This is a genomic window from Mesorhizobium sp. M0276, assembly GCF_040321755.1.
GTDB lineage: Bacteria > Pseudomonadota > Alphaproteobacteria > Rhizobiales > Rhizobiaceae > Mesorhizobium.
In genome coordinates, this window is sequence record NZ_JAMYSC010000012.1 from 57672 (window position 1) to 113982 (window position 56311).

The 56311-nt window shown below is 62.5% G+C and carries 53 protein-coding genes and 2 pseudogenes (2 of these 55 only partly in view); 31 read left to right on the top strand and 24 right to left on the bottom strand.

The window, feature by feature from the left end:
• The 4 genes and pseudogenes from NKJ01_RS11780 to NKJ01_RS11795 form a co-directional block, all read left to right on the top strand.
• A pseudogene (locus tag NKJ01_RS11780) lies at window positions 1-106 on the top strand (branched-chain amino acid aminotransferase); it begins 768 nt to the left of the window's first position.
• A gap of 107 nt (window positions 107-213) precedes the next feature.
• The gene (locus NKJ01_RS11785) at window positions 214-816 is read left to right on the top strand and encodes a superoxide dismutase (RefSeq protein WP_352728085.1); all 603 of its coding nucleotides are present in this window, start codon (window positions 214-216) and stop codon (window positions 814-816) included.
• A gap of 309 nt (window positions 817-1125) precedes the next feature.
• On the top strand, window positions 1126-1563 hold the full coding sequence (locus tag NKJ01_RS11790) for a c-type cytochrome (protein WP_023760494.1): 438 nt from the start codon (window positions 1126-1128) through the stop codon (window positions 1561-1563).
• Window positions 1564-1572: 9 nt separating this feature from the next.
• Entirely contained in the window at window positions 1573-2523 is a 951-nt protein-coding gene (locus tag NKJ01_RS11795) for a cytochrome c (RefSeq protein ID WP_352728087.1), read from the top strand.
• Between the two features lie 98 nt (window positions 2524-2621).
• Here NKJ01_RS11795 and NKJ01_RS11800 read toward each other — a convergent pair whose 3' ends face one another.
• From NKJ01_RS11800 to NKJ01_RS11810, 3 genes are all read right to left on the bottom strand, one after another.
• Window positions 2622-3023, bottom strand: coding sequence for an SET domain-containing protein (locus NKJ01_RS11800; protein WP_352728089.1), 402 nt, complete (start codon window positions 3021-3023; stop codon window positions 2622-2624).
• Window positions 3024-3163: 140 nt separating this feature from the next.
• Window positions 3164-3790, bottom strand: coding sequence for a LysE family translocator (locus tag NKJ01_RS11805; RefSeq protein WP_352728091.1), 627 nt, complete (start codon window positions 3788-3790; stop codon window positions 3164-3166).
• Window positions 3787-5910 (bottom strand): S9 family peptidase, encoded by a 2124-nt coding sequence (locus NKJ01_RS11810; protein WP_352728093.1) that lies wholly within the window; start codon window positions 5908-5910, stop codon window positions 3787-3789. The genes NKJ01_RS11805 and NKJ01_RS11810 overlap by 4 nt, the downstream gene beginning before the upstream one ends.
• A gap of 621 nt (window positions 5911-6531) precedes the next feature.
• On the opposite strand from NKJ01_RS11810, the gene NKJ01_RS11815 reads away from it, so the two are divergent.
• The gene (locus NKJ01_RS11815; protein WP_023760489.1) at window positions 6532-6957 is read left to right on the top strand and encodes a Ros/MucR family transcriptional regulator; all 426 of its coding nucleotides are present in this window, start codon (window positions 6532-6534) and stop codon (window positions 6955-6957) included.
• A 110-nt stretch (window positions 6958-7067) separates the two neighbouring features.
• Here the strand turns inward: NKJ01_RS11815 and NKJ01_RS11820 are convergent, their stop codons facing one another.
• Together NKJ01_RS11820 and NKJ01_RS11825 are read right to left on the bottom strand one after the other, a co-directional pair.
• Window positions 7068-7496 (bottom strand): SufE family protein, encoded by a 429-nt coding sequence (locus tag NKJ01_RS11820; protein ID WP_352606713.1) that lies wholly within the window; start codon window positions 7494-7496, stop codon window positions 7068-7070.
• 101 nt (window positions 7497-7597) lie between these two features.
• The gene (locus tag NKJ01_RS11825) at window positions 7598-7951 is read right to left on the bottom strand and encodes a DUF5330 domain-containing protein (RefSeq protein WP_352606715.1); all 354 of its coding nucleotides are present in this window, start codon (window positions 7949-7951) and stop codon (window positions 7598-7600) included.
• A 536-nt stretch (window positions 7952-8487) separates the two neighbouring features.
• On the opposite strand from NKJ01_RS11825, the gene NKJ01_RS11830 reads away from it, so the two are divergent.
• The 3 genes from NKJ01_RS11830 (at window position 8488) to NKJ01_RS11840 (ending at window position 11489) form a co-directional block, all read left to right on the top strand.
• Complete coding sequence (locus NKJ01_RS11830; protein ID WP_352728220.1) at window positions 8488-10236, top strand: ATP-binding protein; 1749 nt, start codon at window positions 8488-8490, stop codon at window positions 10234-10236.
• A complete protein-coding gene (locus NKJ01_RS11835; protein WP_023760485.1) occupies window positions 10211-11023 on the top strand; it encodes a peptidoglycan-binding domain-containing protein in 813 nt (270 codons plus the stop codon). Before NKJ01_RS11830 ends, NKJ01_RS11835 begins: the two co-directional genes overlap by 26 nt.
• A 118-nt stretch (window positions 11024-11141) precedes the next feature.
• Window positions 11142-11489: a DUF1491 family protein gene (locus tag NKJ01_RS11840; protein ID WP_023760484.1), complete on the top strand. Its 348-nt coding sequence runs from the start codon at window positions 11142-11144 to the stop codon at window positions 11487-11489.
• Here NKJ01_RS11840 and NKJ01_RS11845 read toward each other — a convergent pair.
• Window positions 11467-12504, bottom strand: coding sequence for a hypothetical protein (locus NKJ01_RS11845; protein ID WP_352728096.1), 1038 nt, complete (start codon window positions 12502-12504; stop codon window positions 11467-11469). The two genes, NKJ01_RS11840 and NKJ01_RS11845, sit on opposite strands and share 23 nt — an antisense overlap.
• A gap of 210 nt (window positions 12505-12714) precedes the next feature.
• Here NKJ01_RS11845 and NKJ01_RS11850 point away from each other — a divergent pair, with 210 nt between their 5' ends.
• The gene (locus tag NKJ01_RS11850) at window positions 12715-12903 is read left to right on the top strand and encodes a hypothetical protein (RefSeq protein WP_352728098.1); all 189 of its coding nucleotides are present in this window, start codon (window positions 12715-12717) and stop codon (window positions 12901-12903) included.
• Window positions 12904-12921: 18 nt separating this feature from the next.
• Here NKJ01_RS11850 and NKJ01_RS11855 read toward each other — a convergent pair whose 3' ends face one another.
• On the bottom strand, window positions 12922-13581 hold the full coding sequence (locus NKJ01_RS11855) for a TetR/AcrR family transcriptional regulator (RefSeq protein WP_352728100.1): 660 nt from the start codon (window positions 13579-13581) through the stop codon (window positions 12922-12924).
• Between the two features lie 81 nt (window positions 13582-13662).
• Here NKJ01_RS11855 and NKJ01_RS11860 point away from each other — a divergent pair, with 81 nt between their 5' ends.
• Window positions 13663-14403 carry an SDR family NAD(P)-dependent oxidoreductase gene (locus NKJ01_RS11860; RefSeq protein ID WP_352728102.1) on the top strand — a complete coding sequence of 247 codons (741 nt, stop codon included), beginning with the start codon at window positions 13663-13665 and terminating at the stop codon, window positions 14401-14403.
• Between the two features lie 59 nt (window positions 14404-14462).
• Here NKJ01_RS11860 and NKJ01_RS11865 read toward each other — a convergent pair whose 3' ends face one another.
• The 14 genes from NKJ01_RS11865 to NKJ01_RS11930 form a co-directional block, all read right to left on the bottom strand.
• Complete coding sequence (locus NKJ01_RS11865; RefSeq protein ID WP_352728104.1) at window positions 14463-15032, bottom strand: DUF1254 domain-containing protein; 570 nt, start codon at window positions 15030-15032, stop codon at window positions 14463-14465.
• Entirely contained in the window at window positions 15025-15609 is a 585-nt protein-coding gene (locus tag NKJ01_RS11870; protein ID WP_352728106.1) for a DUF1214 domain-containing protein, read from the bottom strand. Before NKJ01_RS11870 ends, NKJ01_RS11865 begins: the two co-directional genes overlap by 8 nt.
• 410 nt (window positions 15610-16019) lie before the next feature.
• Window positions 16020-18173, bottom strand: coding sequence for a transglycosylase domain-containing protein (locus tag NKJ01_RS11875; protein ID WP_352728108.1), 2154 nt, complete (start codon window positions 18171-18173; stop codon window positions 16020-16022).
• A 249-nt stretch (window positions 18174-18422) separates the two neighbouring features.
• Window positions 18423-19667, bottom strand: a complete 1245-nt coding sequence (locus tag NKJ01_RS11880; RefSeq protein WP_352728110.1) for a Zn-dependent hydrolase — start codon at window positions 19665-19667, stop codon at window positions 18423-18425.
• Entirely contained in the window at window positions 19664-20506 is an 843-nt protein-coding gene (locus NKJ01_RS11885; RefSeq protein ID WP_352728112.1) for a BtpA/SgcQ family protein, read from the bottom strand. Before NKJ01_RS11885 ends, NKJ01_RS11880 begins: the two co-directional genes overlap by 4 nt.
• Window positions 20503-21414, bottom strand: a complete 912-nt coding sequence (locus NKJ01_RS11890; protein ID WP_352728114.1) for a ribokinase — start codon at window positions 21412-21414, stop codon at window positions 20503-20505. The genes NKJ01_RS11885 and NKJ01_RS11890 overlap by 4 nt, the downstream gene beginning before the upstream one ends.
• Before the next feature lie 2 nt (window positions 21415-21416).
• Window positions 21417-22187 carry a glutamine amidotransferase gene (locus NKJ01_RS11895; protein WP_352728116.1) on the bottom strand — a complete coding sequence of 257 codons (771 nt, stop codon included), beginning with the start codon at window positions 22185-22187 and terminating at the stop codon, window positions 21417-21419.
• A 30-nt stretch (window positions 22188-22217) separates the two neighbouring features.
• Window positions 22218-23306: a phosphotriesterase family protein gene (locus tag NKJ01_RS11900; RefSeq protein WP_352728118.1), complete on the bottom strand. Its 1089-nt coding sequence runs from the start codon at window positions 23304-23306 to the stop codon at window positions 22218-22220.
• Window position 23307: 1 nt separating this feature from the next.
• Window positions 23308-24327, bottom strand: a complete 1020-nt coding sequence (locus NKJ01_RS11905; protein WP_352728120.1) for an ABC transporter permease — start codon at window positions 24325-24327, stop codon at window positions 23308-23310.
• Window positions 24324-25121, bottom strand: coding sequence for an ATP-binding cassette domain-containing protein (locus tag NKJ01_RS11910; RefSeq protein WP_352728122.1), 798 nt, complete (start codon window positions 25119-25121; stop codon window positions 24324-24326). The genes NKJ01_RS11905 and NKJ01_RS11910 overlap by 4 nt, the downstream gene beginning before the upstream one ends.
• Window positions 25122-25217: 96 nt before the next feature.
• A complete protein-coding gene (locus NKJ01_RS11915; RefSeq protein WP_352728124.1) occupies window positions 25218-26159 on the bottom strand; it encodes an ABC transporter substrate-binding protein in 942 nt (313 codons plus the stop codon).
• 141 nt (window positions 26160-26300) lie between these two features.
• Window positions 26301-26915 (bottom strand): cupin domain-containing protein, encoded by a 615-nt coding sequence (locus NKJ01_RS11920; protein ID WP_352599318.1) that lies wholly within the window; start codon window positions 26913-26915, stop codon window positions 26301-26303.
• Window positions 26916-27077: 162 nt separating this feature from the next.
• Window positions 27078-28010 carry a dimethylarginine dimethylaminohydrolase family protein gene (locus tag NKJ01_RS11925; protein WP_352728126.1) on the bottom strand — a complete coding sequence of 311 codons (933 nt, stop codon included), beginning with the start codon at window positions 28008-28010 and terminating at the stop codon, window positions 27078-27080.
• On the bottom strand, window positions 27997-29628 hold the full coding sequence (locus NKJ01_RS11930) for a zinc-binding metallopeptidase family protein (RefSeq protein WP_352728128.1): 1632 nt from the start codon (window positions 29626-29628) through the stop codon (window positions 27997-27999). The genes NKJ01_RS11925 and NKJ01_RS11930 overlap by 14 nt, the downstream gene beginning before the upstream one ends.
• A gap of 84 nt (window positions 29629-29712) precedes the next feature.
• Between NKJ01_RS11930 and NKJ01_RS11935 the strand changes: the two genes are divergently transcribed.
• The 5 genes from NKJ01_RS11935 to NKJ01_RS11955 all read left to right on the top strand — a co-directional run bounded on the left by NKJ01_RS11935 (window position 29713) and on the right by NKJ01_RS11955 (window position 34734).
• Window positions 29713-30696 (top strand): LysR substrate-binding domain-containing protein, encoded by a 984-nt coding sequence (locus NKJ01_RS11935; RefSeq protein WP_352728130.1) that lies wholly within the window; start codon window positions 29713-29715, stop codon window positions 30694-30696.
• 94 nt (window positions 30697-30790) lie between these two features.
• Complete coding sequence (locus tag NKJ01_RS11940; RefSeq protein ID WP_023760466.1) at window positions 30791-31885, top strand: ABC transporter ATP-binding protein; 1095 nt, start codon at window positions 30791-30793, stop codon at window positions 31883-31885.
• Between the two features lie 68 nt (window positions 31886-31953).
• Entirely contained in the window at window positions 31954-33069 is a 1116-nt protein-coding gene (locus NKJ01_RS11945) for an ABC transporter substrate-binding protein (protein WP_352599312.1), read from the top strand.
• Window positions 33070-33094: 25 nt separating this feature from the next.
• Window positions 33095-33928, top strand: coding sequence for an ABC transporter permease (locus NKJ01_RS11950; protein WP_352728133.1), 834 nt, complete (start codon window positions 33095-33097; stop codon window positions 33926-33928).
• Complete coding sequence (locus NKJ01_RS11955) at window positions 33928-34734, top strand: ABC transporter permease (RefSeq protein WP_023760463.1); 807 nt, start codon at window positions 33928-33930, stop codon at window positions 34732-34734. Before NKJ01_RS11950 ends, NKJ01_RS11955 begins: the two co-directional genes overlap by 1 nt.
• A gap of 72 nt (window positions 34735-34806) precedes the next feature.
• Here NKJ01_RS11955 and NKJ01_RS11960 read toward each other — a convergent pair whose 3' ends face one another.
• Complete coding sequence (locus NKJ01_RS11960; RefSeq protein ID WP_352728135.1) at window positions 34807-35874, bottom strand: glycosyltransferase family 2 protein; 1068 nt, start codon at window positions 35872-35874, stop codon at window positions 34807-34809.
• A 609-nt stretch (window positions 35875-36483) separates the two neighbouring features.
• Here NKJ01_RS11960 and NKJ01_RS11965 point away from each other — a divergent pair.
• The 14 genes from NKJ01_RS11965 (at window position 36484) to NKJ01_RS12030 (ending at window position 52094) form a co-directional block, all read left to right on the top strand.
• Complete coding sequence (locus tag NKJ01_RS11965; RefSeq protein WP_352728137.1) at window positions 36484-36891, top strand: DUF3168 domain-containing protein; 408 nt, start codon at window positions 36484-36486, stop codon at window positions 36889-36891.
• Between the two features lie 174 nt (window positions 36892-37065).
• Window positions 37066-37365 carry a hypothetical protein gene (locus NKJ01_RS11970; RefSeq protein WP_023760460.1) on the top strand — a complete coding sequence of 100 codons (300 nt, stop codon included), beginning with the start codon at window positions 37066-37068 and terminating at the stop codon, window positions 37363-37365.
• 72 nt (window positions 37366-37437) lie between these two features.
• Window positions 37438-38103: a response regulator transcription factor gene (locus NKJ01_RS11975; protein ID WP_352728139.1), complete on the top strand. Its 666-nt coding sequence runs from the start codon at window positions 37438-37440 to the stop codon at window positions 38101-38103.
• Window positions 38087-39520 carry an ATP-binding protein gene (locus NKJ01_RS11980; RefSeq protein WP_352728141.1) on the top strand — a complete coding sequence of 478 codons (1434 nt, stop codon included), beginning with the start codon at window positions 38087-38089 and terminating at the stop codon, window positions 39518-39520. Before NKJ01_RS11975 ends, NKJ01_RS11980 begins: the two co-directional genes overlap by 17 nt.
• Before the next feature lie 188 nt (window positions 39521-39708).
• Window positions 39709-40146 (top strand): RT0821/Lpp0805 family surface protein, encoded by a 438-nt coding sequence (locus NKJ01_RS11985; RefSeq protein ID WP_352728143.1) that lies wholly within the window; start codon window positions 39709-39711, stop codon window positions 40144-40146.
• Between the two features lie 180 nt (window positions 40147-40326).
• The gene (gene ccmI / locus NKJ01_RS11990) at window positions 40327-41466 is read left to right on the top strand and encodes a c-type cytochrome biogenesis protein CcmI (RefSeq protein WP_352728144.1); all 1140 of its coding nucleotides are present in this window, start codon (window positions 40327-40329) and stop codon (window positions 41464-41466) included.
• Between the two features lie 8 nt (window positions 41467-41474).
• On the top strand, window positions 41475-41918 hold the full coding sequence (ccmE, locus tag NKJ01_RS11995) for a cytochrome c maturation protein CcmE (RefSeq protein ID WP_352728146.1): 444 nt from the start codon (window positions 41475-41477) through the stop codon (window positions 41916-41918).
• Window positions 41919-41950: 32 nt separating this feature from the next.
• Window positions 41951-43942, top strand: coding sequence for a heme lyase CcmF/NrfE family subunit (locus NKJ01_RS12000; protein ID WP_352728148.1), 1992 nt, complete (start codon window positions 41951-41953; stop codon window positions 43940-43942).
• A complete protein-coding gene (locus NKJ01_RS12005) occupies window positions 43939-44406 on the top strand; it encodes a cytochrome c-type biogenesis protein (protein ID WP_352728150.1) in 468 nt (155 codons plus the stop codon). The genes NKJ01_RS12000 and NKJ01_RS12005 overlap by 4 nt, the downstream gene beginning before the upstream one ends.
• A gap of 131 nt (window positions 44407-44537) precedes the next feature.
• A complete protein-coding gene (locus NKJ01_RS12010) occupies window positions 44538-46088 on the top strand; it encodes a Do family serine endopeptidase (protein ID WP_023760452.1) in 1551 nt (516 codons plus the stop codon).
• Window positions 46089-46402: 314 nt separating this feature from the next.
• On the top strand, window positions 46403-47077 hold the full coding sequence (locus tag NKJ01_RS12015; protein ID WP_352626833.1) for a response regulator transcription factor: 675 nt from the start codon (window positions 46403-46405) through the stop codon (window positions 47075-47077).
• 7 nt (window positions 47078-47084) lie between these two features.
• Complete coding sequence (locus NKJ01_RS12020) at window positions 47085-48560, top strand: sensor histidine kinase (RefSeq protein ID WP_352599285.1); 1476 nt, start codon at window positions 47085-47087, stop codon at window positions 48558-48560.
• Window positions 48560-51556 carry a bifunctional [glutamine synthetase] adenylyltransferase/[glutamine synthetase]-adenylyl-L-tyrosine phosphorylase gene (locus tag NKJ01_RS12025; RefSeq protein WP_352728153.1) on the top strand — a complete coding sequence of 999 codons (2997 nt, stop codon included), beginning with the start codon at window positions 48560-48562 and terminating at the stop codon, window positions 51554-51556. Before NKJ01_RS12020 ends, NKJ01_RS12025 begins: the two co-directional genes overlap by 1 nt.
• Before the next feature lie 58 nt (window positions 51557-51614).
• Complete coding sequence (locus tag NKJ01_RS12030; RefSeq protein ID WP_023760449.1) at window positions 51615-52094, top strand: EF-hand domain-containing protein; 480 nt, start codon at window positions 51615-51617, stop codon at window positions 52092-52094.
• A 45-nt stretch (window positions 52095-52139) separates the two neighbouring features.
• On the opposite strand, the gene NKJ01_RS12035 is transcribed toward NKJ01_RS12030, so the two are convergent.
• Window positions 52140-54461 (bottom strand): PAS domain-containing sensor histidine kinase, encoded by a 2322-nt coding sequence (locus tag NKJ01_RS12035; protein ID WP_352728155.1) that lies wholly within the window; start codon window positions 54459-54461, stop codon window positions 52140-52142.
• 219 nt (window positions 54462-54680) lie between these two features.
• Here NKJ01_RS12035 and NKJ01_RS12040 point away from each other — a divergent pair.
• Both NKJ01_RS12040 and NKJ01_RS12045 read left to right on the top strand, forming a co-directional pair.
• Window positions 54681-54976 (top strand): annotated as a pseudogene (locus tag NKJ01_RS12040) (type II toxin-antitoxin system RelE/ParE family toxin).
• Window position 54977: 1 nt separating this feature from the next.
• Window positions 54978-55283: an addiction module antidote protein gene (locus NKJ01_RS12045; RefSeq protein WP_352728157.1), complete on the top strand. Its 306-nt coding sequence runs from the start codon at window positions 54978-54980 to the stop codon at window positions 55281-55283.
• 23 nt (window positions 55284-55306) lie between these two features.
• On the opposite strand, the gene pepN is transcribed toward NKJ01_RS12045, so the two are convergent.
• On the bottom strand, window positions 55307-56311 hold the final stretch of the coding sequence (pepN, locus tag NKJ01_RS12050; protein ID WP_352728159.1) for an aminopeptidase N. 1641 nt of this gene lie beyond the right edge of the window; 1005 of the gene's 2646 nt are visible here — the last part of the coding sequence; its start codon lies off the right edge, out of view; it ends in the stop codon at window positions 55307-55309.

Consider the following 56311-nt stretch of genomic DNA (forward strand, 5'->3'; position numbering starts at 1 on the left):
GGTGCCGATCACGCGTATCGAGGACCGCAATCTGCAGCCGGGGCCGGTGGCCAAGAAGGCGCGCGAACTCTATTGGGAATGGGCGCATTCGACTTCCGCCGGCTGAGCGGATAAAAAGGCGATCGGCGCTCCATTCCGGAGTTGCCCCAACCCATTCCAGACCTATCTTAGTCCGGTATCGACACCGGATTTTTCCACGAGGGAGTACTGTCCATGGCTTTTGAATTGCCCGCTCTGCCCTACGACTACGAGGCCTTGCAGCCTTACATGTCGAAAGAGACGCTGGAATATCACCACGATAAGCACCACAAGGCGTATGTCGACAACGGCAACAAACTCGCTGTCGAGGCCGGCCTGGGCGATCTGTCGGTCGAAGAGGTGGTCAAGCAGTCGTTCGGCAAGAATGCCGGTCTCTTCAACAATGCCGCTCAGCACTACAACCACATCCATTTCTGGAAGTGGATGAAGAAGGGCGGCGGCGGCAACAAGCTGCCGGGCGCCCTGCAGAACGCGTTCGATAGCGACCTCGGTGGCTACGACAAGTTCAAGGCCGACTTCATTGCCGCCGGCACGACGCAATTCGGCTCCGGCTGGGCCTGGGTTTCAGTCAAGGACGGCAAGCTGGCGATCTCAAAGACGCCGAATGGCGAGAACCCGCTCGTCCATGGCGCGTCTCCGATCCTCGGCGTCGATGTCTGGGAGCACTCCTATTACATCGATTATCGCAACGCCCGGCCGAAATATCTCGAGGCGTTCGTCGACAGCCTGATCAACTGGGATCACGTGCTGGAATTGTACGAAAAAGCTCGCGCATAACCCCGAAAATCGGATTCGATTTTCAAAAAAGGATCATGCGCAAAATCAAAGTGTTGCAGCGTCCTTTGCACGCCTGAGAAGGCGCGCGGATGGCCTGATCGATCTCCAGAAAGACCCGGCAATCTGAACTGACCCCCGAAAGTTGGAGATCAACCTTCGGGGGTTTTCACATCCCGAGGGCCCTTCTTTTGCGGGGTCGCGGCCCCTGGCGATCAGGTTCGGCAAAAACGTCCGCGACGAGGGGAATATTCCACCCGCCGCATCCGTTAACGTCCTGTCCTGAAATGCCTTCATCACGGAGCCAAATGAATGAGAAAGCTTGTTATCGCCATCTCTATGCTTGCACTCGCGGCATCGGCGGCGTTTGCCGACCCGATACTTGATCGCCAGGGTTTGATGAAGGAGCGTGGAAAGATCGCCGGCGGCCTCGCGAAAGTGGTCAAGGGCGAGGAGCCGTTTGATGCGGCGGCCGTGCTGACACAACTTCAGGCGCTGCAGGCGAATGCCGAGAAATTCGATGCCGATGTGCTGTTCCCGGCAGGCAGCGATACTGGCGACACGACAGCGGCGCCGAAGATCTGGGAAGACATGGCCGGTTTCAAGTCGACCGAGGACAAATATCTCGCCGACATCAAGGCAGCGACCGCCACCGCTCCCGCCGACATCGATACGCTGAAGACGCAGTTTGACGCGATCACTTCCAATTGCGGCACCTGCCACAAGACCTATCGGGTGAAAAAGAGCTGATAGCGGGCGATGCCCTGGCTGAGAAAACTCGTCGGCGCCCTGGTCATTCTGGGAGCAGTCGGCGCGGTCGCCGGGTGGCTGCTGTCGGCGCCGGTGAGGCTCGACGGTGAGACGCTGGCCAAGCTGGGGCCCGGCGACGCGGTCAAGGGCAAGCGCATCTTTTATGCCGGCGGTTGTACTTCCTGCCACGCAAAACCGGGCTCGCAAGGGGATGCCCGGCTTCAACTCGTGGGTGGTCTCGCACTCAAGACGCCGTTCGGAACCTTCGTACCGCCCAACATTTCGCAAGATCCCAAGGACGGCATCGGCGCCTGGTCGGTCGAGGACCTCGCCAACGCCATGCTGAAGGGCGTTTCGCCCTCGGGCGAGCATTTCTATCCGGCATTTCCCTATGCATCCTACGCGCGCATGAACCCGGCTGACATTGCCGACCTCTACGCCTTCCTGAAGACGTTGCCTGCCGTCGCCGGCAAGGCGCCCGCGAATTCGCTCGGTTTCCCTTTCAACATTCGTCGCGGTATCGGCCTGTGGAAACTGCTCTACCTCCGTGACCAGCCTGTCGTTGCATTTCCCGACGGTACGGCTGGCCCGGTGATGGCCGGCCGCTACTTGGTCGAGGGGCCAGGCCACTGCGGCGAATGTCACACGCCGCGCGACTTTGCCGGCGGCACGAAAAAGAGCGAGTGGCTGGCCGGCGCCGTGGCTGCCGAAGGCAAGGGCGTCGTGCCCAACATCACATCGGGGGAGGGCGGCATTGGCGATTGGTCGGGAGCCGACATCGCCAACTATCTCGAAACCGGCTTCACGCCTGACTTCGATTCCGTTGGCGGCGCCATGGTCGACGTGCAGCGCAACATTGCCCAACTAACGGCGGAGGACCGTGCGGCGATCGCCGCCTATCTCAAGGCAATCCCGCCGCATCCAAATGGCTATCCGGCGCGCAAGAAGACGGCGAACTGAACTGATGCATGTCGCTCAACGTGCACAGCGGTCTTGACCGACATGCACAAAAACCAAGAACCAATGCGCGTCGTTTGACTCCGTACAAACGATACGCGTCAGTCTTCGTATGTCGGGTGACGGTCGCCCAGAAAATCAAATCCCGTCTCGAAGAAATGATTGTAGTTGCAGGTCAGTTCCTCGCCCGGCGCGATGTCGCGAAGCGCAAAGCTTTCCTCGGGCGAGGAGACGTCGCAATTCGGCTCGTCGGCGTGGTTCATATAGCGCGCGTCGTCGGCTTCGAAGACGATATAGTTCGGGTCACGCCGGTCGGGATAGGAATAGCGGTCGAGATAACTCTTCACCGGTCCGTCCTCGCGCTCATAAGTCTCGACCTCGATGATCCGGTCGAATCTTGGGTCGAGCCTCCAGATCAGCGTGCCGCGGGGAATGTAATTCTTGGCAAAAACGCCGATGCCCTGGATGGGCGATTTGTCGAGATAGACGTTGACGAGCAGCATGGTGGACCTTTGCGCGATTGGGGGCTGTCGGGCTTGGAAAAAGCCGCGCACTGGGTAGCGCGTGGTCATCGCAATTGCGAGTGAAATGAGCAAGGCGGAACTCAAAAAGTCATGATCGCTAGGGTGCTCGGCGCTCGCCGTCAGCGCTGCTGCAGCGCGAGCCGAACACTCAGAGCGCAGTAGATGCCGCCAACAACCTTGCCTTGCCACCTCAGCACCGTCGGATTCCGGCGCAGGAAGGTGCCGAGCCGGCCGGCGCTTACCGCAAAGACAACCGTGCTGAAAAGGCCAAGCACGACGAAGACGGTTCCCAATGTCGTCAACTGAAGCATCACAGATCCGTTTTCAGGCCGCACGAACTGAGGCAGGAAAGCGAGGAAGAAAAGTGCGGTCTTGGGGTTGAGCACTTCGGTCAGGACAGCCTGTCGAAACGCCTTGCCGGCCGAAATCGCGAGCGCACCGGCAGCCGGGTTACTCGGCGCTTTCTCGATGATCGCGCGAATGCCGAGATAAACCAGGTAGGCCGCGCCAATGTATTTTATGAGGCTGAACAGCGTCGCCGACGTGGCGATAATCGCCGAAATGCCGACCATTGCCATGACGGTGTGAAACACATCGCCGGCCGCGATCCCGGCGCCGGTCGCGATGCCGACCTTGGTTCCCGAACTCGTTGCCCGAGCGATCGTCAGCAGCGTGGCGGGGCCCGGAATGAAGACAAAGCCGAGTACGACCGCGATGTAAGCGATCAAGGTGGTGAGATCGATCATTTGTGGGTTTCTCCTGCAATATGCGCCTTGCCCATCACCTTCAGTGCAAAGGAATAGGTATAGGCGATCTCCTCCAGCCGCGAAAACCGGCCGGAAGCACCGGCATGTCCGGAATCCATGTTGATCTTGAACAGCACCGGATTGCCGCCGCTCTTGCGGTCGCGCAGTCGCGCCACCCATTTTGCCGGCTCCCAATAGGTGACGCGCGGATCGGTGAGACCGGCCAGCGCCAGAATCGGCGGATAGTCGAGCGCGGCGACATTGTCATAGGGCGAGTAGGCGGCGATGGTCCGATAATCGTCGGCGGATGCAATCGGATTGCCCCATTCCGGCCATTCCGGCGGCGTCAGCGGCAGGCTGGCGTCGAGCATTGTGGTCAGCACGTCGACGAACGGAACCTCGGCGACGATGCCGCCGAAACAGTCCGGCGCCATGTTGGCGACGGCGCCCACCAGCATGCCGCCGGCCGAACCGCCTTGAGCGACGATCCGCTCATGCGCCGTGTAGCGCTCGGCAACAAGGTGGCGCGCACAGGCTATAAAGTCCGTGAATGTATTCATCTTGTGCGCCCGCTTGCCGTCGTCGTACCAGCCATAGCCCTTGTCCTTGCCGCCACGGACGTGGGCGATGGCGAAGACGAAGCCGCGGTCGACCAGCGAGAACCAGTTGGTGTTGAAGGCGGCCGGCACGGTGATGCCATAGGAACCGTAGCCGTAAAGCAGGCACGGTGCGGATCCATCCAGCGGCGTGTCGCGATGATGCAAAAGCGAGATCGGCACCAGTTCGCCATCGCTGGCCGGCGCCATCAGCCGCCGCGTCACATAATGGTCCGCGTCATGGCCGGACGGTACTTCCTGGGTCTTCAGCAGGACCCGCTCGCGGGTGCGCATATTGTAATCGAACACCTGGGCCGGGGTCGTCATCGACGAGTACGAAAAGCGCATGATCTCGGTGTCGTACTCATAGGAACCCGACAGGCCGAGCGAGAAAGCCTCCTCGTCGAGGGATAGAAGATGCTCCTCGCCGCTGGTGCGGTCGCGCACGATGATGCGCGGCAGACCTTCCTTGCGTTCAAGCCGGACCATGTGGTCCTTGAAGCCGATCACCGACAGGATCAGCCGGCCGGGCTCGTGCGGCACCAGTTCCTGCCAGTTGGCGCGGACCGGATCGCTCGCCGGCGCCGTCATGATCTTGAAATCCTTGGCGCCGTCGGCATTGGTCAGGATGAAGAAGATGTCGCCGCCTTCTTCCAGATCGTACTGAAGGCCGATCTCGCGCGCCGAGACCAGTTTTGGTTCGGCAAACGGATCGCTGGCGCTTAAGAGGCGGTACTCCGACGTCTCGTGATCGTTGATGCCGATCATGATCCATTCGTTGTTGCGGGTGCCGTCGACATCCATGAAGAAGCCGGGGTCGGTTTCCTCATAGATCAGCCGGTCGCTCTGTGGGCTGTCGCCCAGCGCATGGAACAGCACCTTGGACGGACGGTGATTGGGATCGAGACGAGTGTAGAAGAAGCCGTCATTGCCGGCGCTCCAGACGCCAGAACCACCGGTGTCGGGGATCTGGTCAGCCAGCTCCTTGCCATTGGCAAGGTTGCGCACGCGAAGCGTGTAGAATTCGGAGCCCTTGTCGTCGAATGCCCATAAGAGCTTGGCGTGGTCGGCCGAGTGATCGACGCCCCCAAGACGGAAATAGGCCTTGCCCGCGGCCTCCGCGTCGCCGTCGAGCAGGATATGCTCGGCGCCCCCGTCACGCGCCATGCGGAAATAGCGCGGCTGTTCGCCACCAAGCTTGAAGGACGAACCATAGGCATAGGGTCCGTCCTTCATCGGCACAGAAGAATCGTCTTCCTTGATGCGGCCCTTCATCTCCTTGAAAAGCTTCTTTTGCAGTTCGACCGTGTCGGCCATCAGGCTTGAACTGTAGGCGTTTTCTGCCTCGAGTTCGGCGCGGATCTCCGCATCGAGCAATGACGGATCCCGAAACATCTCCTGCCAATTGTCGGCCCGCAGCCAGGCATAGTCGTCGGTTCGCGTGATGCCGTGATGCGTTTCGATAACCGGCCGCTTCTCGGGCGTTGGCGGGCTGACGTTCGGAAATGCGGATGTCTTGGTCATTGCGTCTCGCTTTGGAAGTATCTTGATAGGGAAGTACCCTGACTCGACATCGTCAACCAGCCGGCGTGGAGACAGGAACAGAAAGTTTGCTATCGCTGGCGCGAGGTCTGGCATGACCCTATACACAACGGCAAGTTCGTCACCGGGTGGGTCTATGGCAAATACATCACCCCGCATTGACGCGGCAGCGGTTAGCTGATCCGGCCGGACTACAGGCGCGTGTCGCCTGATTTCTCGCGCGACGGCGGCAACCTCTGGTTTTGTGATCAAATCTGAACAACCAAGCTTGCGCCTGCAATTAGCCAAGAAAAATCAAGCATTGAAACCTGCCTCGTGAGTTTCCGGGAATGTAACGGAAGGCTGACGTAGCGTCAGGCGTTGCTGGTTGGCGCGAGAAATATCGACAAATTACACGATACACGAAAGATTGAAGCTGATCGGGGGACAATTGATCAACATCGTTCAATATAGCGGGAAGGGCGAATTGACTTACTTGGTTCGCAGGCCCATTGATGTGCCCGCGACACGAATCGCAGAAGCTCTGTCTGCGTCAAATTCGTGCGATGCCCTGGCTGTTAAAAGGGCGCGGATCGAAGTAACTCTTGTTGGGGCCTGAAGACCATGGATATTGTCGAAACACCTTCCAGAAACAGCGATGCGCTGATCGAGTTGACCGCCGATGTGGTGGCCGCCTATGTCAGCAACAATCCGGTGCCGGTCGGCGAATTGCCGAACCTGATATCCGATGTCCATACCGCCCTCGGGCGTGTGGGCGGAACCGGCGAACAGCCGCCTGCCGACAAGCAAAAGCCGGCGGTCAACCCGAAGCGCTCGGTTCACGACGACTACATCGTCTGCCTTGAAGACGGCAAGAAGTTCAAGTCGCTGAAGCGCCATCTGATGACCCACTATGACCTGACGCCAGATCAGTATCGCGAAAAGTGGAATCTCGATCCGACCTATCCGATGGTTGCACCCAACTATGCCGCTGCCCGGTCGCAGCTCGCCAAGAAAATGGGTCTCGGCCGCAAGCGCAAGGCGCGGTAATCGCTGCCAGCAGATGTATCGACCCAAACGGCGCCTTCGGGCGCCGTTTGATTTTGCCAGGCGGTAGCCCTGATCGAGTAGAGCGATTCCAGGGAGAGTGTGAAACGCGTTCAGGCAGTCTGCTTGAGCGCCGCCTCGGCGTCGCGCTTGATGCGCTTGACCATCGAACGAAGGCCATTGGCGCGCTGCGGCGACAGATGCTCGTCGAGGCCGAGTTCTTTCAATGTCGCTTCCGCATCGGTCTTCTGGATCTCGCTGGCGGTCCTGCCGGAAAACAGCGCCAGCATGATAGCGACCAGGCCACGCACGATATGAGCGTCCGAATCGCCGGTGAAGGTGACGACCGGATCGGCTCCAGGCCCCTGTTCGGTGGTCAGCCAGACCTGGCTGACGCAGCCCGGCACCTTGTTGGCGGGGTTGCGCTGCTCGTTCGGAAACGGCGGTAGGGCCTCGCCAAGTTCGATGACGTAGCGATAGCGGTCTTCCCATTCCTCAAGGAAGGAAAAATCGTCACGGATAGTCTGGATCGTGGTGGTCATAATGCCGGATATAGTTACGCGGCAGCGCCGCGTCACGGAAAAAACAAGGACACCGCGGGCGTCGAGAGGTCAGACGGCCCACGGTGCGCCGTCGAAACGGCTTAATTCTGTGCCGGTAGGTTGACTGTCTCGGGCAAGACGACGTCCTCCCGCACGCTGCCGGTCATCGTCGATGTGTCAGGGCCGGAGGCGGACTTGTCGTCCAGCATCGATGCCGCGATCTTGGCGGTCTCCTTGGCGCGGGCGGTAATGGTGTGCATCGCCGATTTGCCGGTCTCGCAGACATCGGGCTTGCGTTCGCAAATGCCGGCGATGTCGCCAACAGCTTCGCGTGCGGCAAACAGTGCCTGGATCGGCCCGACGCTTTCACGGCCCGATTCATCGGGTCCAACAGTCAGCGGCAGCGCCAGCAGCACCAGCGAAAACCAGAAAGCCATTCTTATCAGGAAGACCATGCCCTTGCCCTCTCGTCGTGACCGGATCATGCATCCATATGGCATGACCTCTTTTGTGGGCAGGATGTTGGCACACAGGCGCAAAGGACGGCTTGCAGGCAAAGTGAGAATTTTCCTCAAATTTTAGGCAAATTCGAAACGCGCCATTGTGAAATCGATTTGTCTCAAATCCGAATGATTTTTCTTAACGCGGGATAACCATCTATCCGTCTGCTTTTCTTGCTTTTTTGCCAAAGAGCGGGAGTCCGGGCGCGGCGTGCAGCCATCCGACGGGGACCGTCGCCGAATAACCCTCCGTTTACTATGGCTGCATTTGCCCGGGCTTTCGGCTGTCGGCATCCCGATATTTGCCGCAGGCCGGGGCCCTGGTCGGCCCTGCCTTATCCATTCCTTAAACGCTGGATGCGAGTTTCAGAGCCAACCAGAACGATCTGCAAAGCAGAGTTGTCCACGACGATTACGGGTGCGTTGAGTTGAGTTCAATCAAGGCCAGATACGTCGAATTGCCTGGCGCGATTGCCGCCGGTTGCGAACGTATGGTCCATCCGTCCATTCTTGGGCAGAGCGACCGCGAGCGCCAGCGCCGCTTCATCGGCGTCATGCTCGCCGCTCCTTTCTTTGCTGCTGGCGCCGCGGTCACACTGGTTACTTCAGGCATGGGCGCCGCCGTCACCATGGCGGCCATCTTCGCGGCCTTTGGCCTGTGCTGGTTCGTCGCCTTGCTGGTGGCGGCAACCGGCAAGATGGCGATAGCAAGTCAGGTCGCCCTGGCAGCGGCGGGCGTTTCTCTCGGCAGTCTGATTGCCGCCGCGGGCGGGCTGAGTTCGCCTGTCGCCATGCTTGTCGTGGCGCTGCCATTCGAAGCCTGGTGGATCGGCGCCTCGCGGCGTGCGGCACTTTGGGGAGCCGTGTCGACCGCTGCCGCCATCCTGGTTCAGCCTCTGGCTGCAACCGTGTTACCGTTCGCGGGAGCGCAGATTGCTGCATGGCACTGGCTGGTGCCATTGGCCTGGGCGCTCACGCTGATCCCGCGTGCGTCGGTGCTTCGCGACACGACCGATGCATCCGATCTCGTGAAGACTGCCGATAGGCTAGAAGACATTATCGATGCGGTAGTCTTGCGGGTCGCCCGTCATGGCGAGGTTATCGAGGCTTCGCCAAAGGCGCGCACGCTTTTGAAACTGCCGGCCGAACTGCTGTCGGGACACGGCTTCTTCGATCGCATTCACCTGTCGGATCGCGTCTCCTATCTCAGCGCCCTGGCCGACATGCGCGATGGCGCGCTGTCGCGCCGGCTCGAATTGCGCATCAGACTGCCTCAAAACGGCAACGGCCAAAATGACAACCGCTTGGCGGCCGACAATTACCGGCCGTTTTCGCTCGATCTGGTGCGGGGTGAGGAACAGGGCGACGTCTTCACGCTTGTCCTGCGCGAGAATGACGAGATAGCCCGGCTGCGCGAGGAACTCGCGGCGGCCAATGAGGCGGCCGCGTCCGCCGAGGTGGCGAAGGGGCGCTTCCTGGCGGTGGTGAGCCATGAATTGCGCACGCCCTTGAATGCCATCATCGGCTTCTCGGACATGCTGTTGCATGAGATGTTCGGCGCATTCAAGGATCCGCGGCAGAAGGAATATGTCGGTTTGGTGAGGGATTCGGGCCAGCATCTGCTTGCCGTCGTGACCTCGATACTCGACGTGTCCAGGATAGAATCGGGCGTCTATGCGACCGAACCGGAGCCGTTCCGGTTCGCGGAAGCGGTCGACATGTGCCAGTCCATGATGCAGGTGCAGGCGCGGGCCAAGAACATCGATCTGCAGGCGCAGATCGCGCCGGACGCTGGCGACATCAATGCCGATCGGCGTGCCGTGCAGCAGATGCTCATCAACCTGGTCTCCAATGCGATCAAGTTCACCCCCGATGGTGGCGATGTCGTCGTCGGCGCCAAGCGGATCGGTTCGCGTCTGCATTTCTGGGTCAGGGACACCGGCATCGGTATCGCCGAGGAGGATTTTGCCAATCTCGGCAAGCCCTTCATGCAGATCCAGAACGACTATACCCGCCGTTTCGAAGGGACAGGTCTTGGCCTTTCGCTGGTCAAGGGCCTTGTGGCCTTGCACGATGGCACGATGTCCATCGAAAGCATGCCGGGCGAGGGCACCACGGTGACCATCAGCCTGCCGGTGAACGGACCGAACAGACGTCAGGCGGAGAAGGCCGGCGTGCTGACCATGCCTGTGGCTATGGCGAAAGGGGACAGAAATGGCTCGCTCCGCAAGACAGCCTAAGAAGGCGGTCAAGCGCCGCAGCAATGCCTTTCAGGATGGCGCCGTCGCCGTCGGCGGCATGATTTCGCGCAATCCCGTCCTGGTGGGTGGCTCGACGGCATTCCTGGTGACGCTGTTCTACGTTTCCGCGAATGCCTTGTGGTATCAGCCTTTCCCGCATGCCGGCGCGTTCTTCGCGACCCGCAGCATCGCGGGCTTTCCGCGCGCAACATCGGACGAACCGGAGACGACATTCAACATCGTGCGGCCATCCGGCGCGCCGGCACCGATCAAGGGCGATCCGGTGGTCGAGCAGGTGCAAGGCATTCTCAAGGATCTCGATTTCTATTCTGGAACGGTCGACGGCATTTCCGGGCCCAACACGCGTAAGGCCATCCAGGCTTATCAGCAGAAGGTCGGGCTCAACACGTCCGGCGAGATCGACGCACTGCTGCTGGATCAATTGGGCGCGACGCCGAAAACCGCCTCTGTCGTACCCAGACCGCAGCCGCGCCCGGATACGCCGGTCGCCGTTCCGGTGTCTTTACAGACGAATTCCGGGCAGACGAATGCCGAGCAGACGAATGCCGGCCAAACGAATGCCGCGCAGGCGCCCGATGCCCGCATCGTCAAGATCCAGGCCGGGCTCAAGGCGTTCGGCAATGACGATATGCAGTTGGACGGCGTCGTCGGCGCGCGCACCAAATCTGCGATCAAGGAATTCCAGTCGTTGTTCGGGCTGCCGCAGACAGGCGAGCCCGATGAGATCGTCTACGTCAAGATGCGCGAGATCGGCCTCACCAACTGACGGCTGAAACGACGGCTCGCCGAGCGGCTGAAATATCGATAGAGCCCCTTGTTACCATGCATGTCGTTGTCCCAAAACCGCGGCACATTTAGGCGACATGCATTAGCGGAGTTCTCTCATGCGCGTCACATCGGATCTATGGGTCTCGGCCCTGTTGCGCCGGGTTTTCAGTGCTGGCGGATTTGCAGCCGTGGTCAAGCGCGGTGCGACCGAGGCCGGCGCTGTGTTCGTCGTGACGCGGGGCAGGCTGGGCGAGGTTGCCCTGTTCGGCCCGGCGCCGCAGACGAGCTACGATTCGGCCAAGCCCGACGAGCGGTTTTTCACTCTGCTCGGGGCCGGCGACGATGCCGCCTTGCTCGATGCCAGGCTGGAAAGGGAGAAAAAATTCGATCCCGACATCTGGGTGGTCGAGATCGAGGCCGGCACAGTGCCGGTCGAGGAGCTCATTTCCGTGAAGACGCCCTGAAGCCGGAGGAAGCCGCCGCATCCTCAGTGTTCGATGCCGTGTGGGTGTCGCTGTTTGCGGGTGCTGCGCCGCGACCCACCTTTGAAAGAGTTTCCGATTTCCAGAGCCGCACCTTGTCGGCGGCCGCCTCGCGGTGCAGGAGCCGGTAGCGGTCGAGAAAGGTGCGGATAGCCTGCGGGTGCGGGAACTGGCTGGGATAGACCGCGACCGTGATCAGGAATGCCCTATCCTCGCTGAGGTCGAGCGAGCGCAGTGCGGCAAGCAGCGACGCGTAATTCTGGCTGGCGGTGAGCGCGCGCGCGATCGAGAAATCGGTGTCGAGCGCATCGGCGAGTGCGGTCTGGAAGAACGCGGCGTTTCCCGTCAGCGCCGTCTCGCGCAATTTCACATAGGTATCGGCGCCTGTGAGAGAATCGGCGCTCATTGCCGTCGCCTCGTCGCCGGTGCGCATCATGGAACGCAGCCTGCGCCGCGCGCTTTCGGAGGCAATGCCGGCCACCTGTCCTCTTCCGGGCTGTTCGGCGGCAGGTTCGGTGCTGGCAGGCGCGATCTTGTCTGCCATGATGGCGTCCGCTTCCGGCTCCCGCCTTCGCACCAGAGTTGGCCTCTCGAGCGCCCGGATCAGATCGGCAATGGTCGGGTTCAGGTCCTTGCGGCGCGCGATGGCACGTGCATGCGGCAGTCCGTGCCGCCCGATCAGCGCGATGAGGTCGATGTTGCTGACGGCGCGTGAGCGGATGAGCAAGGGAGCGGCAATGTCGACCGGCTCCTCGCAGAGGCGGCGCACCAAAGCGGGCGGGGCATATTCGCATTCGGAAAGGGCAGCTGCCACGTAACGGCGAGATTCGACGGATACATCGTTGAACAGCGGCAGCGTCAGGTCTTCGAGCTGGCCGATCTCACGGCGTGAAGGGCGGGTCAGCGAGCAGAATGCCGACACCGCGGCGCGGAACAGCCTTTCGGCCTTTCCCGAATCTTTTCGTACCGCGATTTGCCTGAAGTCCGAAGATGACACGAAGGATACGCCCGACAACACACACAAGCTCGGCCACGCTCGACCGGGACGGTGCCGGTTTCGCGAGTGCCCCGGCCAGGACGTCCTGACCTCTAGACAAAGATCAAGTTAGCGACGATCCGTTAGCGCTCCGTTAACCCTCTGCCGGCCTTAATGATATTTGGAGGCGTTGCGTTGTGCTCCGGGGAAACCGAGAGGAATGCGCGAACCATGGGCATGGTACTGTCTTTCGTGCCGCGTACGGCACCAAACAATCGAGCGAAGCAAGCCGCCGAAATGCCGGCGGCGGTGATCATCTTTCCCGGCATCCGCTACGAGCGGTCTCATGCCGGCGAGGTGCGGCCGGTCGACCCCGACAAACCGGGATCGCCAAGGAGCAAGCCGGTTCCGCACCACTAGTCTGGTCGCAACGGATGTTCATCCAGCCCTGGAGATGATGCCGTCCCACCCGGCCATCGCGATCTCAGCTACGGCTTGGAGCTCCGCCCGATCGGCGCCGTCACGGGCCCGGATCGCCATCCCGCTCTGAACGGTTTGCAGAAATCGCGCGAGCTCGATGACATCGACAGACCTTGGCAGCTCTCCTTCTGAAACGGCCTCTTGCAAACGAGCTCTGAGCAGATCAAATGCGTTGCCGCGTGCCGCACGCATCAGATTGGCGAGTTCGGCGTGGCCGTCGCTGCCAACGGTTCCAAGCGTAACCATACATCCATGAGGCAGATCGCAATCCGATCCCGTCATGGCGGCCGCGGAGTCTCGCAGGTAAGCCAACGCCGCGTCGCGCGCCGTGGCCGCCTTGCGAAACCGCCCCAAAACAAGGTCTTCATAGGTCGCGGAGTAGAACCTGAGCGCTTCGCCATACAGCTCGTCCTTCGAACCGAAGGCGGCATAGAGACTCGTTGGACCGACGCCCATCACGTCCGTTAAATCCGCAATCGACGTCGCCTCGTACCCCTTGACCCAGAACACCCTCATTGCCTGCGCCAACGCGGCTTCTCGGTCGAACGCGCGCGGCCGCCCCCGTCCACGGGGTGCCGGGCCAACGCGTTCCGATGAGCTTTGATCCTTTTTTTGCATCGATCACTACATAAACCTATTGACACATCTTCGCAACGGATAGCAAATATGTATCGATCACTGCATAAATAAGGATGAATCATGCTCAACCTGACTGGCAAACGCGCCCTTGTAACCGGGGGCTCTCGGGGAATCGGTGCGGCCATCGCACTCGCACTGGCTGAGAATGGTGCGGACGTCGCTCTGACCTACCAACGTTCGAACGAGCGCGCCAACGCGGTGGTGACGTCAATCGAGCAGCTTGGCCGCCGCGCCGCGGCCATCCAGGCCGACAGCGCCGATCCGACCGCCATCAGACGGTCCGTCGATGAGGCCGTCAGAGCGTTGGGAGGGCTGGACATTCTCGTCAACAACGCCGCTATCGCGCTCTACGACGCGATTGCTGACTTCAAGGTGCAAGACATTGACGCGCTCCTCGCTGTGAACGTTCGCGGCCCTGTGCTGGCCACGCAGGCCGCTCTCCCGCACCTTGGCGCGGGTAGCCGTGTGATCACGATCGGTTCCGCCGGTGCGGATCGCATTGTCGGATCGACCGGCACGGTCTATTACATGACCAAGGCCGCGCTGCAGTCCTTCACCCGTGGTCTGGCGCACGAGCTTGGGCCACGCGACATCACGGCCAATCTCGTCCAGCCGGGCTCAACCGACACCGACATGAACCCCGCCGACGGTGAATTCTCGAACTTCCAGCGCGGTCTCATCCCCTTGGGTCGCTTTGGCGCGCCGGCGGACGTCGCCGCCACCGTTGCCTTCCTGGCAAGTCCCGCCGCCCGCCAAATCACTGGGACTATCGTCAACGTGGACGGTGGGCTGTTGGCCTGAAGGCGCGCAGGCAGGCGGAAGCCGGACGAGCAACCGTTTCACACTTTCCTGGAATTGCTCTAGAAGTCCTGCAGCTCGCAGGAACTCTGCGCGAAGAAGCGTGACACGCTCGGCTTCCAGCTGTCATCGGGCACGAAGGCACGGATGACGAAGATGCCTTCCTCGATCGGCGCTTCGACAAAGATCGCTCCCTGAAGCTCCTCGGGAAGCTCCTTGCGCACGTCGATCATCTGCGCCGGCGTCAGCACGACGGCATCCAGCACGCCACCGGTCGCGGTGTGGTCGTTGAAGGAATAGATGTTATGGCCGCTGCGGTCATAGACCGACACCGACCAGAACGGAACATGTCCAGGTGCCTTGATCCGGACCATGCCCTCGCCCAGGTCGAACCGACACGCCGTTGCGTAAAACAGCGGATCGACGGATTTCACCACGGGCGCGCCACCAGCTTCGGCATCGAGCCGCGTCATCTTGTAGAGATCCGACGCCATGGACAGACGCGACCAGGCATCGCGTTCAGAAAATTCAGGCACCAGAAACAGCACGACGACGTGCACGATGCCAGCGCCGAGCAGGCCGAGCAGGACCGCATGAAAAAGCCTGCGCATCGTCGCATAGAAACTACGCATCGCAGCCGACCTTTACGATCCGCGGCAGCGATACGTCCGAGAGGCCGGTGCTGCTGGCGATCGGCGTGTCGTAGAAGGTCAGCACGAAGTACATCCTGCCGAAACCGTCGGTCAGCAGCCAGTTGCCCGGCATCGGGCGATGGCCGGCGGAAATGATGACCGAATTGTCGGGCTGCCGCACAACCCCATAGGATTGTAGCGCCGCAAGTCGGGGTCTGCCGGTTTCGACCACGCCGAGCGACTGGTCGGCGGCATAGAGCGTCCAGAACCGTGCCGTCGGAAAACCACCCTCGATCGTGTAGGTGCATTCGCGCTTGAGCTCGGCGCCGCCCGCGTCGCGCTCGGCCACGAAGGACAAGCCTTCGGCGCGGCCGAGCGCAAGCACGCCCTCGCGCGCCACGCGGGCCTTGGAATAAGGATCGGCGGACGGCGTGCCGATGTCGGGAAAGGCCCTCCATTGGCCGATCCGGATGGCGCCGACACCATCCTGGACCTTGAGCGCATACCAGACGCTGCCGCCGCCGCCGACGATGGCTATGGCAAGCGAAAGCAGCGTCAGGAAGGCATTCTTGAGCATGAGGAGCCGGGGACAAGAGAGTTGCCGCTCGGAGATATCGCGGCGTGGGGGCTTGTGGCAAGCGGCGGGCGTGGGATTACAGGGCAACGAACCAGGGTTGACGGTTCCTTCGCAGCCTTCGCCGGCGCGTAGGCTGACGGAGCATCAAACGAAAAACCCGCCTGCGCGGCGGGTCACTGGCGCAAATCAGCACCATGGATGAATATGTACCATAGCTGAGGTCACGGAGTCAAGAAAAAATTCCTATCGTGAAAAGCTGCCGGCACAAAAGCTGCCGACATCGCCGAACTGGCTGCCGTCAGGTCTATTGTTAACCTGAGTTCGGAGCCCTACGTGGGATTGCCGACAAGCGTTGTGGTTAGGCGCTGCTTTCGCTTCTCCCACCAGGGCAGAGGGAAGAGGCGCGCCAATCACAGTGCCGACAGCGTCTCCGGCGGTTGGGGCGCATTGAGGACAGGCGCCGACTGGAACAGCCTGGACATGTCTCGCAATGTCTGCGTGGTCCGGCTGGACAGCACCGCCGGCCGTTCGGCCGCGGCATCGGCCGCCGCCTGCGCGTCGCTCTTCTTCTGCGCTTCCTCCGCCTTGGCAGCGACCTCCTCATCGACAAAGGGTTTGTCGATGCCGGGAATCGGCTTCAGGTCGATGTTCTGGTGCGCGTAGACCATCAGTCGCTGCCACACCATCGCCGGCAGCGAGCCGCCCGTCATGTTTTTCGTCGGCGTGAAGTCGTCGTTGCCCATCCACACCGCTGCCGTGTAGTTGCCGGTGAAGCCGACAAACCAGGCATCGCGGTAGGATTGCGTCGTGCCGGTCTTGCCGGCGACGACGATGTTCGGGAGTTGGGCCCGCCGTGCCGTGCCCATCACCGGTACCGCCGCCAGCATGGTGTTCATCGATTTCAGCGCTTGCTCGGACAGAACCCGATGTGGCGGCGGCGCATCCTTGGCGAAATCATAGACCACGTCGCCGGTGCGGGTCACCAACTGGGTGATGCCGTGCCGCGAGCCGACGAAGCCGTTGTCGGCGAACACGCTGTAGCCCGTCGCCTGGTCCATCACCGTCATGCCGGAAGTGCCGAGCACCATCGTCTTGTGCGATTCGAGCGGCGATTCCACACCCATCGCCTCGGCCATGGCCTTGATCGGGCCGATGCCGAGATAGTCCTTGGCCAGGCGCACCGGCACGGTGTTGATCGACTTCGCCATTGCCACGATCAGCGTGACATTGCCCGCCGAGCCGCCGCTGTAATTGTGCGGCGACCAGCTGCCCCAGCTGATCGGGCCGCCGGAAATGATGGAATTGGGCGTGAAGCCGTGTTCCATCGCTGTTGCATAGACATAGGGCTTGAACGATGAGCCGGTCTGGCGAAGCGCCTTGGTGGCGCGGTTGAACTGGCTGGCGCCATAGTCGCGGCCGCCAACGATGGCTCTCACGGCGCCGTTGGTTTCGATGACGACCACCGCGCCCTCGGTGACGTTATATTCCTTGCCGAACTGGCGCAGGTGGAATTCCACAGATTCTTCCGCCGCCTTCTGGATGTTGGCGTCGAAGGTGGTGTGGGCAACGAGCGAATGCTGACCCGGTTTTGCGATCTTCTTGACCTCGTCGAACGCCCAATCGAGGTAATAGTCCGGGCTCTTCTGTTCGCCGCGATCGACGACGTCGGCCGGGTGCAGCCTTGCCTGCAAAACCTGGCCCTCGGTCATGAAACCGGAATCGACAAGGTTGGACAGCACCACATTGGCGCGCGCACGCGCCGCCGGCAGGTTGATATGCGGCGCATATTTGGTCGGTGCCTTGAACAGGCCGGCCAGCATCGCCGCCTCGGCGAGGTTCAGGTCCTTGACGCCTTTGCCGAAATAGAAGTCCGCGGCCGCCTCGATGCCGAACGTGCCGCCGCCCATATAGGCGCGGTCGAGATAGAGCTGCAGGATTTCCTTCTTCGACAGATTGGCCTCGAGCCACAGCGACAGGAAAGCTTCCTTGATCTTGCGCTCCAATGTGCGCTCATTGGTCAGGAACAGGTTCTTGGCGAGCTGCTGGGTGATGCTTGAGCCGCCCTGGACGACGGAATTTGCCCGCACATTCTCGAAGATTGCGCGTGAAAGGCCCAGCACATCGATGCCGTAGTGATCGAAGAAGCGGCGGTCCTCCGTGGCGAGAACCGCCTTGATGACATGATCGGGCATCTCGTCGACCGGTACTGAATCACGCTGGATGATGCCGCGCTGGCCGATCTCGTTGCCGTAGCGATCGAGGAACGTGACCGCGAAGTCGCCCTGGGCGCGCCAGTCGCCGGCTGTGTCCTGGAAAGCTGGCATGGCCAGCGCCAGCATCACCACAATGCCGCCGGCGCCGAGCGTGAAACCTTCGCTCAACAGTTCGATGATGCCGCGGCGCCAGCCGCTGAAGCGGAAGCGCCGCGAAAAGATCGTCGCGGATTCCCAGAATTGGCGCGCCTTGAAACCGATCTCGTAGAGCGAGGAATCGATCCACGCGTCGAGCGCCAGCAGCCGGGTGGCGATCGGACCTCTTCTCTTGCGTGGTTCAGGACTGGCCATTCGGAAATCCGGCTCGCGATTGCACGACCTGAGGACTGCAAACCGGCAATTTCAGGGCGATGTGGCGTCCCGACTATTCATCCATTTTCCGACACCCACAAGGGCGGTGAGGACACAGCTGCAAGGTTTGTTGGTGCAAGGGCAGGGGCAGGCATGAATGGCGACCGCCGCCGCCTCGAAACCGGGCGCCTCGAGCTCGCCGGCCCCGAGGTTGGCGCAATCAGCCTGCCAGAGCAGTGCCTTGAACGATCATCGCCGCGAGGCTGCCGCGATAGCCGCCTGGAGCAGAACCCGCGCGCCGGTAATCGCGTAGGCGGGCTCCACATATTCTGCCTCGTTGTGGCTCAGCCCGTCACGGCACGGCACAAAAATCATCGCGGCAGGCGCCACCCGGGCGAGGAACAGCGCATCATGGAATGCCCCCGATATCATCTGCTTGTGCGGCAGCCGCAGGGAATTGACGGCCTCCTCGACGGTTTTGACCATATCGGGAGAGAATGCCGCCCCGGGCATGTCGAACGACCGCCTGATCATTGCCGTGCAATGCTGAGCCTCTGCCTCCGCCGCGCAGACCTGGCGCAGTTCGGCTTCGATGGCATCGAGCCGCTCTACCTGCGGGTGTCTGATGTCGACGGCGAAGACCACCGACTGCGGTATGGCATTGATCGATCCCGGCTTGGCGGTGACCCGTCCTACTGTCAGCCTTGCGCTGCTGTCGAACGGCATGACCGTCGTCTGCAGCCTGTGCATCGCGGCAACGGCCGCGACCATCGGATCCCTGCGGTAGGCAAGGTCGGTTGTACCGGCGTGACCGGCAGCGCCCTCAATGGAGACTTCCAGCCACCGCGTGCCTTGCACGGCGGTGACGATACCGATCGGCAGCCCTTCCTTTTCCAGCGATGGTCCCTGTTCGATATGGAGCTCGATAAAGCCGGAGATCGGCATGCCGAAAGGGCGAAGGGTTGCCTCTGGCAAGGCGGAGATGGTTGCCGCGAGTTCCTCCGCGAGGGACGCACCGTCGCTGCCGATTATGGATTGCCATGCTGAGATATCGGCCCCGGTGAAGGCCATGGAGCCCATGACACCTGGCGCGAACCGGCTCCCTTCTTCATTGGCCCAGGCGACGACCTCGATCGGCATTCGAGTTTCGGCCTTCGCGTCCTCCACGGCTTCGAGCGTCTCGAAGGCGGAAAGCGTGCCGAGCGCTCCATCGAAGCGCCCGCCGGTCGGCTGGCTGTCGAGGTGGCTGCCGATCAGCAGCGGCGGCAGCGTGGCATCCGTACCCTCGCGGCGGATGAAGAGGTTCGCCATGGCGTCCTGAAAAACCGCGAAACCACGCTCGAGCGCCAATTCCGCCAGCAGGCGCCTGGCGCTGCGATCCTCAATGCTGAACGCCTGACGGTTTACGCCGCCGGCTCGCGTCGCGCCGATCCGGGCGAAGGCATCGAGGCGGCCCAGCAACCGCTCGCCGTCGATCTCCGGCACCAAAGTCACCGCTTGAGGCCTCGGATAAAGCCGTTCACCCGTTGAGGGTCGACCTGGTTCCACCATACGCCATCGTGCTTAAGCGAACTGGCGACAATGACGCCGTCGACGATGTCGAGGATGTCGTTGGCGTTGTCGGTCGTCACCCCGCTGCCGACAAGCGTCGGCAGTCCGGCGGCGTCCTTGATCATCCTGATGTAGCCGAGATCAGCGGCGTGGCCGGTGCGCTGGCCAGTGGCGATCACCGCGTCGGCATCGAAGAACACCAGATCCTTGACCTGTTCCTCGACCGGCCGGTCGCCGACGATGGCGTGGGCGCCATGCTTGACATGGGCATCGGCGAAGATGCGGATGCCGTTGGCCCTAAGCCTGGCGCGGAAGCGCATGGCGCGCGCGGCCTCACCTTCGATAAAGCCTTCATTGGCGACATAGGCGTTGGCCCACTGATTGACGCGGACGAAGGAAGCGCCGGAGGCACTGGCGATCGACAGCGCGGGAATGGAAGCATTGGCAAGCACGTTGATACCGATCGGCCGGCCGAGTTCCCTGCGGATCCGGTCTGAGACGACGGACATATAGGCGGAAGTTTCCGGCCCGATATCATCAGGCTTGGCAAACGGAACGTCGCCGTGGTTCTCGACGATCACGCCATCGCAACCGCCATGCAAATAGGCTTTGGCGTCGTCGAGGCCACGTTGATAGATGGCCTCGACCGCTTCGCCATTGTAACGCGGCGCACCTGGCAGCGGTGCCAGATGAACGACGCCGATCACCACCTTGCTTCTGCCGAAGATCGACTGCAGCGCATCATTCGTCACCTGGCCGACCGGTTTGGAGGATTTTGTCATGCGGTTTCCGCTTCCGTCGTTTCCATGAGCAGTTTCATCTCCTGCCTGTCGGGGCAGGAGCCGAGCGTGCCGGCGCGTCCGACCGAGATCGCTGCGGCACGGACCGCGATCCGCGCTGCCACGGCGAGGTCCATGCCGGCTGCAAGACAGCCGGCGAGGCAACCGCAGAAGACATCGCCTGCGCCGCTGGTGTCTACCACAGCCACCCTTGGCGCCACGAACCGGTCGATCCGTCCTTCGCCATCGGCGACCAGGCAGCCGAGCGCGCCAAGCGTCACGATAGCGGTTCCTGCGCCTAGGCGGATTAGTTCGCGGGCTGCCGCGTCGGGATTGCTCATTCCGGTCAGTTGCGCCGCTTCGCCGGCATTGGCAATGGCGACCCTGACGTCGCTCAAACCCGGTGTATTGCCGGCCGCAAGCGGGCTTGGATTGAAGATCGTCATTGCCTCCGCACCCCGCGCCACCTTTAGGCAAGCGGTCGTTATGTCCGGATCCAGGTTACCCTGCACCACGACGATGTCGCCGCGTTCGACCGATCGGATAAAATCGCCGTCAGCCAGGGGATCGAAGGCTGCGGCGCAACTGGCGCCGGTGACGATGAGGTTCTCGCCCCGCGCATCGACCATGACGGTCGACCGGTCGCTGGGCAGCTGCAGCGTCGTCAGATGGCTGGCATCGAGATCGCGGCTCAACTGCTCTGTGATCCAGGCTCCGGCGGCATCGTTGCCGATCGCCGCACGGAAGCGGACATCGGCTCCGGTGCGTGCCGCGGCCACCGCCTGGTTCGCACCCTTGCCGCCAAGTCCGTCGGCATGTTCCGACGCGTTCAGCGTCTCGCCTGGCGCCGGAAAACGGTCCAGGCGAAACGTCGTATCGACGCAAACATTGCCTAAGACATGGACGCGCATGGCTAGTCCCTGGTCGTCGCCCAGCCCAGCATCTGTTCGAACAGTGTCCTGTAGCCATTCCAGGCGATGAAGCCGGGCGGCAGCCAGTGCGGGCCGACATCCGAGGTCCAGGCGACGGTGCGGCCCTGGCCATATTTGCCGGTCACCAGAAGTGGCAGCGAACGGTAGTCGGAGGAAACGGTGGCGAGAACTTCCGCACCATCCTTGACCGCGACTTCGTTGAAGCCGAGCAGGATCGGCCAATCCTTGCCGAGGCCCTTAAGGATCGGATGGCTCTGCGGGCCGACAACGACCGGCGCATAGCCTTCCGGAACCTCGACGCGGTCGTCTACCGGCAGGCAAGTGACCGGCAGAACGTCCTCGACCGGCGTCTTGTGATAGCGCGCGCCCCCATTGATGCCCTGGAAGCTGTAATAGCCGCCGAACATCAACAGGCCGCCGCCATTGCCGACATAGTCGCGCAACAGGCGCAGCCGGTTCGGAGTTGGTTTGGAGTGGACCCAGGTGTCCGGGTGGAGCAACAGCGTGTTGGCACCAAGATCGGAAAGCACGACCGCGTCGTAGGCCGAAAGCGTTTCCATCGTCTGCGGAAAATTCCGTTGCGCCTCATGCGCCGGCATGAAGGTGACGTCGAACGGACCGTCCTTCAGCGCAGCCAGCAGCTCGTCGGCACCGGTGTGATAGGTCACGGTCGGAAACTGGTCGAAGCCTTTGATGTGGGTCGCGGTCGAGACCCAGGACTCGCCTGCGAGAAGAACCTTTTTCCTGGACATGTAGACTCCTGCCTTGTTTGGAGCCGCGGCTCAGAGGCCCTCGGCGAACACAGTCTTTGCATTGTCGACGAGCATCGTATCGATTGCCGATTGTTCGACACCATGGCGCTTCAGTCTCGGCACGAAATGCTTGAGGATGAAGCCGTAGCCGAAACCGCCGAAGCGGGTCAGCATGATCTTGAGAAAAACATCCTGCGACAGCAGAATCCGGTCGAGCAGCCCCATGTCGATCAGCGAACGGATCGCCCGTGCATTCTGCTCGTCGGACGGCGACTGCGCATCCTGGTCGGCATAATAGAAATCCATGCCGATCATGTCGTATTCCAGGAAGGCGCCGCGCGCGGCGAGGCTTTGCTGGTATGCAAGATCGTTGTGGCTCGGGTTCATGTGGCAAAGCACCGTATGCCGGAGATCGGCGCCTTCCGCCTCGACCACGTCGAGCACGTCATGCGCCAGCCGCTCCCAGCCGGGCAGATGAATGGTCAGCGGCACGCCGGTGATCTTGGCCGCGCGGGCAGAAGCCCGCAGTGACTTGCGTTCCTCGTCGGTGAAATCCTTGCTGACGCCGACCTCACCGATGATGCCGGCCATGATTTCGGGTTGCGTCGATCCACCGCCGACGTCGTTGACGAGGAATTCGGTGACCTCGTCGACGTCCATCGCTTTCAGCCAGACGGGGTGGGTGTGCTGCAGGTAAAAACCTGTCCCCATGACGATCCGCAACCCCGAGGCGCGGGCGATGCGTGCGAGCTTCACCGGATCGCGGCCAATGCCGATGTTCGTCGCATCGACCACCGTGTGGCCGCCAAGCGCCCGGTATTTCGCCAGCTCCGAAAGCGCCAGATCGCTATCGTCGAGCGAGACGTTGTCGCGGTTCATGTAAGGGTTCATCCGCAACTCGCCGATGATCTCCATGCTGACCGGCTGCTCGGCGATCTTCTTCTCGTCGGGATGGCAGGGGCATTTCCACGATTTCGCGCCATCGATCAGGATATGCTCGTGCATCAGCGTCACGCCCATGTCGGCGATCGCGACCGGGCCGGTAACGGTCATCACGGTGCCGGAGCGGATACCGATGGGCGCCCGATCCCTTGGTTTGTCGTCGAACAGATGATCCATGTCAGCGGCTCCGCGTTGCGCCCCTGAACAGCCGGAAATTCAGCCAGATGGCGACGAGGATGATCGTGCCGGTGACGATCGGCGTCAGGAAGGGCGACATGTGCGCCAGGATCAGGCCGTTGCCAATAACGGCGACGGTCAACGCGCCGAGCACGGTGCCGATGATCGTGCCGCGCCCGCCGAACAGGCTGGTGCCGCCAAGCACCACGGCAGCGATGACATCGAGCTCGAAACCCTGGCCGGAATTCGACGAGCCGGAACCGAGCCGGGCGGCAAGAACAATGCCGGCCACCGCCGCCGCCATGCCTGACAGGACATAGACGAACAGCGTCATGAAGCGCGTATCGACACCGGCGCGGCGCACCGCCTCGGCATTGGCCCCGATGCCGGTGACATAGCGCCCGAATGGCGTCTGGTTGAATGCGAGATAGGCGACGATCAGGACGACAAGGGCGAGCAGTGCCGGTACCGGCACGCCGAGAAACCAGGCCCTGCCGATGTTGACGAAGAAGCTGGTCGGCTCAACCGGGATAGAATAGCCGCCGGTGATCAGCAACGCCACACCGCGGATGATCGAGAGTCCGGCAAGTGTGACGATAAAGGCCGGTATCCGCTCATAGGCGATGAAGAAGCCCTGCAAAACCCCGATCGCCGCGCCGAGTGCCAGCATGGCGACGACGACGAGCGGCCACGGCAGGCCGAACTGCAGCAAGACAGCCGACAACGTCGCCGTCAGCGCCAGCACGGACCCGACCGAAAGGTCGATGCCGCCGGTGGTGATGACGAAGGTCATGGCTGCCGCAACGATCAGCAGCGGCGCCGACTGGCGCACGATGTTGAGCAGATTGGGCGCCGTGAGGAAGGAGCCGGTGGCCAGCGAGAAGACCACGCAGACGACGAGGAAGAACAGCGCTATCGAGACGACGCTGCCATTGGCTATCGCCATGTCCTTCCAGGTGGTGTTGTGGACGCGTTTGGGCGGCGAGGCGCTGATATCCCCAGGTGATGACGTGACATTCATGGCTGCGCTGCCTCATCACGGCTGGCGCGGGCCGAACGCGCCGTGAATTTGCGGCCGACGATGAGGTTGACGACCTCTTCGATGCTGGTGTCGCCGATCTTGCGTTCGGCGACATTGCAACCCTCATACATGACCTGGATGCGATCGCAGACCAGGAACAGATCCTGCAGCCGATGGGTGATGAGGATGACGCTGACGCCGCGGGCGCTGACGGCGCGGATGAGCTCCAGAACCGCTTCGACTTCTGCCACCGCAAGGGCCGCCGTCGGTTCGTCCATGATCAGCACCGATGGATCGAAGGAGGCGGCGCGGCCGATGGCAATCGACTGGCGCTGCCCACCGGACAGGTTTTCGACCTTGAGCCTGGTATGGGCGATGACGATGCCGAGCCGGTCGAGCATCTCACGCGTCTGATCATGCATGCGCTTGTTGTCGAGAAAGGGGACGCCGAGAACGCGCCGGCGCGGCTCGCGGCCGAGGAAGAGATTGCCCGCCACATCAATCGTGTCGCAGAGTGAAAGGTCCTGATAGACCATCTCCACCCGTGCGGCGCGGGCATCGGCGGGTGAGGAAAAGGAGACAGCCTTGCCGTCGATCTCGATGGTGCCGGAGTCCGGAATGACCGCACCGGACAGAACCTTGCTCAAGGTGGATTTGCCGGCTCCATTGTCGCCGACCAGGCCAAGCACCTCGCCAGGCTTCAGGTCCAGCGAAACGTCGTCCAGCGTCTGGATAGGGCCGTATCGTTTGGAAATACCGGTCATCCTGACGCGGTAGGATTCGCCATCGCTCATCACGGTTCCAGTTCTCAAGCCAACAAGTTCAATCGGTCGTCGGGCCGCGCAGGCAACCCGCAGGTCATTGCGCGGCCCGGCGGTCCGGGGAGGATACTACTTGAACATGCCCTTGAACTGGCCGACATTTTCCTTGGTCACGATGGTGATCGGAACATTGATGATCGGATCGATCTTCTCACCCTTCTTGAGCTTGCCGAAGGCTTCAACCGCTGCCTTGCCTTCACCAGCCGGATCCTGCTGGACGACGGCCACCACCCAGCCCTCTTCGAGACCTTGCACCGCCGACTTGGTCAGGTCCCAGCCGAACACCTTGACATCGCCGGTGCGGCCCTGGCTGGTGACGGCGGAAACCGCACCGAGCAGAGCCGGCTCGCCGGTTGCGTAAAGCGTCGTCATGTCGGGATTGGCAGTCATAAGGTTCTCGGCGGCGGACAGGGCAACGTCCTGCACGTTCTGGCCGTCGACCGTGTCGAGGAAGGTTACCTTCTGGCCGCTGTCGGTGACGGCCTTCTTGAAGCCGTCGAGCCGCTGGTTCTGGATGAACGAATTGAGCGCGCCGACAACGCCGATCTTGGCGGTTCCGTTCAGCTTGGTCTTGACGTATTCGGCGTAGAACTTGCCTATATCCGCGCCGGCCTTGGTGTTGTCGACGCCGACAAAGGCGACGTTGTCGCCATTCGGGATCTGCGCGTCGATGGCAATGACCGGAATTCCGGCAGCCTTGGCCGCGGTGATGGCCGGTTTCACACCGTTGACATCGATGGCGACGAGAATGATGCCGTCGACCTTCTGGGTGATGTAATTCTCGATCGCGTCGTTCTGCGCGCTTGGTACATTGTTGGCGTTGAAGATGACGAGATCGACGCCGGCGGCCTTGGCAGCAGCCGTTGCACCGTCATTGATCTGGTTGAAGAACAGGGCCTGCTGGTTGATGGTCACCAGCGCATAGGTCTCGGCCATGGCGGAAGCAGAGCCGAGGGCGAGGGTCATGGCGATGGCTGCGGCGCAGCTTGAAAGGATCTTGGTAAGACGCATTCCGGTTCCCCTTGGTTTTACGAAAAGGCCCTTGATCGGGCTCACCTGGCGACTGAGCGCAAGGGCATAATTCAAGATGCTTGATTTCTTGTCAAGTGACTTGAATTAGCGTCAACGAAAGGAATCAGGAGATGCGCCGGATCAGAATGTCGCTGGCGTGTTCACCCAGAAAATGCTGGCGCGTTCATCTCCGACATTGCGGTACCAGTGCGGCAGTTCGGAGTCGAAGACGAAGGAATCGCCGGCGGACAGGCGAAACGTTTTTTCGCCGACCATCAATTCGATCGCACCTTCCAGGAGATAGCCGACTTCCTCGCCGGCATGCTGGATCGGTCCAGCGCTCTCACCGCCCGCTTCGATATGATGGATGTTGCACTGCAGGAGATGGCCGGGCGAATACGGAATGACCCGCTCGAGCGAAATACCTTCGCCGCGCCGAAGCGGATCGAGCGCTATCAACGGCCGCGATCCAGCCCGAAAGACGATGCCTTCCTCGCCATCGGATTCCTCGAACATCCAGCCAATATTCGTGCCGAGCACCTCGACAAGCCGGTGAAGCATGGGAAGCGAGGGCGAGACCTTGCCGTTCTCGACCTTGGAAAGCAGGCTTTCCGAGCAGTTCGCGGCGGCAGCGAGCGCCTTCAAGGTCAGCCCTCGCGTCTGCCGGGACAGCTTCAACCGCGTGCCGAGCCGCAAGAGGCTGGTGGCGGTCGAGCGCTCGTCGCGCTTGCTGTTGTGGGTATCGATCTTGTTCATCGGGGGGCGCGAACATCTCCTCTGGTCGGGCCGACTCGTAAAACTGATCCTGTGCGATGTCCATCCTATGAAAAATGGAGGAATGCGCTGGATCGCAATCAGCGACCCGTCCATGGCAAGCGCCGCGCCCGCCGTTCAATGCTCGCGAATGGGCTCCGCCGCTCAGGCCGGTTCGCGCTTCAGCGCCTGTGCCATGCAGTGGATGCCGCCGCCGGTCTTGGAAATCTCGCTCATGTCGACGGCCGCGACCTCGAAGCCGCGTGCCTTGAGCTGGCCGATCAGCGCCTGGCTGGAGGTCGGCGCGATCACCCGGTCCTTGCCCAGCGACATGAAGTTGCAGCCGAGCGCCATCGTATCCTGGAACGGCACGTCGATGATCTCGTGTCCCTTGCCCTTCAGCCAGTCGACGATGCCGGGTTCAGTGCAGGCGAGGCAAACGGCGGTCAATTTTTCGGCGATCGGCACCACCATCAGGTCGATATGGACATAGTACTCGTCGATGAAGGCGATGCGGGTTTCCCAGCCTTCCTTGTCGAACCAGGCCTGCACCTGGCGAGCGCCTTCCTCTTGCGTGCGGGCGCCGCCGCAGCCGATCAGCACGACGCCATCCTCGATGACGTTGAAGTCGCCGCCCTCGAATGTACCTGCCGTAACCATGTCGTAGATCGGGATGCCGAGTTTTTCGTAGGTGCGGATGGCGGCGTAGTTCTCGCCGCGCCGCCACCAATTGGCCATAGCGGTGATGACGGCGCCATAAGGCGTCATCACACTGGAATCACGGGAATAGACTTGCATCGGCAGTTCGGGTGTCGGTTCGTGCCAATGGATGTTGACGCCGAAATGTTCATAGGCCGCGACGAGGTCCTTGTGCTGCGCCTGCGCGATCTGGACATTGCATGGCGCCTCGCGCAGATGCTTGCGCGACAGCGAGCTGGTCGACAGATGACGCAGGAAATTGGGCGACCCGAGCAAGACATCGGTCAAGACGTCGGTCTCGTTGGCAAAACCCCAGGCGGTCAGCGGCTTGGTGCCGCCGGCCGGGTTGCGGCGCTGCAGCGAAAACGGCTCGGCGACAATACGGTCATGAACGGTCATGGGGTGCTCCTCGTGAGGTGGCTTGGGGTGTCTGATTGTTCGGGATCCACCAGTCCCGCCCGCGCGGGGTGGTGACGTATTCCGGCCAGCGAAATCCAATCGGCGGCTCGTAGTCGCAGAGCGGCGCGATCCAGTTCGAACCGCCGATGCCGCCGCCGGTGCGGGTGACGAACTCGTCCATCGCCGCACCGCGGGCGGTTTTGTCCTCCAGCAGGCGAAGGGCTGCCAGTGCGATGGTCTTCGACGCGCAGACGACCATCGGGTCGATGGTGGCAGGAATGCCGCCCAGCGCATTCATGACCCATGACGGATAGGGGTAGCCGGTCTCCGAACGCAGCGCCGGGCGGGCGACATAGAAGCGCGCAGTCGGCGCATGCCAGCTCATATCGGTGTAATCGTCGGAGGTCGAATTCACCTGCGAGGGCGGCAGATCGCGGCGCAGGATCGCCTCCGCCGCCTGCGGCTCGATCAGGCGTTCGAGTTCTTCGATGAACGGCTCGTCACTCGCCATGCGCCCGGCATTGACCTGTATCTCGCGCGCGAATGCCTTGGCGTCCTGGTCCCAGCGCGGCGGCCCGACGCTCGACAGCGCTTCATAAGCGATTTCGGCCATGGTGTGATTGGCCAGCCCCGGCCGCGACTTCGACACCCAGTGCCGCTCATGGCGGCAGCCGCTCATGGCGGCAGCGGCCTCGGCATTGCGGTCGAGCACGGCGGTGATCTGCTCGGCCATCGCCAGTGTCGGCACGCGGATCATGTATTGGATCTCGGCCAACCCTGCCGGCAAGTTGTCGGCCGTCGCCTGGCCGGCTGTCAGGATCGCCTCGCTGATCGACCAGCCACCCTGGTGCGGCAGCATGGAATCGCGCAGCGCCTTGGACGTCATGTACATCATCATGAGCGCATCGTTGGCACCGGGCGCGCGCACCGCCGAATGCGCCTGCGGAATGGGCGCTGCGCCGCCCACCGCCCGCGCCCAGCGCTCCGGTTGGTCGCAGACAAAGCGATAGATCATCGCATAAGCCGCGCCGCAATGCGTGTCCCAGCGCGCCGTGTTGCAGAGCGGCAGCATGTAAAACGGATGGAAGGAGATCATGCCGGCAAGGCCGTCATAATAGCCCTTGGCGGCATGGATCGGCTTTGATCCGCGCACCTTCTCGGCCGGTTCGCCGGTGAAGCGCAGCGTGCCCGGTATGCCGTGGCGCTGCATCGCAGCCTTGGTCGCCAATAGCCCGCCGAGGCTCGAAATGCCCAGCCCGGAATGCGGATCGGTGTGGCCACCCGCATGTTCGCCTAGGCCAGGGCGAGGGCGCCTGACGGTCGCCGCATCCTGGCAATTGCCCGGTACGGCGTCGTATTCGGCATACATGCCGATGGTCGGACCGGCGCCGTTTGTCCAATGCGCGCAGAAGGCTGTGGGCATGCCGCCGGAACCTTCCTCGACGGAAAAGCCTTCGCGCTTCAGTCTCTCCACATACCAGGCAGAGGATTGATACTCGCGCCATGCAGTCTCGCCGAAGTCGAAAATGGTGCGCGTCCACGCCGACAACAGCGGCCGGATGTCGTCAAGACAGGTAAGCGCCGTTGCTTGCGCCGCAGTAGTGACCGCTTTCTCCATGGCCGGAGAAGAAAGCAGTGAAGCGGTTCATCAAAAAGTGATATGTTTTTCCGGCTCATGCAAATTCGGTTCACCTGAGGTCTCTTGCGCATACCATCGACCCAAGCGCTGCGTGCGCTCGACAGCTTCGCTCGTCACGGCAGCGTCTGGCGCGCCGCCGACGAGTTACACCTGACCCGCAGCGCCGTGAGCCACCAGCTTCGGCTGCTGGAGCGCGACCTCGGCTTCGACCTGCTCGAACGCATCGGCAAGGGCGTGGCGCTGACGCCGCGCGGCCAGCGCTACGCCAGCGACGTGCGCAAGGCGTTGACCGTCCTGGGCGACGCGGTGACACGCCATGCCGGCACCGGCGTCGGCGGATCGTTCAGCATCAGTTGCACGCCGGGGTTCGCCTCGTTGTTCCTGTGCACCCATATCGGCGAGTTCCGGCAGATGTATCCCGATGTCGCGCTGCGTATCCTGACGCCGCGACGATTGGATGATGTCAGCAATGCCGACGCCGATGCCTTCATCGCCTTCGGGGTCGGCAACTGGCCGAACCGAGCGGTCGAGCTTCTGTGCGAGATTTCGTTCACGCCGCTCTGCAGCCCGACCCTGCTCAACAAGGTCGGCGGATTCTCGAAGCCAGCCGACGTTTTGCGCGCCAACCTCCTGCATCTCGGCGATACCGAGGATTGGGCGCGCTGGCTGGCCTTATCGAAGGTCGAGAACCCCGACCCGGAGGGCGGCATCTTCTTTTCCGACATGAATCTCGTCTTCTCGGCCGCGATCGCCGGCCAGGGCATGGCCATGGGCGACGAACTGACCAGCGGCAAGGCGCTGGCCGAAGGCAGGCTGGTGCGTCCCTTCGATATCGCGATCAAATCGCCGCGCTCGTACTTCCTGGTCTCCGAACACGCCAAGGCCGCGCATCCGGTGCTCGACGCCTTTGCCGGATGGTTGCGGTCGAAGCTCGCGGAGAGCAATGCCAAGGGCATGGCTGACCACGGGCGCCACGCCAAGGGCACGGCTGACCACGGGCGCCACCCCAAAGGTACAGCCGATCACGGGCGCCATCGATTTGGATAGATGAATCAAATTTGCCGATGAGGCGAAAACTATTCGGTTGCGGTGAGGCCGCGCGCTGCCCTACGATTTCTCCTGAAGCGAGGAAACAGGCAGGATGCAGCAACCCGGCCGGGCCGCAGAGATCAAGGCAATTGGGATCGGCAAAAGCTTCGGCTCGTTCCGTGCATTGGACAATCTGTCGCTCGATATAGGCCGCGGCGAGTTCCTGACCCTGCTCGGACCGTCCGGCTCGGGCAAGACCACATTCCTGATGATCCTTGCCGGCTTCGTGCAGCCGAGCGAAGGCCGTCTGTTCAGCGATGGCGTCGACATCACCGACCGGCCGGCCGAGCAGCGCGCTGCCGGCATGGTGTTCCAGGGCTACGCGCTGTTTCCGCACATGAGCGTGGAAGCCAACATCGCCTTTCCCCTCAAGGTACGCAAGAAATCCGCGGCCGACATCAAGCGCCGGGTCGGCGAGATGATCGAACGCGTAGGCCTCAAGGGCCACGAGAAAAAGCTGCCGGCGCAGCTTTCCGGCGGCCAGCAGCAGCGCGTGGCACTGGCGCGCGCGCTGGTGTTCGAGCCGGGCGTGCTGTTGCTCGATGAACCGTTCTCGGCACTGGACAAGGGCCTGCGCGGCCAGATGCAGGCCGAGATGAAGCGGCTCCACCAGGAGACCGGCACCACCTTCGTCTTCGTCACCCACGACCAGAGCGAGGCGCTGGCGCTGTCGTCGCGCGTCGCCATCTTCAACCATGGCAAACTGCTGCAGGTCGGAGCGCCCGACGAGGTCTACGACCGGCCGGACAACCGCTTCGTCGCCGAGTTCCTCGGCGAGATCAACATGCTGCCGCTGAAGGGCGTCCACCCGGCAGGCGATGGCTCGACCGGCCTCTGCGAAGACCGTGCGGTCTCCATGCGTTGCAAGGCCGAGGCGGTGCGCGGCGATGCGATCCTGGCGATCCGGCCCGAATACATGTCGATATCAGGGGAGGCGGCAGCCGGTGAGAACGGCATCGCCGCGACAGCGACCAACTCCACCTATCTCGGCGCGGCAACGCGGCTTGACCTGACGACGCGGCAAGGCGCCAAGATCACGGTCTCGGTGCCGAACGAGGTAGCGGCTGCCGCGCTCAGCAAGGGCAACTCCGTCTGGCTCACCTGGCCGGCTGAAAAGGGTTTCCTCCTTCCGCATGGAGGACAATGACGAACGGTGTGGCGAGACAAGTGCCCACCACTTTGCGGTACTATCAACGACAAAAAAGGGGAACTGACATGACACACGATACCAAGAAACAAGCCGTCGAGAGCCTGTCCGCCAGGGCAGGTCGCGGCGAAATCTCGCGCCGCCAATTCACGCAGCTGGCAGCATTCGTGCTGGCCGGCACGCCGATGATGCTGCGCTCGACCGGTGCCTTTGCCGCGGCGAAGGAACTGGTGCTGGTCAACTGGGGCGGTGACGCCATCACGGCTTACGACGCCGCCTACGGCCAGCCCTTCACCAAGGAAACCGGCATCACCGTCAAGATGGATGGCTCGGGCCCGACCGAAGGCGCCATTGCCGCGCAGTTCAAGAGCGGCGCGCCGACCTGGGACCTCGTCGACGTCGACCCGTTCTCGGCCATCACCCTCGGTGCCCAGGGCGCCCTCGAGCCGATCGATTATACGATCGTCGACAAGAAGAAGATGCGCGAAGGCTTTGGCTGGGAATACGCCGCCTCGACCTATTTCTTCTCCTATGTCATCGCCTACGACTCCGAGAAGTACGGCAAGGACGCGCCGACCGGCATGGCCGATTTCTTCGACGTGAAGAAATTCCCCGGCAAGCGCTCGCTCTACAAATGGGGCGTGTCGAGCTGGGAAGCCGCCCTGCTGGCCGACGGCATCGCGCCGGCGTCGCTCTATCCGCTCGATCTCAAGCGCGCCCATGACAAGATCGCCGCCTTCAAGGAAAACGTCGTTGCCTATTGGGGCGGCGGTGCCGAAAGCCAGAGCGTGCTGCTCAATGGCGAGGCCTCGATGGCGATCGTCTGGTCGACACGCGCGTCATTGATCGAGCAGGATTCGGGCGGCAAGATCAAGTTCATCTGGGACCAGGGCCTGATCTCGCCCGGTGCGCTCGCCGTGCTCAAGGGCAATCCCGGCGGCAAGGAAGCGGCCATGAAGTTCATCGCCAGCACCCAGGACCCGCAAAAGGAGCTGGTCATGTTCGACAAGCTCGGCCAGGGCCCTGCAAATCCGGCTGCCGACGCGCTGATTCCCGCCGACAAGAAGCGCATCAACCCGGTCGATCCCGAGAACATGAAGAAGCAGATCGCACTCGACATGGACTGGTACGCCAAGAATTACGGGGCAGCGCTCGACGAATACACCAAGATCATCTCGGCCTGACCAAGGCCGGGATAATCGGGTCCAAATGAGGTCCTATCTCTCCGACAGGATGGGCGCGGCGCTGTTGATGGCGCCGCTGCTCCTGTTTCTTGTCCTCGCCTATGCCTGGCCGTTCTTCGGCGTCGTCAAATGGAGCTTTACGCTGCCGACGCCGGGGCTCGGGCAGTATGAGGCGCTGCTCACCGACGATCTGGTGCAGTCGGTGTTCATCCGCACGCTGCGCATAGCGGCGGTCGTCACTGTGGTTTCGGTCGCCGCTGCCTACGCCATCACCGTCGTCTGGGTGCGAGGAACCCCGGCACAGCGCCTGATCGCCGAGTTCTGCATTCTCGTCCCCTTCTGGATTTCCGTCCTGACCCGTGCCTTCGGCTGGGTGGCGCTATTGTCCAATCGCGGCCTGATCAACAGTTGGCTGCAGGCGATCGGCTTCATTTCCGAACCGCTGGCGCTGGTGCGCAACGAATTCGGCGTCATCGTCGGCATGACGCATTTCCTCATTCCTTTCGCCGTCTTCCCGCTGGCATCGGCCATGCGCAGCCTAGACGACCGCGTGCTGCTGGCCGCGCGCGGCCTCGGCTCCAGCCGCATGCGCACCTTCTGGACGGTGTTCGTACCGATGACGCGCTCCGGCATCATCGGCGCGGCGATGATCGTCTTCGTCTTTTCGCTCGGCTTCTTTGTCACGCCGGCGATCCTTGGTGGCGGCCGCAGCGTCATGATCGCCGAGCTGATCTATCTCAGGATCTTCCAGAGCCCGGACTGGGGTCTGGGGGCGGCCATCAGCGTGGTCCTGGTGTTGTTCGTCGGCGCGCTGATGGCGCTGCTGTTCCGTTATGTCAGACCGAAGCAATTGATCTGATGCCAACCTATCGCCCCGGTCCCGCCTCGCTAGTCATCGCCGCTTTCGTGGCGCTATTCCTGCTGCTGCCGCTGCTTGCCGTCATCCCGGTGTCGCTGACGCCGAGCCGCATGCTGGCGATGCCGTCAGGTGAACTGTCGTTGCGCCACTACCGGTCGTTGGTCGAGGATCCGCGCTGGCTCCAATCGATCTTGCTCAGCATCCGCATCGGTATCGTCAGCAGCGCCTTTTCCACCGTGCTGGCACTATGCTTTAGCCTCGGGGTCTGGATGTTCCAGCCGCGCTTCACGGCGGCACTCGTCGGCTTTGTGCTGCTGCCCATGGTGGTGCCGCCTGTGGTCTCGGCGATCACGCTCTACTTCCTGCTCACCTCGATCTCAGGTTTCAGCTCGTTCTTTGGTTATGACACATGGCTTGGTGTCGCCATGGCGCATTCGGTGATGACCGTGCCCTTTGCCACCGTGCTGATGCTGGTCTCGCTTAGTCAGCTCGACCGCCGCATCGATCTTGCCGCGCGCGGGCTTGGCGCCTCGGTCTGGGAGCGCGCCACCCGGATCATCATGCCCAACATCAAATTCGGCATCATCACCGCGGCGCTTTTGTCCTTCGTTCTGTCCTGGGAAGAAATCGGTGTCACACTGTTCATCACCTCGGTCAACGCGATCACGCTGCCCAGGCTGATGTGGATGGGCCTGCGCGACAACATCGACCCTGCAATCGCCGCACTCTCGGTGATCTTGATCATCATCACGGTGCTGGTGCTGGCGGTGCGCAGCGTCGTGGTCAGGCAGCGCGGGGCGCAGTAGGCAAAGCGCAGCGCAGGCTCATTTGGGACCTTCGGGGCAGCGCACCCTCCCGTCCTGCACAAGGGCTTGGGGCTACCCCATCGCGCGGCGTATTGTCCTGGACAGGCGAGCAAGGAATGTCGGTCGGGACGATGCGTCGAGCTTCCACGACAGCACCGCCATGGCCATTTGTCGCGGCAGCATGCCGACAGAAAGGAACCAGGCGGCAAGCACGGCGCGGCGGCGCAGGGACGCCGTCATTTCGAGGCTGGCGACAGCGCCCGCCGCCGCGAGCGCCAGGCGGGAATCGACGGCGACGGGGTGCCGGTGCCTGTCCGTGCAGAGCGATGCCAGCCGTTCTTCCAGGTGGACAGGATCATGGCGAACAATTTCTGCCGGCACGACGGTCAGGCCGGCCTGCGATGCCTGGTCCGACAGCGCCTCCATGCGGTGGAAATCGTGCTCTACCCGCCAGCGTGCCCGCTCGGCGAGCTTTTCACCGAAAACCGAATGGTTGGCGCCGTGGATTCGGTAAGCGCCGACACATTCATCGATGGACTGGACTTGGCCATAGAGCGGCGCCAGCGTCGCAAGATAGCCGTCGGCGCCCTGGCGGAAATCCGGTTCCGGAATCGGCATGATCGATTCCAGGGTCGTCCGGTCAAAGGCCAGCCCGCTGGTTACGGTCGTCTGGTAGCGCCCCTTGCGCAGAAGTTTCGGCATGACATCGCCGCTGTCGAAGGGCAGCTCCGGCGGCGGAAAGACGTCCTTGATGCGTTGCCGGTCATCGACAATGTGCAATCTGGATTGCACCTGGGCGGTTGCCTCGTCCCAGGCGTCGACGATCCTGGAGACGGCTTCCGGATAAAGATAATCGTCGGCGTCGAGGAAGAGGACGATTCTGCCGGAGCTCGCAGCAAAGCCGGTGTTGAAGGCGGCCGCGTGCCCGCCATTTTTTCGTCGCGGACAAGCAAGAATCCTGTCGCCGTAGGATTTCATGATGGTCGTGGAATTGTCCTGCGATGCATCGTCGACGACGATCACTTCGACATCGTCGTGGTCCTGCTCCAGGGCGCTGTCGATGCTGCGTTCAAGGAAACGCGCGTAATTGTAGTTCGGAATAATGATGGAAACCGGGATTTTGTGGGGGGTAGACTGCATCGCATTCGACCTCGCATCTTGCTTTGGTTTCGGCGAAGCCCGCTCGTGGGCTGCCTCGTCTTCAAGCTCGCTCCGCGAGTTTCCCGAGGAAAAGCACTCGCCTTTTCGTCGGGGACGGATCGTCACTCGTTCGCGACTTCATGCAAAGCCGCCATCGCCTTCGAGGATCGCGGTGACCGCGGTGCTGACTGAGTCAAGGGTGCCGCCGGCCAGCAAAAGCTCCGACGCTCCGGGTATCGACCAAGCTCGACGGAAATGGTGTCACGTTCGGTCACGGTAGACCGCAACGGACGCCTTGAAGGCACGTTCGATACTGGCCTTCAAATGCGGCTGGAACAAGCCGCTATCCGAAAACGGATGTCCAGACGCGTGGCCAGATGGTGTCAGACAAAACGAAACTCACCGAGACGCGGCCAATCCTGCCTAGATCGCAACGCCGCGCAGTGCCCCTGACGACGTTGTTGGCAAAGTCGTATCAGCATTCATCGATCCGATGACGAATCGCCATCGCCTCCGCGCGTCGAATGGCTATATCTGACACAGTATGCAGAACCCAGACAGGCTTCCGAAAGGCAATGGTCGGCAGCGCAAAGGCTAGAGGAGAGGACGATGACCGCGCCCGGCGATTTGCAGCAGGCACTGTTTCTGAGGCTTAAAAGCGATGCCTCACTGTCGACCTTGCTGGGCGGCGCGGGATTGCTCGAACGGGCAACCGACAATGCCGCTTTTCCCTACGTGACTTGTGGCCAGACCTCTGCCTTTGACTGGGATACGAGCGCGGAGAACAATAACGATCAGCTGGTCACGCTGCATGTCTGGTCGAAAGCCAAGGGGGAAGCCGAAACGCTTGCCATCATGGACGCCATCAAGGCGCGGCTCGCCAATGCGGTGCTGGAGATTGGCCCCCACGGCCAGACACGACTCTCGCTCGAATTCACCGAGGTCCGCCATGACGAGGACCTGCTCGTGCATCACGGGCTGCTGCGTTTTCGCGCGATAACGCAGGAAAACGCCTGACAAGCTTTCAATATGGTCGAAACGGAGTCTAGACTGGACCCTCGCGGGAAATCACGGTTTGAGGCGGTGAAATCCCAGGTTGACTGTCTCGCGTTGCAGGGGTGTAGCGAGGATGTTTTCGGCGACGTTCACTGTTCATTTCACGTTCAGCACCGATGCGTTACAACCTCGACCATGAAAACGCTTCGCTCCCACCTCCGAACCGCGACACTGGCGCTCTGCGCTGCCGGGCTGTTTGCGTCGCAGGCTGTGGCGATACCGGCCGTCGCGCCCGAACAGGCCAGCCCGATTGTACTGGCGGCGTCCGATTGCTACGCGATCGGTCAACAAGTGGCGGAACAGAATGGCGGAACGCTGGCCAAGGCCTCGCAATCGACGCGCGGCGGCCAGCCTGTCTGTGTCATCGTCGTGCTCGTTCCGGGCAAGGACGGACAACGTCCGCGCCGTTCCGAAATCGTCGTTCCACTGAACTGACCCTTCCGTTTCCCAGGCCGCCGGAATCGGCCTATATCTGACCCTAGCTCTTCAACAGGTATCGAACTTCGCATGCGCGTACTCGTCGTCGAAGATGACAAGGATCTCAATCGGCAGATATCGGATGCGCTGGTCGATGCCGGCTACGTCGTCGACCGCGCCTTCGACGGCGAGGAAGGCCACTTCCTCGGCGACACCGAGCCCTACGATGCCGTCGTGCTCGACATCGGCCTGCCGCAGATGGATGGCATCAGCGTCGTCGAGCGCTGGCGGCGCGGCGGCCGCAAAATGCCTGTGCTGATGCTGACGGCGCGCGACCGCTGGAGCGACAAGGTCTCCGGTATCGATGCCGGCGCCGACGACTATGTCACCAAGCCGTTCCACATCGAGGAGGTGCTGGCGAGGGTTCGGGCCCTGATCCGGCGCGCTGCCGGCCATGCCTCGTCCGAACTGACCTGCGGACCGTTGCGCCTCGACACCAGGGCGTCCAAGGCCGATGTCGACGGCGTGCCGCTGAAACTGACGTCGCACGAATTCCGCCTGCTTGCCTATCTGATGCACCATATGGGCGAGGTCGTCTCGCGTACGGAACTGGTCGAGCATCTCTATGACCAGGACTTCGACCGCGATTCCAACACTATCGAGGTCTTTGTCGGGCGTCTTCGCAAGAAGATGGGCATCGACATGATTGAAACCGTGCGCGGCATGGGCTACCGCATGCGTGAGCCGGAGGCGTAACTCGGAACCGCTCAAACCAACCGCAAGGACGCCGCTTTCGCTGCGTTTGTGGCCGCGTTCGCTGACGTTCCGCGTCATCGCCTTTTCCACGGTCTGGGCGATCGTGACGCTCGTCGTCATATTCACCCTGATCACCACCCTCTATCGCCAGGCCAGCGAGCGCGGCTTCGACAGCCTGCTTTCGGCGCATCTGTTCAATTTGATCGGCTCCATCGGTATTTCCGAGAACGGTGCGCTCACCGGTGCGCCCGACCTCGGCGATCTCCGCTTCTCGGAGCCGAATTCGGGCTGGTACTGGTCGGTAGAGCCCGCCTCGGAAGGCGTGCATGGCGATCTTCACTCGTCGTCGATGACGCGCAAAATCCCATCGCCTGATGTCGCCGAGGTGCCCTTCAACGCGAGCTTCCAGCGCAGCTACCCGACCGAGGGCATCGCTGGCGAGCAACTCGAAGTATTCGAGAGCGAATTCGTTCTCGATTCCAAGAACCGCGCCGCGCGCTTCCGCGTCATGGGCAACCAGAGCGAACTCGAGCAGGAAATCGCCAGCTTCCAACGCCGCCTGCTGACCTATCTCAGCCTGTTCGGCGTCGGCATGATCGCCATCAACGCGATTGCCATCCTGCTCGGCCTGCAGCCGCTGCGCCGGGTGAGGAATGCGCTTGCCATGGTGCGCGAGGGCACCGCGCAGAGGCTCGACGGCCAGTTCCCGGCCGAGATCGAGCCTCTTGCCAACGAAACCAATGCGTTGATCGAAAACAACAGGCGCATCGTCGAGCGGTCGCGAACCCAGGTCGGCAATCTCGCCCATTCGCTGAAGACGCCGCTCGCGGTGCTGCTCAATGAGGGCCGGGCGCTTGGCGGAGCCAAGGGACAGCTGATCGCCGAACAAGCCGCTTCCATGCAGAAGCAGGTCGAGCACTATCTACAGCGCGCCCGCGTCGCGGCACAGCGCGACAGCGTCGTCTTCCGTACGCCCGTGACGCCGCTGGTGCAGCGCATGGTGCGGGTTCTGCAGAAGCTCAATCCGCAGACGAATCTGTCGCTGTCGTTGCCGGCGATCGAAATCGTCTTCGCAGGCGAGCGCGAGGACCTTGAGGAGTTGATCGGCAATCTGCTCGAAAACGCGATGAAATGGGCAAAAAGCGCGGTGTTGGTCTCGGTCGTGCCTTTGACTGGCAAGGATGATCCGGCCGGCCTGTTTGAGATCGATATCGAGGATGACGGCCCTGGCATTCCCGATGACAAGGCGCGCGAGGCGCTGAAGCGCGGACGGCGTCTGGATGAGACAAAGCCCGGAACAGGTCTCGGGCTGGCCATTGTCGCCGACCTCGTCAACGAGTATGGAGGCGTCCTGGCGCTCGAACGGTCCGGCATGGGCGGATTGAAGGCCGTGGTGCGATTGCGGAGCCTTCAGTGATGTTCAGGCACGGCCATTCGACATTGATGAACGGGGCATGTTATGGCGGCATGTCGATTGGTCCCGGATTGGCCGGCAGCGGCCAAATTTCAGACAAATCTCAATACTATGGCAGCGCCAACTTCTCCGATGACGCGGCCTCCGGCCTATCCATAGCAGGCTCCAACTCAAGAACACCGGTTGTTGGCATGAAGATTCGCGTCGCGCTTATTTCCGCATTGCTGGGCGTTTCCGGCTGCACCACCCTGAGCGGCAAGGGGCCGACCGTAGCAGTGACACCGGCCTCGACGCCTCCTTCCATCGGCAAGGTCACCGCGACGATCATTTCGGCGATGGGCGGCGGCCTCATCGGCGGGTCGATCGGCGCCGGCCTCAGCGAGACCGAGAAGCGCAGTGCGCTCGAGGCTGAATACAAGGCGCTCGAATACACGACCAGCGGCCAGAAGGTAACGTGGAAAGGCGCCCAGGCTTCGCGCTATGGCGAGGTGGTTCCGGCACAACCCTATCGCGTCGGTTCGCAGGATTGCCGCCAGTATACGCAGACGGTTTTCACCGGCGGCGCCGGCGTGACGGCGCGTGGAACCGCTTGCCGTAACACCAACGGCAGTTGGACGCCGCTGACCTGACGGTGCATGTCGCTCGACCGCGCAGCGGTTTTAGAACGACGACATGCACAGAAGCTGAGACGGGGTCCGGCTGGTATCCGGTCGGTTGACGTCGATCAAGGACATGCGGCGCGCCTGCCGTCAAAGCGTCGCAGGAAGCCTGTGTTGGCACGGCAGAACTCTGCCATTATTGGAAGAACCATGCTGTTCTGGGTCATAGCCGCAATTCTCACGCTGGGTGCAAGCCTGGCGGTGCTGCTGCCGCTGGCCGCCAGCTCGAAGGGCGCGTCGTCGAGCAGTGATCACGATCTCGAAGTCTATCGCGATCAGTTGTCCGAGCTTGACCGCGACGCTGCGCGTGGCTTGATCCAGCCGGGGGAAGCTGCCGAAGCGCGCGCCGAGATCGCTCGCCGCATCCTTCGCCTCGACAATGCGGCAGCGGCGGGCAAGGCGTCCGTTGGCCGAATTTCGGTAGCGGCAAGGCTGGTCGCCACCGCGGCCGTTCTGGCGGTGCCGCTGGTCAGTTGGGGCCTTTACAGTCAGCTCGGCTCACCCGATTTGCCGTCGCAACCACTCAGCGAGCGGTTGGCCAAGAGCCCGGCCGACAGTTCGGTCGACGAATTGGTGGCGCGGGCCGAAGCCCATCTTGCTGCCAATCCTTCCGATGGAAGGGGCTGGGATGTGCTCGCGCCGGTCTATCTGCGCATGCAACGCTTTTCCGACGCGGCGGCGGCCTATCGCAACGCTATCCGCCTCGATGGCGACAGCGCCGTTCGCCAGGCCGGCCTTGGCGAGGCGATCGCCGGTGCGGCAGGCGGCATCGTCTCGGCCGATGCACAGAAGGCCTTCGAGGCGGCCTTGGAGCTCGACCCGGCCAATGCGAAGGCGAGCTTCTATCTGGCGATGGCGCTGGCGCAGGAGGGCCGCACCAAGGAGGCGGCCACAGCCTGGCGGGCAATGTTGGGCAAGCTGCCGCCGGAGTCGCCATGGCGCAGTGCGGTCGAGCAGGCGCTGGCCAGGTCCGGCAGTCCCGCAGTCGCTTCCGGCGGCGCCACCAACGGTCCCGATGCCGGCGATATCGACGCTGCATCGTCGATGTCTCCCGCTGATAGGGAAGCGATGATCAGCACTATGGTCGCCCGCCTCGACGACAAGCTGCGGCAAAATCCGCGCGATCCGGAAGGTTGGATGCGCCTCGTTCGTTCCTATGTCGTGCTGGGCAAGGCCGATCTGGCACGTCAGGCGCTCGGTCGCGCCATTGCCGTCTTTGGAGCCGACAGTGACGAAGCGAAAAAATTCACCGCCTTTGCCGCCTCGCTTGGCCTGACGGCAACGGAGTAGAGTAAGACATGACGCGCAAGCAGAAACGATTGTCGGTGATCGCGGGCGGACTGGCTTTCCTTGGCGCCGCCACCGGGCTGACCTTCTATGCGCTTGGCCAGAAGGCGTCCTATTTCTATATGCCGGCTGATCTGACCACCGCCAGTGTCCAGCCTGGCCAGCGCATCAGGCTGGGCGGGCTGGTTGAAAAAGGCACGATCCAGCGCGGGCAGGGGGCGACCGTCGGGTTTTCGGTCACCGATAAGCACAAATCGGTCAAGGTCACCTATACGGGCATCCTGCCCGATCTTTTCCGCGAAGAGCAGGGCGTGATCACCGAGGGCACATTCGGCCCGGACGGCGTCTTCGTTGCCGACAGCGTGCTCGCCAAGCATGATGAGCGCTATATGCCCAAGGACGTGGCCGACGGCCTGAAGGCCAAGGGCATCTGGCAGGAGAGCAAGAGTGAATAGCTCTGGCAGGAGAGCAAGAGTGAATTACAGCCATGGTTGAAACCGGACATTTCGCCTTGGTCCTGGCGTTTGCGCTGTCGCTTGTGCAGACGCTCGTGCCGCTGTTTGGCGCACGTCTGAACAACCAGCGCCTGATGGCGGTCGGTGGGCCAGTCGCGGTGACCGGCTTTGCCCTGACGGCGCTGTCCTTCGTGGCGTTGGCGAGCGCTTACGCAAGCTCTGATTTCTCGGTGGCGAGTGTGTGGGAAAACTCGCATTCGCTGCAACCGCTGATCTACAAGATCACCGGAACCTGGGGCAATCACGAAGGCTCGATGCTGCTCTGGGTGCTGATCCTGACCTTCTTCGGCGCCCTTGTCGCCGCCTTCGGGTCAAATCTGCCGGCGACGCTGCGCGCCAACGTGCTTGCCGTGCAGGGTGCCATCGGCGCCGCCTTCTTCTTGTTCATCCTGGCGACGTCCAATCCGTTCATCCGGCTCAATCCGGCGCCGATCGAGGGCCGCGATCTCAACCCGATCCTCCAGGATCTCGGCCTCGCCATCCACCCGCCCTTCCTCTATCTCGGCTATGTCGGCTTCTCGATCTGCTTTTCCTTTTCGGTCGCCGCTCTCATCGAAGGACGCATCGACGCGTCCTGGGCACGCTGGGTGCGGCCGTGGACGTTGGTCGCCTGGATGTTCCTGACCGGCGGAATCGCCATGGGATCCTACTGGGCCTACTACGAACTCGGTTGGGGCGGTTTCTGGTTCTGGGATCCGGTCGAGAACGCCTCCTTCATGCCGTGGCTGTCCGGCACAGCGCTGCTCCATTCGGCGATCGTCATGGAAAAGCGCTCGGCGCTGAAGATCTGGACGCTGCTGCTCGCCATCCTCACCTTTTCGCTGTCGCTGCTCGGCACGTTCCTGGTGCGTTCGGGCGTCTTGACTTCGGTCCACGCCTTCGCCACCGATCCGACACGCGGCGTCTTCATCCTGTGCATCCTGACATTGTTCATCGGCGGCTCGCTGGCGCTGTTTGCGTTGCGCGCCTCGCGTCTGACGGCCGGCGGCCTGTTTCATCCGATTTCGCGCGAAGGCGCGCTCGTCCTCAACAATCTGTTCCTGACCACGGCGACCGCGACTGTGCTCGTCGGCACGCTCTATCCGCTTGCCGTGGAGGCCTTTTCAGCCGACAAGATTTCGGTCGGCGCGCCGTTCTTCAACCTCACCTTCGGACCCCTGATGGTGCCACTGCTGCTGGTGGTTCCGTTCGGGCCGCTGCTGGCCTGGAAGCGCGGCGATGTTTTCGCCGTCGCGCAGCGGCTGATGGTGGCGTTCGCCGCGGCCCTACTGGCAACGCTGGTCACCGCTTTGTTCATCGACGGCGCGTCGGTGTTTGCGGCCCTGGGCGTCGGCATCGCCGTCTGGCTGATCCTCGGGGCGCTCACTGACCTTGCCGTCAAATCGGGCTTTGGCAATGTTGCGCCGGGGATCGTGGTCAGGCGCCTGCTCGGCCTGCCGCGCTCGGTTTTCGGCACCGCCTTCGCTCATCTTGGCCTTGGCCTGACCACGCTCGGCATCGTCGGCACGCTTTGCTTCGGCACCGAGAAGATCCTGTCGATGCATGCCGGCGAGACCGTCGAACTCTCCGGCCATACGGTGCGTTTCGTCGGGCTTTATCCGGCCCAGGGGCCGAACTACAGCGAGGATCGCGGCCGCTTCGAGCTGATCGGCGTCAGCGGCAGTCCCGTTGGCGAAATCAGCTCCGCCAAGCGGTTTTATCCGGTGCGGCAGATGACGACGACTGAATCCGGCATCAGGACGATCGGTCTCTCCCAGCTCTACCTCTCGCTCGGCGACGAGGGCAATGACGGTTCCGTCGTGGTGCGCCTGTGGTGGAAGCCGCTGGTGACGTTGATCTGGGGCGGCGGCCTGGTGATGATGGCGGGCGCGGCGATGTCGCTGATGGACCGGCGCCTCCGCGTCGGCGCGCCGTCGCGGCGACGCAAGCAAGCGATCGCGTTGAAATCCGTGGGCCAGCCATGAGCGCAAAGCTTTCGCTGACCTCGATCGTCCTGCTGTTGGCGCTGTTCTTCGCCGGCACGGCACTGGCGGTGAAGCCTGACGAGATGCTGCCCAATCCGGCGCTCGAGGCACGAGCGCGGGCGCTGTCGGAGGGCCTGCGCTGCATGGTCTGTCAGAACCAGTCGATCGACGAATCCGACGCCGACCTTGCCCGTGACCTGCGCATCCTTGTACGACAGCGCCTCGTCGCCGGCGATACCGACCAGCAGGTGATGGATTACGTCGTCTCCCGCTATGGCGAGTTCGTGCTGCTGAAGCCGCGTTTCGATCTGCGCAATGCGTTGCTGTGGAGCACGCCTGTCTTGCTGTTGCTGGTGGGAGGCGTTTTCATCGTGCTGACCGCGCGATCGCGCCGCACGCTGGCGACAAAATCCCTGTCCGCCGAAGAGCAGGCATCGTTGGACGCCATATTGCGCCGCGACTGACGCCGCGGTCGCTGCCGAACATTACCAAAGTTTCATGTGTCGGAAATGGCGCTGTAATGTGCGCCTCTCTAATTCTCTCTTCCCGAGGATGCCGATCACGCAGCGTCCATTTGAAAGAGGATACGAGAACCATGAATATTGCCCCCAATTCATATTCCGTCACCCGCAAGCGTCTCATGGCTGCCGTCGCGTCCATCGCGGTGGCCGGTGCGATCGGCGTCGGCGCGCTGACCAGTGGAACCAGCCCTGTTCTGGCCGACGCCGTGCGCATCGAGGCGCCGCAGGTGCCAGGCTTCGCCGATGTCGTCGAGCGCGTTTCTCCCGCCGTTGTCAGCGTCAAGGTCAAGGCCAAGATCAGCCCGGCGGCCGATGATGGCTCCGACCAGTCCGACGATCCGGACGGCATGAACAACATGCCCGATAACCCGCAGCTGCGCCGCTTCTTCAAGGAATTCCGCGGCTTTGGCGACCAGAACGGTCAGGACGGTAACAGGCGTTTCAGCCACCGTGACCACAATAACGACCAGCCGCGGCCGGTTGCGCAGGGATCCGGCTTTTTCATCTCCGATGACGGCTATCTCGTCACCAACAACCATGTCGTTTCGGAAGGCTCGGCCTTTACCGTGGTGATGAATGACGGCAAGGAACTCGATGCCAAGCTGATCGGCACCGACCCGCGCACCGATCTCGCCGTGCTCAAGGTCGATGGTGTCGGCAAGTTTACCTATGTCGACTTCGCGGATGATTCCAAGGTCCGCGTTGGCGACTGGGTGGTGGCGGTCGGCAATCCGTTCGGCCTCGGCGGCACTGTCACCGCCGGCATCGTCTCGGCCCGCGGCCGCGACATTGGCGCCGGCCCTTATGACGACTTCATCCAGATCGATGCGTCGGTCAACCGTGGCAATTCGGGTGGCCCGACCTTCAACCTCAACGGCCAGGTCGTCGGCATCAACACCGCGATCTTCTCGCCATCTGGCGGCAGCGTCGGCATCGCCTTCGACATTCCCGCTTCGACCGCCAAGCAGGTCGTTCAGGACCTGATGAAGAGTGGTTCGGTGCAGCGCGGCTGGCTCGGCGTCGAAATCCAGCCGGTCACGTCCGACATCGCCGAATCGCTCGGTCTGAAGTCCAACAACGGCGCGCTGGTTTCCAGTGCCCAGGACAACGGGCCCGGCAAGAAGGCCGGTATCACTGCCGGTGACGTGATCACCCAGGTCGACGGCAAGGACGTTGCTTCGCCGAAGGAACTGGCACGCCTGATCGGCGCCTTTTCGCCCGGCAAATCTGTCGACGTCACCGTATGGCGCGCCGGCAAGAGCCAGACGGTCAAGGTCGATCTCGGCACTCTACCCACCAGTGACAAGCAGGCATCAGCCGACCAGCCGCAGCCGCCCGCTCCGGCCAAGCCCGACACTCTGGCCGATCTCGGCCTGACCGTCACCAAGTCCGAAAACGGCAAGGGGCTTGTGGTGACTGACGTCGACCCCGACAGCGATGCCGCCGATCGCGGTATCCAGCCAGGCGACGTCATCACATCAGTCAATTCGACCGAGGTGAACGGCACAGACGACGTCACCAAGGCGATGACCGACGCAGTCAAATCCGGCCGCAAGGCGGTGCTGATGCAGATTACCCGCGACGACACCAATCGTTTCGTCGCACTGCCCGTCGCCAAGGGCTGACGCTGTTCGACTTTTCCCGTGCGGCCGTTTCAAACACCCCCGAGCCGCCGCACGGGAAAGCGTGGAGGAGCGCGTTAGTCAGTCATCGTGCTCTCCCCCGGCGGCAGCGGGCTCCCATCGCCCGCTGCCGCACTATCGTCTGAAAGCCTGATATTTCGGCTGAAAGCGTTCCGGCGGTCTTGGCGCAACCACAACGGGGACAAGGACTTTATCGCGTACGGCTTCGGAGATCTTGATCTCGATGCGCTTTGGCAAAGGCCACAATGCAGATGTCTGCCACTCAACGTTCCGGCGAAATCGCGTATAACAGTCCTATGAAGATTCTCGTCATAGAAGACGATCGCGAGGCCGCGGATTACTTGCAGAAAGCCTTTACCGAGGCCGGCCACACCGCGCATGTCGCCGGTGATGGCGAAACCGGCTTCGCGCTCGCCGATGCCGGCGACTACGACGTGATGGTCATTGACCGGATGATGCCGCGCCGTGACGGCCTGTCGGTCATTGCCGGTCTGCGATCCAGGGGCAACACGACCCCGGTGCTGATCCTGTCGGCGCTCGGCGAAGTCGATGACCGGGTCACCGGCCTGCGCGCCGGCGGCGACGACTACCTGACCAAGCCCTATGCCTTTTCCGAGCTTCTGGCCCGCGTCGAGGTGCTGAACCGCCGCGCCAGCGCCAAGGAAGCCGAAACCGTCTACCGCGTCGGCGATCTCGAACTCGACAGGCTGTCGCATTCGGTCCGTCGCGCGGCGCGCGAGATAACGCTGCAGCCACGTGAATTCCGCCTGCTGGAATATCTGATGCGCCATGCCGGCCAGGTGGTGACGCGCACCATGCTGCTCGAAAATGTCTGGGACTATCATTTCGATCCGCAGACCAATGTCATTGACGTCCATGTCTCGCGGCTGCGCGGCAAGATCGAGAAGGGCTTCGACAAGCCCATCCTGCATACGGTTCGCGGCGCCGGCTACATGCTGAAGAGCAGTTAGCGGCGGCATGGCTCTTTCCGTGCCAGCCATCATGAAGACGACGGCAGCGCGGCTTTCGGCGCTCTATCTCCTGCTCTTCGCGCTCTGCGCGGTGGCGCTCGTCTTCTACATGACCTCCCTATCGGCGCGCATGCTGACGGCGCAGACCCAGGACACCATCAATGACGAGGTGCTCGGTCTGGCTCGCGCCTATCAACGCGGCGGCCTGCCGGTGCTGGTCCGTGTGGTCGAGGCGCGCTCGCGCCAGCCCGGCGCAAACCTCTATCTGATCGCCGACGCCAACGGCCAGATTCTGACCGGCAATGTGCAGAGCCTTGAACCAGGCGTTCTCGAAACCGAAGGTTGGACCAGCAGCCCGTTCTCCTATCAGCGCTTTGGCGAAGGAGAGCTCGAGCGTCTGCGCAATCTGCCCGCCGAGCAGGGTACCAACCAAACCGAGCAGAACGACCCGCAGGCCCAGGGCGAAACGGGCCACAATGCCATTGCGCTGGTGCTGCGGCTGCCAAATCAGATGATCATGCTGGTCGGCCGTGACCTCGGTGAGCCGGAGCGTTTTCGCGCCGTGATCCGTCGCGCCCTGATGCTGGCGCTCGGCATGATGGGGCTTGGCGGGCTGCTGATTTGGTTCTTCGTCGGCCGCGCGGCGCTGAAGCGCATCGACAGTGTGTCGGAGGCCAGCCGCCGCATCATGGGTGGCGACCTGACCGGCCGGCTGCCGGTGACCGGGACCGGCGACGAGTTCGACCGGCTTTCCGAAAACCTCAATGTGATGCTGGCCAGGATCGCCACGCTCAACGAAGGCTTGAAGCAGGTTTCTGACAACATCGCGCATGATCTGAAGACGCCGCTGACGCGGCTGCGCAACCGGGCAGAAGCGGCGCTTTCGGGCAAGCACAAGACCGCCGACTACCGTCAGGCGCTGGAAGGCACCATCGCCGAGTCCGACCAACTGATAAAGACCTTCAATGCCATCCTGATGATCTCCCGGCTTGAGGCTGGCTACTCCTCGGAGAACATCGACCGCGTCGATCTTTCCGAGGCCGTTCGCGATGTCGTCGAACTCTACGAGCCGGTGGCGGAGGAGGCGGGCGTCTCGCTTAAGACCGACGTGCGGGAGACGGTTTTCGTCAATGGCAACCGCGAACTGATCGGCCAGGCGCTGTCGAACATCGTCGACAACGCCATCAAATATTCGACCGACGCCGCCGCTCAGCCGGCTGTGCGCGTAGCCCTTGAGCGAACCGGCACGGATGTTCGGCTCTCGGTCATCGACAATGGCCACGGCATCCCCGACGACGCCGACCGTGCCCGCGCGACGGAACGCTTCGTGCGGTTGGAAAAAAGCCGATCGCAGCCGGGTTCCGGCCTTGGCCTCAGCCTCGCCAAGGCCGTCATGACGTTCCACAATGGCCGGCTTGATCTCTCGCCCGGCAATCCTGGACTGTCTGTGGTCATGAGTTTCCCGGCACGGGAGGATCACTGATGAGCACGGCTGCGAGGGCGACGGACTGGCTGCTGAAGCCGGCGATCAGTCTTGCCCCGTTAGACGAAGACCGGGCGCGGCAAGAACTGGCCGAGATCGGCTCCGCCGCAGGCGAAGAAGGGCTGACAAGGCTGGCCAAGTTCCTGGCCCGTAAAGGGGAGGGCCAGGATCTCTTGGCAGCCATCTTCGATCTGTCGCCCTTCCTGCGCGATACGGCACGTCGCCGGCCACGGATTCTAGACGGGCTGTTCGAGCAGACTGTCGAGGCCCGGCTGAAAGCGATCGGCGCCAGCATCGACCAGGCGCCATTGGCCGAGGAGGTATCGGAAGCCGGGCTCATGATGGAACTTCGCCAGTGCAAGGCCGAGGCGCATTTCCTGATCGCGCTGGCTGATCTTGCCGGCGAGGCCGAAACGGCGCTGACGGTGCGGCGGTTGAGCGACCTTGCCGATGCTTGCACCCGTGCGGCCGTCGACTTCCTGCTGCGCGACGCGCATGGCCAGGGCAAGCTCAAACTGCCGGATCTCGACAACCCATCGAAGAAATCGGGCTGGATCCTGCTCGGCATGGGCAAGCTTGGCGCGCACGAGCTGAATTTCTCCTCTGACATCGATCTCGTGGTTTTCTTCGATCCGGAAGCGCCGGCCGTGATCGATCCGCTCGACGCCACCGAATTGTTTTCCCGCCTGACGCGCCGCCTGGTTCGTATCCTGCAGGATCGCACCGAGCACGGTTATGTTTTCCGCACCGATCTGAGGCTGCGCCCCGATCCGGGTTCAACCCCGCTGGCGATCCCAGTCGAGGCCGCACTACGCTACTATGAAGCGCGCGGCCAGAACTGGGAGCGCGCCGCCATGGTCAAGGCGCGTCCGGTGGCCGGTGACCTGGCCGCGGGCGCCTCCTTCCTCAAGGAGCTCCAGCCCTACATCTGGCGCAAATACATGGACTACGCGGCGATTGCCGACGTCCATTCGATCAAGCGACAGATCCACGCCCACAAGGGTCATGGCGAGATCGCCGTCAAGGGCCACAACGTAAAGCTCGGGCGCGGCGGTATCCGCGAAATCGAGTTCTTCGTCCAGACCCAGCAGCTCATCGCCGGCGGACGCTTTCCGGAACTGCGTGGCCGCGAGACCGTGCCGATGCTCGGCCAGCTCGCGGCGCGTGGCTGGATCACCACCGATGCGCGTGACGCGCTGGCGCGCCAGTACTGGTTCCTGCGCCGTGTCGAACATGCCGTGCAGATGGTTGCCGACGAGCAGACGCACACGCTGCCGGATGACGATGAGGGGCTGGAGCGAATCGCCCGCATGCTGGGTTTTGCCGATTCTGCTGCCTTTTCCCAAGCGTTCCGCGCTTCGCTGCAGCAGGTCGAACGCCATTACGCGGCACTCTTCGAAACCGCGCCGGAACTCTCAACCGGCATCGGCAATTTGGTCTTCACCGGCGATGTCGACGATCCCGATACGTTGCGGACCTTGCACGGTCTCGGCTTTCAGCGACCAAGCGACATCTGCCGCGTCATTCGCGGCTGGCATTTCGGCCGCTATCGCGTCACCCAGTCGGCGGAGGCACGCGAGCGGCTGACGGAACTGACGCCGGCGCTGTTGCGGTCCTTTGGCCAGACGCGCAGGGCTGATGAGGCCCTGTTGCGCTTCGATGAGTTTCTCGCTGGCCTGCCGGCCGGCATCCAGCTGTTTTCCCTGCTGCAGTCCAATCCGGCCCTGCTCAAGCTTTTGGCGACAATCATGGGTGCGGCACCCCGGCTGGCAGCGATCATCACGCGCCGGCCGCATGTTTTCGACGGTTTGCTGGATCCGGCCTTGCTGACGGAGCTGCCGGACCGCGCCTATCTGTCGGCGCGGCTTTCCGCCTTCGTCGAGGGCGACCGGCCGTATGAGGACGTGCTCGACCGGCTGCGCATATTTGCCTCCGAGCAGAAATTCCTGATCGGTGTGCGGCTGCTGGCCGGCTCGATCGACCCGGTGCGCGCCGGCCACGCCTTTTCCGACCTGGCAGATCTTACCATCGAGGCGGCGCTGCAGGCGGTGACAACCGAATTCGCAGCGCGCCACGGCACGATTGCCGGGGGCGTGGTTTCCCTGCTCGGCCTGGGCAAACTCGGCAGCCGAGAGTTGACCGCCGGCTCGGATGTCGACCTGATCCTGCTCTACGACCACGCACCGGATGCCGAGGAATCCGATGGCGATAAGCCGCTGGCGCCTTCGCATTACTACACCCGCATGACGCAGCGGCTGATCGCGGCGGTGTCCGCGCCGACGGCGGAGGGCGTTCTCTACGACCTCGACCTGCGCTTGCGGCCATCGGGCAACAAGGGTCCGGTGGCCACCCATATCGATGCCTTCAAGAAGTACCAGCGCCAGGAGGCTTGGACGTGGGAGCACATGGCGCTTTCGCGGGCGCGTGCCATTGCCGGCGACGCCAGCCTGTGCAGCGAGGTCGAGGCGGAAGTGGCGGCGGTGCTCGGCCAACCGCGCGATGCGGCAAAAGTGATGGCCGAGGCCTCGGACATGCGCGCCATGATCGAAAAGGAAAAGCCGCCACGTGATCTCTGGGACATCAAACTGATCCCCGGCGGCCTCATCGATCTCGAATTCATCGCTCAGGTGGCTGTGATCACCGGGCAGGTCGAGGCCGGGCTGCGTGCCCCGGCCGTGCCAATTGCACGTGCCCCGGCCGTGCCAATTGCACGTGCCACCGGTACGGCCGAGATCCTGTCGCATCTGGCGCCGGGTTTCGCCGATGCCGGGGTCAGGCAGGAGCTTGGCGATGCCTATGCGCTCTATCTGGCGCTGACCCAGATGACGCGGCTGTGCCTCACCGGAGCCTTCGAGCGCGACGATGTTCCGCCCGGGCTTTCGGATCTGCTTCTGGCGGTGACAGACCTGCCGGATTTCGGTGTGCTGGAAGCACATCTCAAAGAGACGTCGCAAAAGGTCAGGAAAGATTTCGACCTTTTGCTTCGTACGGGATGATCGCGACGAGCGGCTGTCTCGGACCGCATCGGGGGTGACGATGCAACAGGAGAAGACCATGAGAAAGACAACCAAACTTGCCCTTGCCTTCCTAGCCTTGGCCGGTGCTGTCGGCTCCGCGGCCTACGCCGAAAACAATGTCAGCGCAAAAATGCGCGAGGGCACGATGATGCGACTCAACAAGGCGATGAAGGATTCGAACGGCACCATCACCTTCGACCAGTTCTCCGACGCCATGAACGCTCGGCTGAAGAAACTCGTCGCCGACAATGGCGGCAAGCTGACCGTCGCCCAGCTCGCCGAGGCGCTGGAGAAGGCGCGCTTCGAGCAGATGGCCAAACGCATCATCGCCCGCTACGACACCAAGGGCGACGGCACCCTGACGGCAGACGACATCGCCGGTCGGGAGAAGAAAATCTTTGCGATGCTCGACAGGAACAATGACGGCAAGATCGAAAAGGGCGAATTGCCGAAGGGCGGCCGCTTCGGCCGCCACCGCCAATGGAGTGACGACGGCGACGACAGCGATATGCAGTGAGGCTGTCTGGAGCAGGCTCCGCCGCTGTCCGTCGGAGCCTGCTGCTCAGGCCGCGGCCCTGATCGCCGACGCGGCTTTCTTCACCGGAATGCGCACCGATACGATAGTGCCGACACCTTCGGTCGAACGGATCTTCAGCGCGCCGCCCTGGAGTTCAGCCAGCGAGCGCGAGATGGCGAGGCCAAGGCCGGACCCGGCGTGACTCTTGGAGAACTGGTTCTGCACCTGTTCGAAGGGCCGTCCGAGTTTGCCGAGCGCATCCTTGGGGATGCCGCAGCCATTGTCCTCGATCGTCAGCACCAGCGCGGCGGACGTGTTGCGGGCCCTGACCGATATGTGGCCTCCCTGGCCGGTGAATTTCACCGCATTGGACAAAAGGTTGATGACGATCTGCTTGATCGCACGGCGGTCGGCGATCAGCGTCAGCGCGTCGGCGATGCGGGTTTCCACGGTGATGGCCTTTTGCGCCGCCTGCAACGATACGACGCGAACGGTTTCGCTGATCAGCGGGCCGAGGTCGATCTCTTCGCGGTCCAGCGAGAACTGGCCAGCCTCGATCTTGGACATGTCGAGAATGTCGTTGATGACGCCCAGCAGATATTTACCGCTGCTGTTGATGTCGGTCGCGTACTCCTCGTAGCGCTCGGATCCGAGCGGGCCGAACAGCCCCTGTTCCATCAGTTCGGAGAAGCCGATGATTGCGTTCAGCGGCGTGCGCAACTCATGCGACATGTTGGCCAGGAACTCGGACTTGGCCCGGTTCGCCGCCTCGGCGCGTTCGGTTTCCTTCATATATTTGCGGTTGAGGTCGACCAGTTCGCGCGACCGCTCCTCTTCCGCCCGCCGCGCGAGGCTGAGATCATGGATCGTCGCCATCAGCCGGCGCTCGCTGTCGACCAGCTTCTCCTGGTGCAGCTTGATCTGGGTGATATCTGAACCGACGGCGACGATGCCGCCATCCCTGGTCTTCAGTTCGTTGACCTGCAGCCAGCGGCCATCGGCCAGCTGCCGCTCGAAAGTGGCGCCGCCTTGCAATCCGCTGGTGTTGGCAAGCCGCCGCTCGGAAGCAAAGGTCTGCATGCGTTCTTCAAGAGCCGCGCGTGTGACGCCCGGCATCACATCACGGTCCGAAAGCCCGTTGTCCTGCTGGTATTTGGAATTGCACATGATCAGGCGCTGAGCCGAATCCCACAGCACGAAGGATTCGTTGATGTTCTCGATCGCTGTTCTGAGGCGAAGGTCGGCGGCCTCGGAACGCAGCGCCAGATGACGCTGTTCGGTGACGTCTACGGCGATCCCGATCAGCTGGATCTCCGGCGCTTCCGGATCGATGACTTGTGCGCGTGCGCGCATCCAGACCCATTGGCCGTCGGCATGCCGCATCCGGAACACCTGGTCTATGTGGTCGATCTCTCGTGCGACAATTCTATTGGCAAGCTCGAACAGGTCGCCGTCCTCGGCGTGGATGATCTGATCGACCTCTCCGAAGGACAGCATCGTGTCGCAGGGCTTGTAGCCGAGCATGTCATACATCGATCGCGACCAGTACATCTTGCCGCGCACCATATCCCAGTCCCACAGGCCGCAGCGGCCGCGAACCAGTGCCATGTCAATGCGCTGATGCGCTTCGAGGTAGATGCGGTCAGCCGCCTGTGCGCGCGCTGCCTGGCCGAAATAGGCATAGAGAATGACGATCAGCACACCGGCCGTCAGCACGAACAGGGTGACGTTCAGCGAAACAGTCTTGCGCCAGGCTTCGAAAACCGCGTCCTGTGGCACCAGGGCCGCCGCAGCACCCTTCTGGCCATTTGCCAGGCTGACCGCCGCATACCAGTCCCGTCCGTCAATGTTAACTTCCATGACGCCGGCGCGATCGCCGAACATGAACAAGGGTTGGCCGCCCTCGACGAGGCCGTCGAGCGAATGGCCTTGCCATGGGGTCGAGCGCGGCGTCACCGCGATGATCTTGAAAGCACCGTCGGTGATGACGAGCACATGGCTGCGGCCCATCGCACCCTGACGGCTTGTGGTCTCCAGCAGATCCTGGATGGCGCCAGGCACCGTGTCCGAGGTGGTGGCGAGCGAACTGGCCAGTTGGCCCGCCGCCAGCGTCAGGATCGCCTTGGCATTGCGCTCGACATCGTCGCGCTCGTTCAGCAGCGACAGTACGCGCAGCGCCGCGATGACGATCAGGAAGGTGATGATGAGGACGGGTATCGATCGGCGCAGCAGCGGTTCGGCGGCCAGAAGTCGTCGGTACGCCGGTTCGGCGATGAGCCGCGTATTCCCGGCAAGACCGTCGCTGCGCGTCTCGCGATGCGCAAAAGCCGTCCCTTCGGGCGCGCCCCACGCGTCCGCCTTCGCCATAAATGGCACTCCCCGAATTTGCCTATGCTGCTTGGTGATCCGGCAAACGCCGCACATCCGAATCGTCAGTAAAGAATCAAAGGTGATTCGCCTTGTCCAGTGGTCCGGCGAAAAAAGATTAAAAATCGACTAAAATAATGCGGAAACGGCCTGACGCCGCTCTTGCGTGCGACCGTCTGTGGTGCTTGACAGTTTGTAGTTTATAAACTACATTTCCCTATGATCGATCTGAAGCAGACCGAAACGTTCCGAAAGTGGTGGACGCGACTGAGGGATGAGCGGGCCCGAGGTGCGATCTTTGCTCGGCTTGATCGTCTTGCCTATGGGCATCCGGGAGATGTCGAGCCGGTGGGGGAAGGGATAAGCGAGTTGCGTATCCACCACGGCCCCGGCTACCGCGTTTATTTTCAGAAGCGGGGGAGCACGATCATCGTTCTCCGTGCGGTGGCGACAAAGGCACCCAGAAGAAGGACATCACGACGGCGAAACGTCTGGCAAAAGAATGGAGTGAATGACATGGCTGAAAAACTGACAACCTTCGATCCGGCTGAAGGCCTGACCTCCGATGAGGCAATTGCGGCATTCATGGCGGAAGCATTTGCTTCCGAAGATTCCGGCTATATCGCGCATGCGCTAGGGGTCGTAGCCCGCGCCAAAGGCATGGCCCAGATAGCGAGCCAGACGGGACTTTCGCGTGAACAGCTTTATCGCTCGTTCAGTGAGAACGGCAATCCGACCCTGAAAACGACGATTGCTGTGATGAAGGCGCTTGGGATCGAGTTGACCGCAAAGCCGCAGTCCCATCTGCCGGGGCTGGTTTGACGGGCGCTTGAAGATTTGCGCATTCACGCCAGCGTGCGCTCGACGATATCCCTCAGATCCGCCGACAGGTTATCGGCGTTGGCGATCGAAAGCAGCGCCTCCCGGGCTTTGGCCTGCCGCGAAGGTTCGAGCGAACGCCACGATCTGAGCGCCGTCGCCAGCCTTGCCGCCACCTGCGGGTTGCGCTTTTCGACCTCGAGCACTGTTTGCGAAAAGAACCGGTAGCCTTCGCCGTCGGCCCGGTGGAAGCCGGTCTGGTTGGCACTGGAGAAGGTGCCGATCAACGAGCGTACCCGGTTCGGGTTGCCCATCGAGAAGGCCGGGTGGTTGGTCAGGGCCCTCACTATGTCGACCGTTTGCGGTCCCGGGACGCTGGCCTGGATCTGGAACCATTTGTCCATGACCAGCGGGTCGGAGCCATAGATCGTCTCGAAAGCCGCGAGCGCCTTGATCGCCTCGGGCGAACCGTGGTGACGATGCGCGAGCACGGCGAGTGCGGCCGCGCGGTCGGTCATGTTGGTCGCAGACTGGAAATGCCCGGCGGCGAGGGCCGCTCCGCCCGGCTGCAGCGACAGATAATCCAGCAGGGTGTTGCGCAAGGCGCGTCGCCCGGCGCTCGCCGCGTCAGGGCTGAACGCTGCCTTGTCGGCAAGGCTGAGGTACAGGCTTGAAAAAGCGCCGCGGTTTGCGGTGCCGATCGCCAGCGCCAGCGCCTCGCGGGCCGCATAGATGGCGTCGGGGTCGATATTTCTGCCGATGTCGCGGGCAATGTCGGCTTCGCCCGGCAGTGCCAGCGCCAGCGCCCGATAGGCCGGTTCGAGCGTTTCGTCGCCGGCGATGCTGCCGGCGAGTTCGGTCAGCCGCGCCGCGAAGTCGGGCTGCTTGCCGCCGAGGATCTCGCGGAAGGCTGATATCAGCGCATCTGTCAGCAATGTGTTGAAGGCCTGCCAGCGCGAGAAGGCGTCATTGTCGTGACGGGCGAGGAAGAACTGGTCATCGGCTTTCTGCTCGACCGACAGCGTCACCGG

What these genes read in the sequence shown, in the direction of transcription:
- NKJ01_RS11820 (WP_352606713.1), bottom strand. Translation starts at nt 7,496, where the DNA reads ATGACCACCACGATCCAGACTATCCGTGACGATTTTTCCTTCCTTGAG.
- NKJ01_RS11910 (WP_352728122.1), bottom strand. Translation starts at nt 25,121, where the DNA reads ATGAGCGATGGCGAATCCTACCGCGTCAGGATGACCGGTATTTCCAAA.
- NKJ01_RS11830 (WP_352728220.1), top strand. Translation starts at nt 8,488, where the DNA reads ATGGTCCATCCGTCCATTCTTGGGCAGAGCGACCGCGAGCGCCAGCGC.
- NKJ01_RS12000 (WP_352728148.1), top strand. Translation starts at nt 41,951, where the DNA reads ATGGTTGAAACCGGACATTTCGCCTTGGTCCTGGCGTTTGCGCTGTCG.
- NKJ01_RS11855 (WP_352728100.1), bottom strand. Translation starts at nt 13,581, where the DNA reads ATGCAAAAAAAGGATCAAAGCTCATCGGAACGCGTTGGCCCGGCACCC.
- NKJ01_RS11815 (WP_023760489.1), top strand. Translation starts at nt 6,532, where the DNA reads ATGGATATTGTCGAAACACCTTCCAGAAACAGCGATGCGCTGATCGAG.
- NKJ01_RS11835 (WP_023760485.1), top strand. Translation starts at nt 10,211, where the DNA reads ATGGCTCGCTCCGCAAGACAGCCTAAGAAGGCGGTCAAGCGCCGCAGC.
- NKJ01_RS11870 (WP_352728106.1), bottom strand. Translation starts at nt 15,609, where the DNA reads ATGCTCAAGAATGCCTTCCTGACGCTGCTTTCGCTTGCCATAGCCATC.
- NKJ01_RS12020 (WP_352599285.1), top strand. Translation starts at nt 47,085, where the DNA reads ATGGCTCTTTCCGTGCCAGCCATCATGAAGACGACGGCAGCGCGGCTT.
- NKJ01_RS11920 (WP_352599318.1), bottom strand. Translation starts at nt 26,915, where the DNA reads ATGAACAAGATCGATACCCACAACAGCAAGCGCGACGAGCGCTCGACC.
- NKJ01_RS11795 (WP_352728087.1), top strand. Translation starts at nt 1,573, where the DNA reads ATGCCCTGGCTGAGAAAACTCGTCGGCGCCCTGGTCATTCTGGGAGCA.
- NKJ01_RS11875 (WP_352728108.1), bottom strand. Translation starts at nt 18,173, where the DNA reads ATGGCCAGTCCTGAACCACGCAAGAGAAGAGGTCCGATCGCCACCCGG.
- NKJ01_RS11900 (WP_352728118.1), bottom strand. Translation starts at nt 23,306, where the DNA reads ATGGATCATCTGTTCGACGACAAACCAAGGGATCGGGCGCCCATCGGT.
- NKJ01_RS11960 (WP_352728135.1), bottom strand. Translation starts at nt 35,874, where the DNA reads ATGCAGTCTACCCCCCACAAAATCCCGGTTTCCATCATTATTCCGAAC.
- NKJ01_RS11785 (WP_352728085.1), top strand. Translation starts at nt 214, where the DNA reads ATGGCTTTTGAATTGCCCGCTCTGCCCTACGACTACGAGGCCTTGCAG.
- NKJ01_RS11885 (WP_352728112.1), bottom strand. Translation starts at nt 20,506, where the DNA reads ATGACAAAATCCTCCAAACCGGTCGGCCAGGTGACGAATGATGCGCTG.
- ccmI (WP_352728144.1), top strand. Translation starts at nt 40,327, where the DNA reads ATGCTGTTCTGGGTCATAGCCGCAATTCTCACGCTGGGTGCAAGCCTG.
- NKJ01_RS11805 (WP_352728091.1), bottom strand. Translation starts at nt 3,790, where the DNA reads ATGATCGATCTCACCACCTTGATCGCTTACATCGCGGTCGTACTCGGC.
- NKJ01_RS12005 (WP_352728150.1), top strand. Translation starts at nt 43,939, where the DNA reads ATGAGCGCAAAGCTTTCGCTGACCTCGATCGTCCTGCTGTTGGCGCTG.
- NKJ01_RS11895 (WP_352728116.1), bottom strand. Translation starts at nt 22,187, where the DNA reads ATGTCCAGGAAAAAGGTTCTTCTCGCAGGCGAGTCCTGGGTCTCGACC.
- NKJ01_RS11925 (WP_352728126.1), bottom strand. Translation starts at nt 28,010, where the DNA reads ATGACCGTTCATGACCGTATTGTCGCCGAGCCGTTTTCGCTGCAGCGC.
- NKJ01_RS11905 (WP_352728120.1), bottom strand. Translation starts at nt 24,327, where the DNA reads ATGAATGTCACGTCATCACCTGGGGATATCAGCGCCTCGCCGCCCAAA.
- NKJ01_RS11840 (WP_023760484.1), top strand. Translation starts at nt 11,142, where the DNA reads ATGCGCGTCACATCGGATCTATGGGTCTCGGCCCTGTTGCGCCGGGTT.
- NKJ01_RS11850 (WP_352728098.1), top strand. Translation starts at nt 12,715, where the DNA reads ATGGGCATGGTACTGTCTTTCGTGCCGCGTACGGCACCAAACAATCGA.
- NKJ01_RS11985 (WP_352728143.1), top strand. Translation starts at nt 39,709, where the DNA reads ATGAAGATTCGCGTCGCGCTTATTTCCGCATTGCTGGGCGTTTCCGGC.
- NKJ01_RS12015 (WP_352626833.1), top strand. Translation starts at nt 46,403, where the DNA reads ATGAAGATTCTCGTCATAGAAGACGATCGCGAGGCCGCGGATTACTTG.
- NKJ01_RS11940 (WP_023760466.1), top strand. Translation starts at nt 30,791, where the DNA reads ATGCAGCAACCCGGCCGGGCCGCAGAGATCAAGGCAATTGGGATCGGC.
- NKJ01_RS11800 (WP_352728089.1), bottom strand. Translation starts at nt 3,023, where the DNA reads ATGCTGCTCGTCAACGTCTATCTCGACAAATCGCCCATCCAGGGCATC.
- NKJ01_RS11965 (WP_352728137.1), top strand. Translation starts at nt 36,484, where the DNA reads ATGACCGCGCCCGGCGATTTGCAGCAGGCACTGTTTCTGAGGCTTAAA.
- NKJ01_RS11950 (WP_352728133.1), top strand. Translation starts at nt 33,095, where the DNA reads ATGAGGTCCTATCTCTCCGACAGGATGGGCGCGGCGCTGTTGATGGCG.
- NKJ01_RS11865 (WP_352728104.1), bottom strand. Translation starts at nt 15,032, where the DNA reads ATGCGTAGTTTCTATGCGACGATGCGCAGGCTTTTTCATGCGGTCCTG.
- NKJ01_RS11915 (WP_352728124.1), bottom strand. Translation starts at nt 26,159, where the DNA reads ATGCGTCTTACCAAGATCCTTTCAAGCTGCGCCGCAGCCATCGCCATG.
- NKJ01_RS11945 (WP_352599312.1), top strand. Translation starts at nt 31,954, where the DNA reads ATGACACACGATACCAAGAAACAAGCCGTCGAGAGCCTGTCCGCCAGG.
- NKJ01_RS12010 (WP_023760452.1), top strand. Translation starts at nt 44,538, where the DNA reads ATGAATATTGCCCCCAATTCATATTCCGTCACCCGCAAGCGTCTCATG.
- NKJ01_RS12045 (WP_352728157.1), top strand. Translation starts at nt 54,978, where the DNA reads ATGGCTGAAAAACTGACAACCTTCGATCCGGCTGAAGGCCTGACCTCC.
- NKJ01_RS11975 (WP_352728139.1), top strand. Translation starts at nt 37,438, where the DNA reads ATGCGCGTACTCGTCGTCGAAGATGACAAGGATCTCAATCGGCAGATA.
- NKJ01_RS12035 (WP_352728155.1), bottom strand. Translation starts at nt 54,461, where the DNA reads ATGGCGAAGGCGGACGCGTGGGGCGCGCCCGAAGGGACGGCTTTTGCG.
- NKJ01_RS11790 (WP_023760494.1), top strand. Translation starts at nt 1,126, where the DNA reads ATGAGAAAGCTTGTTATCGCCATCTCTATGCTTGCACTCGCGGCATCG.
- NKJ01_RS11810 (WP_352728093.1), bottom strand. Translation starts at nt 5,910, where the DNA reads ATGACCAAGACATCCGCATTTCCGAACGTCAGCCCGCCAACGCCCGAG.
- ccmE (WP_352728146.1), top strand. Translation starts at nt 41,475, where the DNA reads ATGACGCGCAAGCAGAAACGATTGTCGGTGATCGCGGGCGGACTGGCT.
- NKJ01_RS12025 (WP_352728153.1), top strand. Translation starts at nt 48,560, where the DNA reads ATGAGCACGGCTGCGAGGGCGACGGACTGGCTGCTGAAGCCGGCGATC.
- NKJ01_RS12030 (WP_023760449.1), top strand. Translation starts at nt 51,615, where the DNA reads ATGAGAAAGACAACCAAACTTGCCCTTGCCTTCCTAGCCTTGGCCGGT.
- NKJ01_RS11970 (WP_023760460.1), top strand. Translation starts at nt 37,066, where the DNA reads ATGAAAACGCTTCGCTCCCACCTCCGAACCGCGACACTGGCGCTCTGC.
- NKJ01_RS11890 (WP_352728114.1), bottom strand. Translation starts at nt 21,414, where the DNA reads ATGCGCGTCCATGTCTTAGGCAATGTTTGCGTCGATACGACGTTTCGC.
- NKJ01_RS11825 (WP_352606715.1), bottom strand. Translation starts at nt 7,951, where the DNA reads ATGGTCTTCCTGATAAGAATGGCTTTCTGGTTTTCGCTGGTGCTGCTG.
- NKJ01_RS11930 (WP_352728128.1), bottom strand. Translation starts at nt 29,628, where the DNA reads ATGGAGAAAGCGGTCACTACTGCGGCGCAAGCAACGGCGCTTACCTGT.
- NKJ01_RS11955 (WP_023760463.1), top strand. Translation starts at nt 33,928, where the DNA reads ATGCCAACCTATCGCCCCGGTCCCGCCTCGCTAGTCATCGCCGCTTTC.
- NKJ01_RS11860 (WP_352728102.1), top strand. Translation starts at nt 13,663, where the DNA reads ATGCTCAACCTGACTGGCAAACGCGCCCTTGTAACCGGGGGCTCTCGG.